The 46,833-nt window shown below is 70.3% G+C and carries 38 protein-coding genes and 1 tRNA gene; 24 read left to right on the top strand and 15 right to left on the bottom strand.

Translation table 11 applies throughout. The features are described from left to right. Nucleotides 1-207 (bottom strand): DUF2992 family protein (locus DRB06_RS14385; protein ID WP_220093035.1); only part of this gene is annotated, 207 nt, incomplete at its 3' end. Between the two features lie 326 nt (nt 208-533). Then, nucleotides 534-920, bottom strand: a complete 387-nt coding sequence (locus tag DRB06_RS14380) for a hypothetical protein (RefSeq protein ID WP_108966962.1) — start codon at nt 918-920, stop codon at nt 534-536. A gap of 158 nt (nt 921-1,078) precedes the next feature. Here DRB06_RS14380 and DRB06_RS14375 point away from each other — a divergent pair, with 158 nt between their 5' ends. From DRB06_RS14375 to pyk, 11 genes are read left to right on the top strand one after another with little or no spacing between them, the layout of a single operon-like run. Further along, nucleotides 1,079-2,146 (top strand): tRNA (adenine-N1)-methyltransferase, encoded by a 1,068-nt coding sequence (locus tag DRB06_RS14375; RefSeq protein ID WP_111820318.1) that lies wholly within the window; start codon nt 1,079-1,081, stop codon nt 2,144-2,146. Beyond that, the gene (gene arc, locus DRB06_RS14370) at nt 2,139-3,800 is read left to right on the top strand and encodes a proteasome ATPase (protein ID WP_108966964.1); all 1,662 of its coding nucleotides are present in this window, start codon (nt 2,139-2,141) and stop codon (nt 3,798-3,800) included. Before DRB06_RS14375 ends, arc begins: the two co-directional genes overlap by 8 nt. Beyond that, a complete protein-coding gene (gene dop, locus DRB06_RS14365; RefSeq protein ID WP_111820317.1) occupies nt 3,797-5,533 on the top strand; it encodes a depupylase/deamidase Dop in 1,737 nt (578 codons plus the stop codon). Before arc ends, dop begins: the two co-directional genes overlap by 4 nt. Then, entirely contained in the window at nt 5,530-5,712 is a 183-nt protein-coding gene (locus DRB06_RS14360; protein ID WP_108966969.1) for a ubiquitin-like protein Pup, read from the top strand. Before dop ends, DRB06_RS14360 begins: the two co-directional genes overlap by 4 nt. A 2-nt stretch (nt 5,713-5,714) precedes the next feature. Beyond that, on the top strand, nt 5,715-7,175 hold the full coding sequence (gene pafA / locus DRB06_RS14355) for a Pup--protein ligase (RefSeq protein ID WP_111820316.1): 1,461 nt from the start codon (nt 5,715-5,717) through the stop codon (nt 7,173-7,175). Further along, nucleotides 7,172-8,521: a hypothetical protein gene (locus tag DRB06_RS14350; RefSeq protein WP_111820315.1), complete on the top strand. Its 1,350-nt coding sequence runs from the start codon at nt 7,172-7,174 to the stop codon at nt 8,519-8,521. Before pafA ends, DRB06_RS14350 begins: the two co-directional genes overlap by 4 nt. Before the next feature lie 2 nt (nt 8,522-8,523). Further along, on the top strand, nt 8,524-9,294 hold the full coding sequence (hisF, locus tag DRB06_RS14345; RefSeq protein ID WP_111820314.1) for an imidazole glycerol phosphate synthase subunit HisF: 771 nt from the start codon (nt 8,524-8,526) through the stop codon (nt 9,292-9,294). 44 nt (nt 9,295-9,338) lie between these two features. Then, entirely contained in the window at nt 9,339-9,782 is a 444-nt protein-coding gene (gene hisI / locus DRB06_RS14340) for a phosphoribosyl-AMP cyclohydrolase (protein ID WP_234416164.1), read from the top strand. Nucleotides 9,783-9,805: 23 nt separating this feature from the next. Next, nucleotides 9,806-10,630: an indole-3-glycerol-phosphate synthase gene (locus tag DRB06_RS14335; protein WP_111820313.1), complete on the top strand. Its 825-nt coding sequence runs from the start codon at nt 9,806-9,808 to the stop codon at nt 10,628-10,630. Between the two features lie 30 nt (nt 10,631-10,660). Continuing rightward, nucleotides 10,661-11,503, top strand: a complete 843-nt coding sequence (gene lgt, locus DRB06_RS14330) for a prolipoprotein diacylglyceryl transferase (RefSeq protein WP_111820362.1) — start codon at nt 10,661-10,663, stop codon at nt 11,501-11,503. Nucleotides 11,504-11,529: 26 nt separating this feature from the next. Further along, nucleotides 11,530-12,960, top strand: coding sequence for a pyruvate kinase (pyk, locus tag DRB06_RS14325; RefSeq protein ID WP_108966976.1), 1,431 nt, complete (start codon nt 11,530-11,532; stop codon nt 12,958-12,960). A gap of 18 nt (nt 12,961-12,978) precedes the next feature. Here the strand turns inward: pyk and DRB06_RS14320 are convergent, their stop codons facing one another. The 6 genes from DRB06_RS14320 to DRB06_RS14295 form a co-directional block, all read right to left on the bottom strand. Continuing rightward, nucleotides 12,979-13,614, bottom strand: coding sequence for a hypothetical protein (locus tag DRB06_RS14320; protein WP_073332475.1), 636 nt, complete (start codon nt 13,612-13,614; stop codon nt 12,979-12,981). After that, nucleotides 13,611-14,264: a hypothetical protein gene (locus tag DRB06_RS14315; RefSeq protein WP_108966979.1), complete on the bottom strand. Its 654-nt coding sequence runs from the start codon at nt 14,262-14,264 to the stop codon at nt 13,611-13,613. The genes DRB06_RS14320 and DRB06_RS14315 overlap by 4 nt, the downstream gene beginning before the upstream one ends. 55 nt (nt 14,265-14,319) lie before the next feature. Then, nucleotides 14,320-15,138 carry an ABC transporter ATP-binding protein gene (locus tag DRB06_RS14310; protein ID WP_220093034.1) on the bottom strand — a complete coding sequence of 273 codons (819 nt, stop codon included), beginning with the start codon at nt 15,136-15,138 and terminating at the stop codon, nt 14,320-14,322. Continuing rightward, nucleotides 15,131-16,192 (bottom strand): iron ABC transporter permease, encoded by a 1,062-nt coding sequence (locus DRB06_RS14305; RefSeq protein WP_111820311.1) that lies wholly within the window; start codon nt 16,190-16,192, stop codon nt 15,131-15,133. Before DRB06_RS14305 ends, DRB06_RS14310 begins: the two co-directional genes overlap by 8 nt. Then, nucleotides 16,173-17,330, bottom strand: coding sequence for an ABC transporter substrate-binding protein (locus DRB06_RS14300; protein WP_073332467.1), 1,158 nt, complete (start codon nt 17,328-17,330; stop codon nt 16,173-16,175). The genes DRB06_RS14305 and DRB06_RS14300 overlap by 20 nt, the downstream gene beginning before the upstream one ends. Before the next feature lie 179 nt (nt 17,331-17,509). Then, nucleotides 17,510-17,583 (bottom strand) — tRNA-Leu (locus DRB06_RS14295). Nucleotides 17,584-17,649: 66 nt separating this feature from the next. On the opposite strand from DRB06_RS14295, the gene DRB06_RS14290 reads away from it, so the two are divergent. Then, nucleotides 17,650-18,270 (top strand): ANTAR domain-containing response regulator, encoded by a 621-nt coding sequence (locus DRB06_RS14290; RefSeq protein ID WP_111820310.1) that lies wholly within the window; start codon nt 17,650-17,652, stop codon nt 18,268-18,270. A 52-nt stretch (nt 18,271-18,322) separates the two neighbouring features. Here DRB06_RS14290 and DRB06_RS14285 read toward each other — a convergent pair whose 3' ends face one another. Further along, nucleotides 18,323-18,847 (bottom strand): PaaI family thioesterase, encoded by a 525-nt coding sequence (locus tag DRB06_RS14285; protein ID WP_111820309.1) that lies wholly within the window; start codon nt 18,845-18,847, stop codon nt 18,323-18,325. 17 nt (nt 18,848-18,864) lie between these two features. Between DRB06_RS14285 and polA the strand changes: the two genes are divergently transcribed. The 8 genes from polA to DRB06_RS14245 all read left to right on the top strand — a co-directional run bounded on the left by polA (nt 18,865) and on the right by DRB06_RS14245 (nt 31,492). Beyond that, nucleotides 18,865-21,636, top strand: coding sequence for a DNA polymerase I (gene polA, locus DRB06_RS14280; protein WP_395994455.1), 2,772 nt, complete (start codon nt 18,865-18,867; stop codon nt 21,634-21,636). A 245-nt stretch (nt 21,637-21,881) separates the two neighbouring features. Then, nucleotides 21,882-23,333, top strand: a complete 1,452-nt coding sequence (gene rpsA / locus DRB06_RS14275) for a 30S ribosomal protein S1 (protein WP_073332457.1) — start codon at nt 21,882-21,884, stop codon at nt 23,331-23,333. A 251-nt stretch (nt 23,334-23,584) separates the two neighbouring features. Beyond that, nucleotides 23,585-23,902 carry a multidrug efflux SMR transporter gene (locus DRB06_RS14270; RefSeq protein ID WP_073332455.1) on the top strand — a complete coding sequence of 106 codons (318 nt, stop codon included), beginning with the start codon at nt 23,585-23,587 and terminating at the stop codon, nt 23,900-23,902. Nucleotides 23,903-23,994: 92 nt separating this feature from the next. Continuing rightward, nucleotides 23,995-24,588, top strand: a complete 594-nt coding sequence (gene coaE / locus DRB06_RS14265) for a dephospho-CoA kinase (RefSeq protein WP_111820360.1) — start codon at nt 23,995-23,997, stop codon at nt 24,586-24,588. A gap of 102 nt (nt 24,589-24,690) precedes the next feature. After that, the gene (locus DRB06_RS14260; protein WP_111820308.1) at nt 24,691-25,422 is read left to right on the top strand and encodes a transcriptional initiation protein Tat; all 732 of its coding nucleotides are present in this window, start codon (nt 24,691-24,693) and stop codon (nt 25,420-25,422) included. A gap of 42 nt (nt 25,423-25,464) precedes the next feature. Next, a complete protein-coding gene (gene uvrB, locus DRB06_RS14255) occupies nt 25,465-27,561 on the top strand; it encodes an excinuclease ABC subunit UvrB (protein WP_111820307.1) in 2,097 nt (698 codons plus the stop codon). 313 nt (nt 27,562-27,874) lie between these two features. After that, nucleotides 27,875-28,942 carry a TerC family protein gene (locus tag DRB06_RS14250; RefSeq protein ID WP_108966989.1) on the top strand — a complete coding sequence of 356 codons (1,068 nt, stop codon included), beginning with the start codon at nt 27,875-27,877 and terminating at the stop codon, nt 28,940-28,942. Between the two features lie 60 nt (nt 28,943-29,002). Next, a complete protein-coding gene (locus DRB06_RS14245; protein WP_181575281.1) occupies nt 29,003-31,492 on the top strand; it encodes an HAD-IC family P-type ATPase in 2,490 nt (829 codons plus the stop codon). Nucleotides 31,493-31,554: 62 nt separating this feature from the next. Here DRB06_RS14245 and DRB06_RS14240 read toward each other — a convergent pair whose 3' ends face one another. Continuing rightward, complete coding sequence (locus tag DRB06_RS14240) at nt 31,555-31,839, bottom strand: YciI family protein (protein WP_111820305.1); 285 nt, start codon at nt 31,837-31,839, stop codon at nt 31,555-31,557. 75 nt (nt 31,840-31,914) lie between these two features. Here DRB06_RS14240 and DRB06_RS14235 point away from each other — a divergent pair, with 75 nt between their 5' ends. Further along, on the top strand, nt 31,915-32,712 hold the full coding sequence (locus tag DRB06_RS14235) for a hypothetical protein (protein ID WP_139240978.1): 798 nt from the start codon (nt 31,915-31,917) through the stop codon (nt 32,710-32,712). A 52-nt stretch (nt 32,713-32,764) separates the two neighbouring features. Here DRB06_RS14235 and DRB06_RS14230 read toward each other — a convergent pair whose 3' ends face one another. Both DRB06_RS14230 and DRB06_RS14225 read right to left on the bottom strand, forming a co-directional pair. Beyond that, nucleotides 32,765-34,981, bottom strand: coding sequence for a hypothetical protein (locus DRB06_RS14230; protein WP_111820303.1), 2,217 nt, complete (start codon nt 34,979-34,981; stop codon nt 32,765-32,767). Then, nucleotides 34,978-35,706 carry an ABC transporter ATP-binding protein gene (locus DRB06_RS14225; RefSeq protein WP_108966999.1) on the bottom strand — a complete coding sequence of 243 codons (729 nt, stop codon included), beginning with the start codon at nt 35,704-35,706 and terminating at the stop codon, nt 34,978-34,980. Before DRB06_RS14225 ends, DRB06_RS14230 begins: the two co-directional genes overlap by 4 nt. A gap of 221 nt (nt 35,707-35,927) precedes the next feature. On the opposite strand from DRB06_RS14225, the gene uvrA reads away from it, so the two are divergent. Beyond that, nucleotides 35,928-38,780 carry an excinuclease ABC subunit UvrA gene (uvrA, locus tag DRB06_RS14220; RefSeq protein WP_111820359.1) on the top strand — a complete coding sequence of 951 codons (2,853 nt, stop codon included), beginning with the start codon at nt 35,928-35,930 and terminating at the stop codon, nt 38,778-38,780. 35 nt (nt 38,781-38,815) lie between these two features. Here the strand turns inward: uvrA and DRB06_RS14215 are convergent, their stop codons facing one another. Beyond that, on the bottom strand, nt 38,816-40,240 hold the full coding sequence (locus DRB06_RS14215; protein WP_258522282.1) for a PLP-dependent aminotransferase family protein: 1,425 nt from the start codon (nt 40,238-40,240) through the stop codon (nt 38,816-38,818). Nucleotides 40,241-40,325: 85 nt separating this feature from the next. Here DRB06_RS14215 and pdxS point away from each other — a divergent pair, with 85 nt between their 5' ends. Next, nucleotides 40,326-41,255: a pyridoxal 5'-phosphate synthase lyase subunit PdxS gene (pdxS, locus tag DRB06_RS14210; RefSeq protein WP_073332423.1), complete on the top strand. Its 930-nt coding sequence runs from the start codon at nt 40,326-40,328 to the stop codon at nt 41,253-41,255. Next, the gene (gene pdxT, locus DRB06_RS14205; RefSeq protein WP_111820301.1) at nt 41,252-41,815 is read left to right on the top strand and encodes a pyridoxal 5'-phosphate synthase glutaminase subunit PdxT; all 564 of its coding nucleotides are present in this window, start codon (nt 41,252-41,254) and stop codon (nt 41,813-41,815) included. Before pdxS ends, pdxT begins: the two co-directional genes overlap by 4 nt. Here the strand turns inward: pdxT and DRB06_RS14200 are convergent. Both DRB06_RS14200 and DRB06_RS14195 read right to left on the bottom strand, forming a co-directional pair. After that, on the bottom strand, nt 41,775-44,207 hold the full coding sequence (locus DRB06_RS14200; protein WP_111820300.1) for a DUF2339 domain-containing protein: 2,433 nt from the start codon (nt 44,205-44,207) through the stop codon (nt 41,775-41,777). The two genes, pdxT and DRB06_RS14200, sit on opposite strands and share 41 nt — an antisense overlap. Before the next feature lie 125 nt (nt 44,208-44,332). Next, nucleotides 44,333-46,633, bottom strand: coding sequence for a DUF2339 domain-containing protein (locus tag DRB06_RS14195; protein WP_111820299.1), 2,301 nt, complete (start codon nt 46,631-46,633; stop codon nt 44,333-44,335). Between the last annotated feature and the right edge of the window lie 200 nt (nt 46,634-46,833).

The raw sequence follows: 46,833 nt of genomic DNA, 5'->3' as shown, positions 1-46,833 counted from the left end.
GATCAGCTGTCCGCCGTGGGCCAGTAGCCACGCGTACAGCTCGGCGTCGCTGGGCAGGGCGCCGAGTATCTGGCGGGCGGCGTACACGCGGCCGCCGGAGGTGATGGTCAGGACCAGCACCCAGAACTGGCCGTCGAAGTAGACGCTGCTCTCCGCTGAGGTATTGGGCACTGTGGGCGGAACAGACGTCGGCGGTGTATGCGGCATGAGGACTCCTACGGGTGCGAAAAACGCACCCGGTGCAACTGGAGTCCTTGGCCCGCGGCCGGGCACGTGCCCGAATTTCCGCAGGACCGCGGTGACGAGCGCCTGATTGTGTTTTCCCCTCGGGGAGCGGCGCCATCCGGACTTCCTCCGGACCGTGCAATTCGTGCAACCGGGTCGGCGCCCGCGGTTGGGACGCCGAGAACAGCATAGATGGTGAGGCGAGGTGCGGGCACGAGGCGATCGGAAAACGTCAGAATCGGTGACAAACGCCAAAGATGCTCACCGGTGCACGGCGTAGCTCCGGGGTACGTTGGCGGCTGCGCCTGTCACAGTATGTCGATGGCAATCGCATCCATCAGGTCTTGGCCGGTTCTGACGTACCTGACATGCTCAGTGAATCCGGGCGGCAGATGCTCTCTTTGGCTCTCGTTGGTGATGCAGGTAGGGCAACCCGGGGGAAATATGACCCAGTCGGCCGCCCGCGCGGCTGCTACCAGCAGGTCGCAGGTGCGATCTCCTTCGAAATGGTTGAACATCATGGAGTCCTCGCTGAGATAGACATCCGCCCCACCATCGCGCGTTCTTATGAACAGGAAATGGAATTCGGGCTCGTCTCGCTCAATGAAGGGCTGAAGTACTGCTCGGGCGGCGGCACCTCCGCCCGAGCGCGAACCGCCCTCGTGGATTCCGACAGCGAAGACATCGTAAGACATAACGGGATTATATACTGATGTCTGCCAGGTCAACTGCCGCCGAGGGCTGACGGACTGCGGCGGTTCCGCCCGCGCGGTCCGCATACGCTGCCGACCGCGCCGACCGTGCCAGCGTCACATAACGCCGACGTACCCGGGGATCACTAGACTCGGGCCCGATGAGCGAGCAGACCACTCCCGCCGCGCAGCCGCGCGTAGCCACCCAGCAGGTACTGGGGCAGGCCGGGCGCCGCGGCCCCCTCCGCTACGGCGAACGCGTGCAGGTCACCGACTCCAAGGGCCGCAAGCACACCTTCGTGCTCGACCCCGGCGGCTACTTCCAGTCCCAGCGCGGCAGCTTCTACCACCGGGACGTGGTCGGCCGCGATGAGGGCACGGTGATCACCACCGAGTCCGGGCATGAGCTGCTGCTGCTGCGACCGCTGCTGGCGGACTACGTGCTGTCCATGCCGCGTGGCGCACAGGTCGTCTACACCAAGGACGCCGGCCAGATCATTGCCTTCGCGGACATTTTTCCCGGTGCCCGGGTGTTGGAGGCGGGGGTGGGCTCCGGTGCCCTGACCATGAGCCTGCTGTCCGCGATCGGGGAGGGCGGCCACCTGCTGTCCATTGAGCGGCGACATGACTTCGCGGCGATCGCCGCCTCCAACGTCGACGCCTGGTTCGGCCGTCACCACCCCGCCTGGGAGCTGCGCACCGGTGACTTCGCCGACGTGGTTGCCACCCACGTCGCCGAGGCGAGTGTGGACCGGGTGGTGCTGGACATGCTCGCCCCCTGGGAGAACGTCGACGCCGCCGCCCGCGCGCTGGTGCCCGGCGGCGTGTTCCTCGCCTACGTCGCCACGGTCCCGCAGCTGTCGCGCACCGTGGAGGCACTGCGCCAGTCCAGGCGCTTCACCGAGCCCGAGTCCTGGGAGTCGGCGGTACGCAATTGGCACGTCGACGGCCTGGCCGTGCGTCCCGACCACCGCATGGTCGCCCACACCGGCTTCCTGATCTCCGCCCGCCGCCTCGCCGCCGACTCCGCCCCACTGACCCGTAAACGCCCGCCCGCCCGCGGCGCCTACGACGACGCCGGCTACTGGACCATCGAGGACGTGGGGGAGCGCACCAGCACCGACCGCAAGGTCCGCCGCGTGCTGCGCGACTGCCGGGCCAAGCAGCCCGAGGACGCGACCCCGGTTCAGCCGGGCCTGCCCGAACCACAGGAGCCGGAACATGAGTGACTCCCAACCCCTGGGCATGCCGGCGCGCGACTTCACCAGCCACCAGCTGCGTGAGGCCCGCGCCGAGGCCATCAGCCTGTCCGCCAAGAACGAGCGCCTCGCAACGGCCCTGAACGCCGCCCGCGAACGCATCGCCGAGCTCGGCACCCAGCTCGACGCCGTCACCCGCCCGCCCGTCACGCTCGGCCTGCTCACGGGCCTGCCCGGCCCCGCCGAGGCCGACGTATCCCTGGGCGGACGTCACCTGCGGCTGGGACTTCACCCCGATCTGCAGGCGGCCGACCTGCGGGTGGGGCAGCGCGTGGCCGTCAACGACCAGATGCTGGTGGTCGACGCCCTGCCCGCGCCCGACACCGGTGAGGCCGTCACCCTGGACGAGGTGCTGGCCGACGGCGACGACGCCGCGGCGGCCGATGAGCGCACCGCGGTGCCCGCGGCCCGCGCCCTGGTCACGACCGGTTCCGGCGCCACCCGCGTGGTGCGGCTGGCCGGGCACCTCGACGCCGACGCGCTGCGGCCCGGCGACACGCTCGCCGCCGACCTGCGCGCGGACCTGGTAACCGCCCGCATCGCCCGCACCAGCGTCCAGCAGCTGGTCGTCGCCGAAACCCCGGACGTGTCCTGGGACGACATCGGCGGCCTGGGCCCGCAGATTCAGCAGATCCGCGACTCCCTCGAACTGCCCTTCGCGCATCCCGAGCTGTACCGCGCCTACGGGCTGCAGGCCCCCAAGGGCATGCTCCTGTATGGTCCGCCCGGCTGCGGCAAGACCCTGATCGCCAAGGCGGTCGCCACCTCCCTGGCCCGCTCGACGGGTGCCGGCGTCCACGACGCCGCCTTCCTGAACATCAAGGGCCCGGAGCTGCTGAGCAAGTTCGTGGGCGAGACCGAACGGCAGATCCGCGCCATCTTCGACCAGGCCCGCAAGGTCGCCGCCGAGGACCGGCCCGTGGTGATCTTCTTCGATGAGATGGAGGCCCTGTTCCGCACCCGTGGCAGCGGTGTCTCCTCCGACGTGGAGACCATGATCGTGCCGCAGGTACTCACCGAGATCGACGGCGTCGAGTCGCTGAACAATGTGGTCATCATCGGCGCCTCCAACCGGGAGGACATGATCGATCCGGCGATCCTGCGGCCCGGCCGCTTCGACGTGAAGATCCGCATCGACCGCCCCGACGCCGTCGGGGCGCAGGAGATCCTCGGCAAGCACCTGCGGGCCGACCTGCCCCTGGATCCGGCGGAACTGGCTGCGGCCGGAGGCGACCGGGAGGCCGCCGCGGCGGCCATGCGCCGCGTCGTCGTCGCCGACCTGTACGCACGCATCCCCGAGCGGGCGGTGCTGGAGTTGACCTACGTCTCCGGGCGGCGCGAGACCCTGTACCTGGCCGACTTCGTCTCCGGCGCGATGCTCGCCGCCGTCGTCGCCCGCGCCAAGACCGCCGCCATCAAGGACGAGCTGGCCGGCGGGGACGGCGGCTTGTCCACCGAGCGGCTGCGCGCGGCGGTCGCCGTCGAGGCCCAGCAGAACGAGGAGATCACCGCCGCCACCGCCCCCGAGGCGGCGGCCCGCGTCGTCGGCCACCGCGGTGAGATGGTGCGCGCGGTGCGCCGCCTGACTGACACGACCGCCACAAACCGACAGGAGAACGCATGAGCGTGCCCGAGCCCAGCCAGTTCACCCCGGTACGGCGCCCCGTCGGCCTGGAGACCGAATTCGGGGTGCTTGAGCCGGGCAACCCCTACGCCAACGCGGTGGTCATGGCCAGCCGCATCGTGTCCGCCTATGGGGCGGCCGCCCGCCCCGATGCCGGCACGCGGCAGGCCGTCCGCTGGGACTACGAGGGGGAGGACCCGCTCGCCGACCTGCGCGGCGGCCGCCTGGAGCGGGCCGCCGCCCACCCCAGCCAACTGACCGACGACCCCGACCGCCCCGCGCCCTCCGGCGACGTCCCGCCGGCCCCATGGGGCACGCGCCCGCGTCCCAGCGCCGCCGAGGCCGCCCTGCCGCAGGCCACCACCGCGGTGCTCGCCAACGGCGCCCGCCTATACGTGGACCACGCCCACCCCGAGTACTCCTCCCCGGAGGTACTCACTCCCCACGACGCCCTGGTGTGGGACCGGGCCGGGGAGGTGATCGCCCGCCGCGCCATGACGGCGCTGGCCCGGGGTGCCGGAGACACGGGACTGTCGCAGGACACCCCCGCCGAGGTGGTTCTGTACAAGAACAACGTCGACGGCAAGGGCGCCGCGTACGGCTCCCACGAGAACTACCTGGTGCGCCGGGACCTGCCCTTCGACACGCTGGCCGCCGCCCTGATCCCCTTCCTGGTGACCCGACCCGTATTCGCCGGGGCCGGCCGGGTGGGCATCGGGCAGCGCAGCGAACGCCCCGGCTTCCAGATCAGCCAGCGCGCCGACTACGTGGGCACCGACATCGCCCTGCAAACCACCTTCAATCGTCCCATCGTCAACACCCGCGACGAGCCGCACGCCGACGCCGCCCGCTTCCGGCGCCTGCACGTGATCAACGGGGACGCCAACCGCTTCGACGTGCCCACCTATCTGAAGGTCGCCAGCACCGACCTGCTGCTGTGGTACCTGGAGCGCGCCCACGACCGCGGCCAGGGCCTGGGGGCGCTGGCCGACCTGCGCATCACCGCCGACCCGGTGGAGGAGCACTGGGCCATGTCCCACGACCCGACGCTCACCTACGCGCTCGCCACCGCCCGCGGCCGCCTGACCGCACTGAAGATCCAGCGCGCCCACCTGCAGGCCATCACCGCCGCCCTGGAGGAGGACTACGGCGGCATCGACGCCGAACACGTCGGCGCCGAAACCGCCCAGGCGCTAGCCCTATGGGACGAGACCCTGGAGGCGCTGGACGCCTACGCCGCCGCTCACGGCACCCCCGCCCAGCCACAGGCCACCGCTCGGGCCGCACAGCTGGTCGAATGGGTCGCCAAACTGCAGCTGTGCGAGCGCCTACGCGAGCGAGCCGACACCGGCTGGGACGACCCGCGTCTGGCCGCCGCCGACATTCAGTGGGCCGACCTGCGTGCCGGCCGCGGGCTGGCCGAGAAGCTCATTGCCGCCGGCCACACCCGCCGCCTGGTCACCGACGCCGAGGTGGAGGCCGCCGCCGACCGGCCGCCCGCCGGCACGCGCGCCGCCGTCCGTGGCACTGCGGTGGCCAACCACGCCGCCGTCGTCGCCGCCTCCTGGACCAGCCTGGTGCTGGACGTGCCCGGGCGCGCGCAGCTGCTGCGCCTGCCACTGCCCGACGCCGTGGCGGTATCGGAAGCCGAGTCGGCACGTATCCTGGGCGCCGTCCAAGACGCCGTCACCCCCGCGGAACCGGAAGAATCAGGAAGTCAGTCACGCGCATGAGCCTCAACGAGCAGATCCAACCCACTCCCGAGCCCGCCGCCCCCGACCCGGCGCCGGCCGCCGGCTCCGGCCAGACGCAGACCGCCGGTGTTGACGACATCCTCGACGAGATCGACGCCGTCCTGGAGACCAACGCCGCCGCCTTCGTCCAGGGCTTCGTACAGAAGGGCGGGCAGTGAGAGTGACGGCCTCCCCGGCCGCCCCCACCGCCCGGCGCGCCCCCGCCAGGCGGATCATCGGCGTCGAAACCGAGTACGGCATCACCTGCGCCTCCACGGCCGGCGGCCCGCCGCCGCTGGACGCCGACCACGCCGCCCGGGAGCTGTTCGCCCCCCTGATCGCCCGCGGCCGCTCCTCCAACGTGTTCACCCGCGGCGGCGCCCGCCTGTACCTGGACGTCGGCTCCCATCCCGAGTTCGCCACCGCCGAATGCGACAGCCTCACGGACCTGCTCGCCCAGGACCGGGCCGGTGAGCTGACCATGGCCGATCTGGCCGCGCAGGCGAACGCGCGCCTGGCCGCCCAGGACGTGCCCGGCCGCATCCACCTGCTCAAGAACAACCTCGACGCCGAGGGCGCCGGCTTCGGCTGCCACGAGAACTACCTGGTGCGCCGCCGCGGCGATTACTGGAACGACGCCCGCACCCTGGTACCCCACCTGGTCACCCGGCAGATCCTGGTCGGTGCCGGCCACATCCTCACCGACCCGGCCGGGAAGCGCCCCGCCCGCTACGTCTTCTCCCAGCGCGCCGACCAGATGGAGGACGCCGTCTCCTCCGCCACCACCCGCTCCCGTCCGCTCATCAACACCCGCGACGAGCCGCATGCGGACGCCGAGAAGTACCGGCGCATGCACGTGATCGTGGGGGACTCCAACATCGCCCAGGGCTCCACCCTGCTCAAGGTCGGGGCCATGGACCTGCTCCTGGACCACCTGGAGGCCGGCGGCGACCTGTCCGACCTGCGCCTGGCCAACCCCATGCGGGCCATCCGCGACACCTGCCACGACCTGACCGGCACCGTGCTGCTCGAGCTGGCGGACGGACGCACCATCACCCCCGTCGAGCTGCAGTCCGAGCACTTGGAGCGCGTGCGCGCCCACGCCGACGCCGAACTGGACCTGACCGACGCACATCGGTGCGTGCTGGAGCTGTGGGAGCGCGGCCTGGAGGCCGTGCGCACCGGCAACCCGGCGCTGGTGGCGACCGAACTGGACTGGGCCGCCAAGCAGCAGCTGCTGACCCGCTACGCGCAGCGCGCCGGCACCGGTCTGGACGATCCGCGCGTGGCCCGCCTGGCCCTGGCCTACCACGACGTCGACCCGACCGACGGACTGCGCCTGCGTCTGGAGACCGCCGGACTGCTCAAGCGCATCGTGGACGAGCCCGCCTGCCGTGCCGCCGTCGACACGCCGCCGGCCACCACCCGCGCGCACCTGCGGGGCACCGCCGTGGCCCGTGCCGAGGAGCTGCGCCGCGACCTGTCGGTGGACTGGGTCAACCTCAAGCTCGACGACGGACACACCCGCCCCGTCGCCCTGCGCGATCCCTTCGCCGCCGTGGACGCGCGGGTGGATGCGCTGCTGGCCGCCATGGACGAGCCCGAGCCGCCGCGCTCTGGCATACTCGTTACCAGCCCATGACTTCTCACGCCGACGACACCACGCCGCTGCCGGCCCTCGGGCCGGACGGCAAGCCCTTGACCCGCCGCCAGCTGCGCGAGCGGGAAAGGGAGCGTGCCCGCGAGCGGGAAAGGGAACGTGCCCGCGAGCGTGAGGGCAATGCACCCGCCGTGCCCGCTCCACCTCCGCCGCCGGAGCCCGAGCCGGAGCCCGAGGAGCCGCCGGCCATCACCGGTGCTCAGCGCGCCATCGGTGCCGCCCTGGGCCGCCCCCGTCCCCGTGGACACGCCGCCGTCGTGCTGGCGGCCATCGTCGTGGCCGCCATCGTGCTGGTGCCCGTCGTCGTCTCCCGCCTCGGCCACGGCGACACCCCGACAATCGTCGCCACCGGGCAGCCGACCGCCGCCGACGCACCCATCGAGGCGGTGCTGGAGGTCGCCGGCCGGGTCGGCGCTGTCCCCGTCGTCTCCCTGCTCGCCCCCCTGGCCCCCGCCACCGCCGTCACCACCGACACGCTGATCACCGGGGACGGCCGCATCCTCGCCACCGGCGACGCCGTGCTGCTGTCCGTCTCCACCTTCTCCGGGACCAGCGGTGAAAACACCACCGGCACCTCCACCGGCGTGCGCATCTACCGCGGCACCGTCGACGCCGCCTCTCTCGGCGACGTCCTGGCCGATACGGTCACCGGCGCCACCGAGGGCTCCCGCCTGGTGCTGCGCGCCCCCGTCTCCGCGGACGACGGCGCCGTGGCCACCGAGATCACCGTCGTCGACGTGCTGCCCACCACCGCGTCCGGCGAGGAGCGAGCCCCCGCCGCGGGCATGCCCACCGTCGCCTTCGCCGACGACGGCACCGTCTCCCTGTCCGTGCAGGACCTGGACGCCCCCACTCGTGCCGCCGCGAGTGTGCTGGTGGCCGGCACCGGGCAGCAGATCAACTCCGGCGACGTCATCATCGCCCGCTACGCCTTCGCCAACTGGTCCGACAACAGCCTGCGCACCTCCAGCTACGGCACCACCACCGTCCCCGGCATCATCGACATGTCCGACACCATGTCCGGCCTTGCTCAACAGCTGGTGGATGCCACCGTTGGCAGTCGCATCGTGCTGGTGCTGCCGGCGGACCAGGCCGCCGGCGACGACGCCCTGGCCGTGGTCATCGACATCCTCGCCGTCGTAGCCGACGGCACTCTCACCGACGCCACCGCCGTCCCCAGCCCGCAGGCCACGCCCACCACCGACGGCGTGGTACGCGTAACCCCGAGTTCCGGCGCGGCACAACCCGGCGCGGCACAACCCGCCGCGGCCGCACCCGCCGGCGCGGCCGCACCCGCCGGCGCGGCCGCCGGCAAGGAGGAGCAGTAGACATGAGTGTTGCCGTACGTGTGATCCCGTGCCTGGACGTCAAGGACGGCCGCGTGGTCAAGGGCGTGAACTTCACCGGCCTGCGTGACGCCGGCGACCCGGTGGAGCTTGCCGCCCGCTACGACGCCCAGGGTGCCGATGAGATCACCTTCCTGGACGTGTCGGCCTCAGCCGAGGGGCGCGCCACCATGTTGCAGGTCGTGGCCGACACCGCCGAGAAGGTGTTCGTGCCGCTTACCGTCGGCGGCGGCGTGCGCAGCGTGGACGACGTCGACCGGCTGCTGCGGGCCGGCGCCGACAAGGTCGGCATCAATACCGCCGCCATCGCCCGTCCCGAGCTGCTGACGGAGGTCGCCTCCCGCTTCGGCAACCAGGTGGTGGTCCTGTCGGTGGACGCCCGCCGTTGCCCGCCCGGCGTGAGCACCCCCTCCGGCTACGAGGTCACCACTCACGGCGGCACTCGCTCCACCGGCATCGACGCGGTGCAGTGGGCGGCCCGCGCGGCCGAGCTCGGTGCCGGCGAGATCCTGCTGAACTCCATGGATGCCGACGGCGTCACCGGCGGCTTCGACCTGGAGATGCTCGATGACGTGCGCCGGGCGGTGCGGATTCCGCTGATCGCCTCCGGAGGTGCCGGGCGGCCCGAGGACTTCGCGGCCGCCGCCGACCACGGTGCGGACGCCGTGCTGGCCGCCAGCGTCTTCCACTACGGCACCATGACCATCGGGCAGGCCAAGGAGGCGCTGCGCGCCGCCGGCCACCCCGTGCGTTGAGCGGCGGCACCGGAGCCCGCCGGAGGGGTGCCACAATGGCACCCGTGACCGAGTCCCACGCCGTGGCCAATGAGCCCTCCCCGCTGCCGTCCGAACTGGCCGCACGCCTGAAGCGAGACGCGAACGGCCTGGTGGCCGCCGTCGTCCAGCAGTACGACACCCGCGAGGTGCTCATGGTGGGCTGGATGAACGATGAGGCCCTGCGCCGCACCCTGAGTGAGGGGCGCGTGACCTACTGGTCGCGCTCCCGCCAGGAGTACTGGCGTAAGGGCGATACCTCCGGCCATTACCAGTACGTCAAGGCCGTCTCCCTGGACTGCGACGGCGACGCCCTGCTGGTTGAAGTCGACCAGGTGGGGGCCGCCTGCCACACCGGCACGCGCACCTGCTTCCAGGCCGGCGGGGACCTGGGCGCGGTGGTGGGGGAGCGTCCCTCCAGCCGGGACGGATTTGCCTGTACGGCCCCGTCCGGTAACCATGAGGGTTGAGAAACGTAAGGGGGTGACCGACGGTGAACACCTTCGAGGAGCTCGCCGCCACGGCCCGCGCCTGCGTGGCGCAGCGCGAACGACGCGTCCCGCTGGCGCAGCTCAAGGAGGCCGTGCGCGCCGCCCCCGCCTGCCGCGACGCCGTCGCCGCCCTGCACGGTGAGGGCCGGGCCGTCTCGGTGATAGCCGAGGTCAAGCGCGCCACTGCCACCTTCGCGGACCTGTCCGGCGTCGGGGATGTGGCCATTCTGGCCGGCTTCTACGCCGCCGGCGGGGCCGCCTGCGTTTCCGTGGTCACCGAGCCCGCCCGCTCCCACGGTCGGCTGGCCGACCTGGATGCCGTGCGCGCCGCCGTGGACGTGCCCGTGCTGGTCAACGACGTCGTGGTCACCCCCTACCAGGTGCATGAGGCCCGCGCCCACGGCGCCGACCTGCTCATGCTCGACGCCCGCCTGCAACCCCTGATCCTTGAGTCCCTGATCGAGCGCACCCACTCCCTGGGCATGGTGGCCGTTGTCGAGGCTCACTCGCGGGCCGAGGCCATCACCGCCGCACAGTCCGGCGCCCGCCTCGTCGCCGTCGACGCCCGCGACCCGGAGACCCGCAAGGTGGACCGCTCCCGCTTCGAGCGAGTTGCCGAGGTGCTGCCCGCGGGCATTACTCGGATCGCCACCGGCGGCGTGCGCGGCCCCCACGACGTCATGAGCTATGCGCGCGCCGGCGCCGACGTCGTACTGGTCGGCGAGGCCGTCATCCGCTCCGCCGACCCCCAACAGTTCGTGGCCGAGCTGGTTGCCGCCGGCAGCCACCCGGCATTGTTTCCCGCCACCCACCGAGAGGCGCCGTAAGTGCCCGTAGCCCTGCTCAGCCCCGCCGCCATGCTCGCGGCCGCCATCCCCAGCCCCGCCCGCGGGGTGTGGTATCTTGGACCGTTCCCCCTGCGCGCCTACGCCCTGTGCATCCTCGCCGGCGTGTTCGTTTCCGTGTGGTGGGGCGACCGCCGCTACCGCGCCGCCGGCGGGGCAGCCGACCAGGTGCTGGACGTCGCCCTGCTGGCGGTTCCGGCCGGCATCGTCGGCGCCCGCCTGTACCACGTGGTCACCTCCCCGGACGCCTACTTCGGCGCGTACGGCAACCCGGCGCTGATCCCGCAGATCTGGCGCGGCGGCCTGGGCGTGTGGGGCGGCATCTTCTTCGGCGCGCTGGCCGCCGCCTGGATGGTGCACCGCCGGGGGCTGCGGTGGGCGCCGTTCGCCGACGCCGTCGCCCCCACACTGCTGGTGGCCCAGGCCATCGGCCGGCTGGGCAACTGGTTCAACCAGGAGCTGTTCGGCTCCCCGACCACCCTGCCGTGGGGGCTGCGCATCGACGACGCGCATCTGCCGGCGGGCTATGCCTCCGACACCCTGTTCCACCCCACCTTCCTGTACGAGGCGCTGTGGAACCTGGCCGGCGCCGTCTTCCTGGTTTGGTTGGAGCGGAGGCTGCGGCAGCGTGACGGCGCCGTGGGCGGGCGGCTGCTGTGGGCCTACGTGATGGTGTACACGGCCGGCCGCGTGTGGATCGAGTGCCTGCGCATCGACGAGGCGCAGCTGATCGCCGGCCTGCGGTTGAACGTGTGGACCTCCATCCTGATCTTCCTGGTGGGACTGGTCTGCTTCATCGTGACTTCGCGTCGACCGCTCAGCGACGAAGTGTCTCGCGTGGGAGGTTCGTCGTAGGAGCGAGAGTCATTTAGGCTTGCCCCATGCGCAGAGCGAAGATCGTATGCACCCTGGGGCCCGCCACCGACTCACCCGAGCAGGTGCAGGCGCTCGTCGACGCCGGCATGAACGTATGCCGCATCAACCGTTCCCACGGCCGTGCCGAGGACCAGGAGGAGGTCATCGCCCGCGTGCGCGCGGCCGCCGAGGCCTCGGGACGCGCCGTCGCGATCCTGGTGGACCTGCAGGGCCCGAAGATCCGCCTGGGCAACTTCGTGGACGACCAGAAGGTCATGCTCAACAAGGGCGACGAGTTCACCATCACCACCGACGACGTCCTGGGCACCGTCAAGCGCGTCTCCACCACCTTCAAGGGCCTGCCCGGTGACTGCCGCCCCGGCGACCGGCTGCTGATCGACGACGGCAACGTGGCCGTCCGCGTCACCGCCGTCACCGACACCGACGTCGTCACCCGCGTGGAGGTGCCCGGGTACGTGTCCAACCACAAGGGCATCAACCTGCCGGGTGTGGCCGTGTCCGTGCCCGCTCTGAGTGAGAAGGACCGCGAGGACCTGCGCTGGGCGCTCAAGATCGGCGCCGACCTGATCGCCCTGTCCTTCGTGCGCAACGCCGAGGACATCAAGGACGTCCACGAGATCATGGACGAGGTCGGCGTGCGCATACCGGTGATCGCCAAGATCGAGAAGCCGCAGGCGGTGGAGAACCTGATGGACATTGTCTCCGCCTTCGACGGCATCATGGTGGCCCGTGGTGACCTCGGTGTGGAGATGCCCCTGGAGGCTGTGCCGCTGGTACAGAAGCGCGCCATCGAGCTGGCCCGGCGCGCCGCGAAGCCGGTGATCGTGGCCACCCAGGTGCTGGAGTCGATGATCCAGAACCCGCGCCCCACCCGCGCCGAGGCCTCCGACTGCGCCAACGCGATTCTCGACGGCGCCGACGCCGTCATGCTCTCCGGGGAGACCTCCGTGGGCGCCTACCCGATCGAGGCCGTGCGCACCATGGCCAACATCATCGAGAACGTGGAGGAGAACGGCGGCGAGCGCATCGCCCCGCTGGGCTCCTACCCGCAGACCCGCGGCGGCGCCATCACCCGGGCGGCCGCCGAGATGGGCGAGCAGTTGGACGCCACCTACCTGGTGACCTTCACCCAGTCCGGTGACACCGCCCGCCGCCTGTCCCGCCTGCGTTCAACCATCCCGCTGCTGGCCTTCACGCCACTGCGCTCCACCCGCAACCAGCTGTCGGTCTCCTGGGGCGTGCAGACCTACGAGGTGCCCGAGGTAAAGCACACCGACGACATGGTCGATCAGGTGGATGAGGTGCTGCAGGCCAAGCACCTGGCCAAGCCGGGCGACGAGGTGATCATCGTCGCCGGCATGCCGCCGGGCACGCCCGGCTCCACCAACTCCATCCGCGTCCACACGGTGGGCGAGCGCAGCGACTACCGGGTGTGAACGCCGGACCCGGTGCGGTTACGCTGCGCGGATGGACCGGGCATCGGCCCACCGCAGCACGCAGTAGAGCAGTTGCGTGGCGCCGGGCATGAAGCCCGCCCCGTGGTGATAGCAGGGGTCCATGGTTGTAATCAGGATCGCGCCCGGTGTACTGGACTCGTCCAAGAAGGTGGTCACGCCCGCCTCAAGGCCGTCCTCCTCCAGTGCCACCAGCGGCACCGCGCCGTCGGGCAATCGGAAGATGCCGTGGTGGTGCCAGATCACGGCGCGCTTGGACAGGTACTCCCAGATGGGGTGTTCCAAGCTGCGACGCCGCATGCCGGAGTCCTCCCCGGTGCGCCACCACCAGAAGTTGGTGGCTCGGGGTTGCCATCGCAGGTCCGGCAGCCATTCGTGAACGGAATTCTCCCCGAAGACGATCAGCGTACCGCCGCGTTCAGCGACGTCCCGCATGGCGGCGGCGTGCCGCATAAGCATCCGGGGGTGGGAGCGGTCCGCGACGAGCAGGACGTCGAGATCGGCGAAGTCGGCGGCCGACGCGTCGGGCAGGTACAGGTCCGCCGGCCGGTAGGGGCGCAGCGCCGGGTCGGCAAGGGTCTTGAGCTGTGATCCGGTTCCGGTGTGGGCGAAACCGATGGTGGGTGTGGGGTTCATACTGCACCTCCGAGCCAGTTGCGGATGTTGTCGGTGAATCGAGTCAGCGTGGTTCCCGGGGTACGGGCGAAGATGGCCAGGTCCAGGCCGGCGTGCACGACTACGCGACCTTCGCCGACCGGCATCTCCACGTCGATCGGCGCGCGCAGCGGCCCCAGGCCGTTAATGATTGTCACATCCTCAGGCAGGTCCAGCAGGTATCCCCGACCGTAGAAGCCGGCCACGCCGAACTGTTCCAGGGAATCACGGGTGCGGGGAATATGCGGCCCGGAGCGGTACAGCAGCTCATCGACGTCGATGCCGTCCCACACCGGATGCGAGGCCAGGCGGGTGATACCCAGGTCGCGTGGGCCGTGATATTCCAACAGCCGCCATCTGGGCAGGCCGGTCACCCACGGGTCGACGACGTGGCCGTTGACCAGCATGCGGCCGCCGGCGTGCAGGAACGCATCGAACTGTTCGCGCCAGCGGGCGAGGTGACGCTGGTCGCACATGCCGGAGACGAGAATGCCGGGCGTATGCGCCAGTGCTGCGGCATCCAGGTCGTAGGGATCGAGGGGGCGAAATCCGTCCGGCACGGCGGCGGCCCCCATGGTGGGGGAGTGTCCTTCGGGCGCGGGCACGAGCCAAAGCGGTTCGTCATGTGCCATGAGTGTTTCTCCGTTCTGCTTGTCTGCTTCCAATGGTGTGTAGGCGGTCGGCGGCCTAGTCGGCGTCACGGCGACGTATGCCGTAGTCCGGGATGACGACGCGTTGCGACAGACCACCGATGCTCACTTCGGGGGTGGCGACCGGCAGGCCGTAAAGGGAGGAGAGGGTGGCGCCGGTCAGCAGTTCGGTGGTGGTGCCGACGCGGATGTCAGCGGCGTCCACGATCAGTAGGGTCTGGTCGGCGATCCGCAAGGCGTGCTCCGGGTGATGACTGGTCATCACCACGGCCATGCCGTCCTCGGCCAGGGCGTGCAGGACGCCCAGTACGCGGGCCTGGTTGCGCAGGTCGAGGGCGGAGGCGGGCTCGTCCAGGACGAGTGCCCGGCAGCCGGTGGCCAGGGCGCGGGCGATGAGCACCAGCTGCCGTTCACCGCCGGATAGGGCCTGGTAGTCGCGGTCGCGCAGGTGGCTGATGCCGACGCGATCCAATGCCGCTGCGGCGGCCTCGTGGTCGGCGGGGCCCGGACTGGCGTAGGCGCGTATGAATCGGGCCCGGCCCATCAACACCATGTTGAGCACGGAGAAGGCGGCCGCCGCGCCGTGCGACTGCGGGACATAGCCGACTACCTCACGCCGGATCACCTCACCCTTGGTGGGCTTGCGCAACCCGGCCAGGCAGGTGACCAGTGTGGTCTTTCCGCGGGCATTCGGCCCCAGTACGGCCAGTACCTCCCCGGCCTCCACCTGCAGGTCGACGTCGCGGAAGATCCACTCGCCGCGTCCGTAGCGGAAGCCCAGGTCGACGGCGTCGAGCAAAGGCGTGGAGTCCGGGGTACGGACCGGAGCGGTGCTTGCATTGGGAGTATCAGTCACTGAGCCACACCCGCCTTCGGAAGCGCACGAGCAGGACCACGAAGAACGGGGCGCCGATGATCGCCGTGAGGATTCCCAACGGGACCTCCACCGAGGCGATCGACCGGGCCAAGGTGTCCACCGCCGTCAGATAGCCCCCGCCCACCAGGAAGGAGGCGGGCAGCAGTACGCGGTTGTCGCTGCCCACGAGCAGGCGCGCCAGATGCGGTACGAGCAGCCCGACCCAGCCGATCACGCCGGAGACGGAGATGGCTGCGGCCGTCAGCAGGGCCACCGCCAGCAGCGCCGCATTGCGGTAGGGAGCGGGAGGCACACCCAGGGCGCGGGCGTCGTCGTCGCCGAGGGACAGAATGTTGAGCCGCCAGCGCAGCAGGAAGACGGCGAGTGCGCCCAGCAGGATCGGTGGCAGGGCCGTGAGTACGCTGCCCCAGCCGGCTGTTGCCAGGGAGCCGAGCAACCAGAACGTGATGGCGGGCAGGTCCCGGTACGGGTCGGCGACATAGGTGAGTAGCGAGGTCAATGCGCTGAACAGAGCGCTGATGACCACGCCGCCGAGCACGATCATCAGCAGCGGCGCGCTGGAGACGATGCGGCTGAAGGCCATCACACACCCGAGTGCCCCGAGCCCGAACAGGAAGGCCCCACCCACCAACCAGGCGGAACCGAGCCCGAGCACCATGGTCAGCACACCGCCAAAGGAGGCGCCGGCGGAAACGCCGAGCACCTGCGGGCTCACCAGCGGGTTGCGGAACACCGATTGCAGCACGGCTCCCGCCGTCGCCAGGGCCGCACCGACCAGGAAGGACAGGACTACCCGCGGCAGTCGCACCTCGAACACGATGCTCGCCTCCTGGGCGTACCAGGTGCGCTCCAACGGGAACACGCGGCCGAGCAGCATGCGTGCCACCTCCACCACCGGGATGCTGAAGCGGCCCGCAGCCAGCGCCAGCAGGCACACAGTCAGCGTGATCATCCCGATCACGGCCACGGTCAGCCAGGGCATGCCCGAGCGGTGTCGCCCGGAGGAGGGGGCTTCAGCGGGAGAACTGGTCATAGCCCTGCGCCTCGGCGTTGTCATCGAATCGCAGGATCTGGTCGATCTCGTCCTCCGAAAGGGAGTAGCCGTAGAGGAATTCGTAGTTCTCCCGTATCTGCTCGCGCAGGTCGTAGGTGGCGGTGTCCGGGTAGGCGACCTGGGCCGCCCACATCATCGTCAGATGCGATTCGGCGCTGGGCGGATCCCACCAGAAGCCTCCGGAGGGGACCGCGTACACCCTGTGATTCTTGACGGCCTGCAGCTCGGACAGGGCGGAGTCGGCGTACAAGTCCGCCGGTGTCAGGGCCGTCATGGAGGAGACGAAGATGATCTCCGGATCCCAGGTGAGTAATTGCTCCACGCTGGTGGCATTGGAGGTCGAGTAGTCGATGTCGGCGCCGACGTTCGTGGCCCCGCACAGCGTCATCCAGGTGTTCATATAACCGCGGGTGGAGCTCATGCCGGCGTTGTAGCCGGAGTCACCGGCCGAGCGCAGGAACAGAACCGTGGGCGAGGCGTCCTGCTTGGCGGCGAAGGCCTCCAATGAGGCGATGGTGTCATGCATGCGCTGGAGGATCTGCTGGCCGCGGTCCCGGCGTTGCAGCAGGGCCGCGAACATTTGGATCCACTGCTCCAGGTACTCCTGCGTGCCGTAACGCAGGCCGATCACTGGGTACCCGGCGGCCTCAATGGGATCGATGTAGGTGGAGGAGTCTCCCTGATCGGCCCACTGGATGACCACGTCGGGGTTGATGCGGGTGATCTCCTCCACATTCGGGATGAAGTCCGAGTTGGCGACAGTGTTGTTCGAGACCGCCGCAGGGAACATCGTCTCGAACACCGAGCCCCGGTCGCGTTTGACAGTGGACTCGTTGACCCCGTCGATGCGGTCGTAGCTCTGGTCGATCGCGGTGAGGATCGAAGGCGAGGGGATGACCGTGGTGACGATACTGGTGATCGGCCGGGTGAAGGTGTGGGTCTTGTCGCGCTGGTCGGTGATGACGATCGGCTCGGCCAGGGTGGCGCCGTCCTCGGCGGCCACGTCCTGGCCGGAGCGGGAGGAACAGGCGCCGACGGCCAGGATGACGGGCAGGGCCGCGGTGATTCCGGCGGCCGCTCGCATCACGGTGCGCCGTGGGTAGGAATGCACGTGCATGAGGCTCCTTCAGGGCTGAGGGAGACCCGTCCCTAGGTAATACCCCGGGACGGTTTAATTAGTGCTGCCTACCCTAAATTGTCGTGATCGATTTGTGAACGATTGACGACCTGTCAGTTAAATGAGGGGGCCCGGGCGTGGCGGCGCGGTAGGGGCAGTAGCGCCAGTGGGCGCGTCGGTACCTCCGGTGGGACTCGAACCCACAACACTCCGATTTTGAGTCGGATGCCTCTGCCAATTGGGCTACGGAGGCGTGCTCGCTCGCACGCGGGGCGGCGCGCGGGCCTCGCAACGTCGCCGAGCATACTAGGATTCAGCCGTGAGCAACGAGTCCGCTACTTCCCGAACCCGCAGAGTCCTTGTCGCCGAGGACGAGACCCTCATCCGCCTGGACATCGTCGAGACCCTGACCGATGCCGGCTACGAGGTCGTCGCCGAGGCCGCGAACGGGGAGGAGGCGATTCGCCTCGCCGACGAGTACGAGCCCGACCTGTGCGTCATGGACGTGAAGATGCCCGTGCTGGACGGCATCACGGCTGCCGAGCGCATCATCGACGCGCACGGCTGCGCCGTCGTGATGCTGACGGCCTTCTCACAGACCGAGCTGGTCGAGCGGGCCGGTGCGGCCGGTGCCATGGCCTACGTGGTCAAGCCCTTCACCCCGGCCGAACTGATCCCCGCCATTGAGATCGCCATGTCCCGCCACGACGAGATCCGCTCCCTGGAGGCGGAGATCTCCGATCTGCAGGAGCGCTTCGAGACCCGCAAGCGCGTGGATCGCGCCAAGGGCCTGCTCATGGAGCAGATGGGGCTGAGCGAACCGGAGGCCTTCCGCTGGCTGCAGAAGACCTCCATGAACCGGCGCCTGACCATGCGTGAGGTCGCCGACGCCGTGATCGAGCAGATCGGCGGCGCCAAGGGCGCCAAGGAGGAGTCCTGAACGCGGTCACGGACGGCCGCCGGCGTCCGGGCGGGGATACGGCCCGGACGGTTCAGGCGCCGTCGACCTCCACATACAGGCAGCGCAGAGTGCCGTGCGCAACGATGCGTCCGCTCTCGTCGCTGACCTCCACCCGGTAAACGGCGGTGCGCCGACCGCGGTGCAGGGGGGTGGCCACCGCCGTCACCCAGCCGCGTCGCGCCGGCCGCAGGTGGCTGACCTGCAGGTCGGTGCCCACCGGGGCCGTGCCGGTGGGCGCGCTCTCCCGCGCCGCCACGGAGGCGGCCGTCTCTATCAGCGCGGCGCTGGCTCCGCCGTGCAGTACCCCGGTGACCTGCCGGGCGCCGTCCACCGGCATGCGCACCACGGTGTGCTCGGCCGAACGCTCCTGAAGCTCCATGTGCAGGGTCGACATGAGTGTGCCGGCCTGCGCGTCCGCCAGTCCAGAAGTTCCCAGCGCACTGGTGGCCGAAACCGCGGAGCCGGCCGGCCTGGGCACCGGGAACGGGCGGACGGAAGCGGCGGGGAAGGCCACGGGCACGTCCGGGCCGCCAGATGCGGGTTCCTTTTCGCTCATGCCCTTAGGCTGTCACGGTGAGCACCATCGAGACCAGCCCCGCCGCCCCGGACGCCGGAACGCTCCTCCTCATCGACGGGCACTCCATGGCCTTCCGCGCCTTCTACGCCCTGCCGGTCGAGAACTTCACCACCACCACCGGCCAGTCCACCAACGCGGTGTACGGCTTCGTGTCCATGTTCCTGTCCCTGCTGGAGCAGGAGCAGCCCACTCACGTAGCGGTTGCCTTCGACCTGCCCGGCGGCACCTTCCGCACCCGCGAGTACGCCGAGTACAAGAGCACCCGCGATGAGACCCCGCCCGCCTTCGCCGGACAGGTGGAACTGCTGCAGGACGTGCTGAACGCCATGGGCGTCCCCACCGTGACCTCCCCCGGATACGAGGCGGACGACATCCTGGCCACCCTGGCCGCTCAGGGGCAGCACGAGGGCATGGAGGTGCTGGTGTGCTCCGGGGACCGCGACTCCTTCCAGACGGTCACCGAGCACTGCACCGTGCTGTACCCGATCAAGGGCGTGTCCACGCTGCGGCGCATGACCCCCGCCGAGGTGGAGGAACGCTACGGCGTCACCCCCGAGCGCTACCCGCACCTGGCCGCGCTGGTAGGCGAGACCTCCGACAACCTGCCGGGCGTCCCCGGAGTTGGCCCCAAGACCGCCGCCAAGTGGATCCGCCTGTATGACGGACTCGAGGGGGTCATCGCCAACGCCGACCAGATCAAGGGCAAGGCCGGCCAGTCCCTGCGCGACCACCTCGACGACGTGCTGCGCAACCGCCGCCTGAACCATCTGCTCACCGACCTGGACCTGGGACTCGACCCCGCCGTCGACCTCAAGCTCACCGGAGCCAACCGGGAGGAACTCGCCCGCATCATGGACGCTTTGGAGTTCCGCAACCTCCAGCAGCGTTCCGAGCGAGTCCTGCCCTTCGCCGACGCCGCCGATCGGCCCGGTGACCCCGACTCGCCCGCCGCCCGCCTGGAGGATCTGCGCATCGCCGCCGTCGGGCATGACGTCGACCCGGGCGACGTTGCCGCTTGGCTGGAGACGAACCTGCCCTCGGGCGAGGGGGACTCGCTCGGGCTGGACGTGGTCGGCACCCTGCACCCCGGCCGGGGGGACGCGACCATGGTCGCCGTCTCCGACGGCGTCGTCGCCCTGGTCGCGGACCTGTCCCTGCTCGACCCCACCGATGAACGGGCCCTCTTCTCCCTGCTCACCGACGCCGACCGCCCCAAGGTTGTGGCCGACGCCAAGGGCTCCTGGCACGCCCTGCACGCACGCGGCATCGACCTGGACGGGGTGGTGGCCGACCCGTCGCTCGCCGGCTACCTGTGCCGCCCCGAACAGCGCTCCTACGACGTCGGCTCGCTGGCGCAACGGTGGCTCGGCATCGACCTGGAGGCGCTGGCCGCCGCGCCCGACGACCAGCCGCAGACCGCCTTCGACCTGGACTCCCTGGCCGGCGACGCCCCGGCGGCCGCGGCGCTGGCCGCCGCGCGCCGCGCCGCCGTGCTGCTGCCCCTGCAGCGGGCTCTGGAGGAGCAGATGCGCCGGCGGGGCGTGCTGGAACTGTTCACCGACCTGGAGATGCCGGTGGCCGCCACCCTGACGCAAATGGAGGACGCCGGAATCGCCGTCGACGACGACGTCCTGGCCGCGCGCGAGACCGAGCTGGACGCCCGCGTCACCCACGCCGCCGAGGGCGCCTTCGCCGCCGCCGGGCACGAACTCAACCTCTCCAGCCCCAAACAGCTGCAGACGGTGCTCTTCGACGAACTGAAGATGCCCAAGACCCGCCGCACCAAGACCGGCTACACCACCGACGCCGACGCGCTGGCCTCCCTGTACGCCAAGACCAGTCACCCGTTCCTGGAGCACCTGCTCGAGCACCGCGACGCCATCAAGCTGCGCCAGACCGTGGAGGGGCTGCGCAAGGCCATCCTCCCCGACGGTCGCATCCACACCACCTTCCAGCAGACCATCGCCGCCACCGGCCGGCTGTCCTCCACCGACCCGAACCTGCAGAACATCCCCGCCCGCACCGAGGAGGGCATGCGCATCCGCGAGGCCTTCACCGTCGGGGCCGGCTACGAGTGCCTGCTGACGGCCGACTACTCCCAGATCGAAATGCGCATCATGGCGCACCTGTCCGGCGACGCCGCCCTGATCGAGGCATTCCGCTCCGGGGAGGACCTGCACCGCTACGTCGCAGCCATGGTGCACGGCATCGGCGTCGACGAGGTCACCCCCCAGCAGCGCAGCCACGTCAAGGCCATGAGCTACGGGCTGGCCTATGGGCTGTCCACCTTCGGGCTGGCCCGGCAGCTGGGTGTGGACACTGCCGAGGCGGCCGCGTTGCGGGAGGCGTACTTCGCCCGCTTCGGCCGCGTGCGCGACTACCTGGAGCACGTGGTCGAGCAGGCGCGCCGCGATGGATGGACCGAAACCATGTTCGGTCGCCGCCGCTACCTGCCGGACCTGAACAGCGACAATCGGCAGCGCCGGGAGATGGCCGAGCGCGCCGCCCTGAACGCCCCCATCCAGGGCAGCGCCGCCGACATCGTTAAGCAGGCCATGGTTGACGTCGCCGAGAACCTGGTCGCCGCCGGCCTGCGCTCGCGCATTCTGCTGCAGATCCATGACGAGCTGCTGCTGGAGGTCGCTCCCGGGGAGGCCGACGCCGTCGAGGAGCTGGTGTGCGCGCGCATGGGCGGTGCGGCCGAACTGTCCGTGCCCCTGGACGTGTCCGTGGGACGCGGCGCCACCTGGCGTGACGCCGCCCACTGATCCTTCGCCGTGGGCGTGTTTCAGGAGGACGGCGTGAGGTATTCCACGCAAATGCGGGCACGGTTTGTGACCCGCCTACAAGTCACGGATTGGGAACGTGCTGGTATGGTCTGACGCGCACGCCCCTAGGCGCCGTTCGCGGCACCCAACCGTGGTGCGGTGCCGGTCCGGGCCGGCCCGCGCGGCGGGGGACGTGTGGAATCTACTGACCCGACCCTTCTGTCCATATTCGGAGCAACCACTCAATGACCACAACCACGCCCAGCCCCGCCCCGGTCGCCGTCAACGACATCGGCTCGACCGAGGAGATCCTCGCCGCCGTCGACGAGACCATCAAGTACTTCGATGACGGCGACATCGTCGAGGGCACCGTTGTCAAGGTGGACCGCGATGAGGTCCTGCTTGACATCGGCTACAAGACCGAGGGCGTCATCCTCGCTCGCGAACTGTCGATCAAGCACGATGTCGACCCCGAGGAGATTGTCTCCGTCGGCGACGAGATCGAGGCCCTGGTTCTCCAGAAGGAGGACAAGGAGGGCCGCCTGCTGCTGAGCAAGAAGCGCGCCCAGTACGAGCGCGCCTGGGGCACCATCGAACGCATCAAGGAGGAGGACGGCGTCGTGTCCGGCACCGTCATCGAGGTCGTCAAGGGCGGCCTCATCCTCGACGTCGGCCTGCGCGGCTTCCTGCCCGCCTCCCTGGTGGAGATGCGTCGCGTGCGCGATCTGCAGCCCTACGTTGGCCGCGAGCTCGAGGCCAAGATCATCGAGCTGGACAAGAACCGCAACAACGTGGTCCTGTCCCGCCGCGCCTGGCTGGAGCAGACCCAGTCCGAGGTTCGCACCAACTTCCTGCAGACCCTGCAGAAGGGCCAGGTGCGCACCGGCGTGGTCTCCTCCATCGTCAACTTCGGCGCTTTCGTGGACCTGGGCGGCGTGGACGGCCTCGTCCACGTCTCCGAGCTGTCCTGGAAGCACATCGACCACCCGTCCGAGGTCGTCGAGGTGGGCCAGGAGGTCACCGTCGAGGTGCTCGACGTCGACTTCGACCGCGAGCGCGTCTCCCTGTCGCTGAAGGCGACCCAGGAGGACCCGTGGCAGGCCTTCGCCCGCACGCACGCCATCGGCCAGGTCGTGCCCGGCAAGGTCACCAAGCTCGTCCCCTTCGGCGCGTTCGTGCGCGTCGAGGACGGCATCGAGGGCCTGGTGCACATCTCCGAGCTGGCTCAGCGCCACGTGGAGGTTCCCGAGCAGGTCGTCAAGGTCGGTGACGAGGTCTTCGTCAAGGTCATCGACATCGACCTGGACCGCCGCCGCATCTCCCTGTCGCTCAAGCAGGCCAACGACGGCGTCGACCCGAACTCCGACGACTTCGACCCGTCGCTGTACGGTATGGCCGCCGAGTACGACGAGAACGGCAACTACAAGTACCCCGAGGGCTTCGACCCGGAGACCAACGAGTGGCTCGAGGGCTACGAGGCGCAGCGCGAGGCCTGGGAGGCCGAGTACGCGGCCGCGCAGGCCCGCTGGGAGGCCCACAAGGCCCAGGTTGCGCGCGCCCTGGAGGAGGACCAGGAGGACGGCAGCGCCGCCCCCGCGGACGCCACCTCCTTCTCCTCGGCTCAGCCCGAGGCCACCGGCACGCTGGCCTCCGACGAGGCGCTCGCCGCGCTGCGTGAGAAGCTGACCGGCAACTGACCTCGGCCGCACAGGCGGCACTCGCCTCGGCCCTCGCGGCCGATGAGCAACCACGATTGGGGCCCGTCCACCACCCGGTGGGCGGGCCCCAATCGCGTGTGGGCCGGTTCGGTGTGTGGCGCGTCTGGACCGCTTTTCTCTGTATGGATTACTTCCCTCAGTTTGGACCGCTGATAACCTGGCGCTGCCCGGGACGACCCGGAGCCCATGGGTAACACTCGGGGACGGCCCCATGGAAGGAAGGGGCATACATGTCCTGGCTGATTTTGATCGGTTCCGGCCTGTTCGAGGCCGTCTGGGCAACCGCGCTGAGCCGTTCAGAGGGGCTCACACGCCTGGTGCCGACGCTCGTCTTCTTCGCCGCGTGCTTTACCTCCATGGGTGGGCTCGCATACGCGCTGCGTGAGATCCCCGTCGGTACCGGCTACGCGGTGTGGACCGCGGTGGGGGCCGCCACGACCGCGGTGTGGGCCATGGCCACCGGCGCCGAACCGGTGTCCCTGGTACGGATATTGCTGCTCACGGGGCTGGTCGCGTGTGTGGCCGGCTTGAAACTGGCCGAGGGCTAGGCGGGCATGATGGTGCCATGACTAACGCCCCGCACGCCGCCCACCGCCCGCGCCGCCTGCCCGCGCACAGCCCCGAAGGCCGCGCCCTGTACGTGGGGCTGACCGGTGGCATCGGCGCGGGCAAGTCGGAGGTCGCCCGACTGCTGGCCGAGCACGGCGCAGTGGTCGTGGACGCCGACGCCGTCTCCCGAGAGGTGGTCGCACCCGGCACCGATGGCCTGAACGCCGTGGTGGCCGAGTTCGGGCAGCAGCTGCTCAATGCCGAAGGAGCCCTGGACCGGGCCGCGCTGGGGCGGATCGTCTTTGCAGACCCGGTGCGGCGCGCCCGGCTGGAGGAGATTCTGCTGCCACGTATCGCCGAGCAGGCGTGGGCTCGGTTGGAAGCGGTCCCTGCCGGGCAGGTGGCCGTCTACGACGTGCCCCTCCTGGTGGAGGAGCAGATGCAGGATCTGTTCGACGTCGTCGTCGTGGTGGAGACCGAGCTGGAGGCCCGGCTGACGCGTCTGACGCAGCGCGGCCTGGAGCGTGAGCAGGCCCTCGCGCGGATCTCCTCCCAGGCTTCCGACGCCGAGCGCCGCGCCGTCGCCGACGTCGTACTGTCCAACTCCGGCACCCGGGGGCAGCTGGCACTGGCCGTGGGGGAGCTCTGGCAGCGGCTCTCCGCCATGCGGGCGGGATGCAGGTAGGCCGGGAAGTGCTCCCCATAGGAATACCAGCGCGGGCGCAATAGCCTCATTGCCAGGCCCCGACCGGGCCGGCCGGTAACGGACCAAGGAAGGACCTCCACCATGCGCGCCCCGCTTCTGACCCGACGAGCCGCCCTCACACTGACCTCCGCGGCCCTCATCGCCGGTCTGGCGGCCTGCGCCACCGCCGACCAGGACGATCGTGAAGATGATCACGGTCACCGTGACCGGCAGACGGAGGAGCCGGTGGCATACAAGCCGGTGCTCTACCTATACCCGCCCGAGCAGACCGACATCGAGGTGGCACTGGACTACGCCGGCGAACTCACCTTCACCTACCCCGAGCCGGCAGTCACATCCACGGGCGTGAGCTGGCAGGTCACCGCCAGTCCCGACGGGACCCTCACCGACGCCGGCTCGCGCAGCTACCCCTACCTGTTCTGGGAGGGCATCAACCCCGCGCTCATGACACAGACCGAGGGATTCGTGGTCCAGGCGCACGAGGTCACCGCCTTCCTGGAGGACAAGCTAGCCGTGTTGGGGCTGACGGAGCGCGAGGCCGCCGAGTTCATCACCTTCTGGGCTCCGCGGATTCAGGCCACCGAACAGGCGCTCATCACCTTTGCCGCCGAGCAGCACGCGGCGATCGCCCGCTACAGCTTCACCACGGATGGAGAGCCCCTAACCCCCGAGGTCTTCATCCGCGTCTACCTGGTGATCGGCGACGTCCCCGCCGATCCGGTTCCCGAGCAGGAACTGATCCCCGGCCCCTCACGTGAGGGATTCACCGCCGTGGAGTGGGGCGGCTGCGACCAGCGCACAACGACGTCCTGAGGCACGTGGAACGCCAGGAGGGCTGCGACGTAGCCTTGGGCCATGCGTCCTGTCACCGACCTGCAGCGCGCCCAGAAGCGCTTCGAGGTCATCAGCCCATACACCCCGTCGGGCGACCAGCCCACCGCCATCGCCGAGCTCACCGAGCGGCTGAACGCGGGGGAGAAGGACATCGTGCTGCTGGGTGCCACCGGCACCGGCAAGTCGGCCACCACGGCGTGGCTGGTGGAGCAGGTGCAGCGCCCCACCCTCATCCTGGAGCCCAACAAGACCCTGGCCGCCCAGATGGCCGCCGAGTTCCGCGAATTGTTGCCGAACAACGCGGTGGAGTACTTCGTCTCCTACTACGACTACTACCAGCCGGAGGCCTACGTCCCCCAGACGGACACCTTCATCGAGAAGGACTCCTCCATCAACGACGAGGTTGAGCGGCTGCGGCACTCCGCCACCAACTCCCTGCTCACCCGCCGGGACGTGGTGGTGGTCTCCTCCGTGTCCTGCATCTACGGCCTGGGCACCCCCCAGGAGTACGTCGACCGCATGACGCCCCTGCGCGTGGGGGAGCAGATCGACCGCGACGAGTTGCTGCGTCGCTTCGTCACCATGCAGTACACGCGCAACGACATCGACTTCACCCGCGGTACCTTCCGCGTGCGCGGGGACACGGTGGAGATCATCCCCATGTATGAGGAGCTGGCCATCAGAGTCGAGTTCTTCGGCGACGAGATCGACGCCCTGGCCACTCTGCACCCGGTCACCGGCGAGGTCATTGACCGGGTGGACGAGGTCTACGTGTTCCCTGCCTCCCACTACGTGGCCGGGCCCGAACGCATGGAGCGGGCCATCGCCGGCATCGAGGAGGAACTGGCCGGCCGCCTGGCGGTGCTGGAGCGCGACGGCAAGCTGCTGGAGGCGCAGCGCCTGCGCATGCGCACCACCTATGACCTGGAGATGCTCCGCCAGATCGGCACCTGCTCCGGCGTGGAGAACTACTCGATGCACATCGACGGCCGCTCCCCGGGCACGCCCCCCAACACGCTGCTGGACTACTTCCCCGAGGACTTCCTGCTGGTGATCGACGAGTCCCACGTGACCGTCCCCCAGATCGGCGCCATGCACGAGGGCGACGCCTCGCGTAAGCGCACCCTGGTGGAGCACGGCTTCCGGCTGCCCTCCGCTCTGGACAACCGGCCCCTGACCTTCGCCGAGTTCGAGGACCGGGTCGGGCAGACGGTCTACCTGTCCGCCACCCCCGGCCCGTATGAACTCCAGCGCGCCGACGGCGTGGTGGAGCAGATCATCCGCCCCACCGGGCTGGTGGACCCCAAGATCGTGGTCAAGCCCACCGAGGGGCAGATCGACGACCTGCTCGAGGAGGTGCGCCGTCGCGTCGAGAAGCACGAGCGCGTCCTGGTCACCACCCTGACCAAGCGCATGGCCGAGGACCTGACCACATACCTCGCCGACCGGGGCGTGCGCGTGGAGTACCTGCACTCCGACGTCGACACGCTGCGCCGCGTGGAGATCCTCCGCTCGCTGCGGCTGGGGGAGTTCGACGTGCTGGTCGGCATCAACCTGCTGCGCGAGGGCCTGGACCTGCCGGAGGTCTCCCTGGTGGCGATCCTCGACGCCGACAAGGAGGGCTTCCTGCGCTCCTCCACCTCCCTGATTCAGACGATCGGGCGGGCCGCCCGCAACGTCTCCGGTGAGGTGCACATGTACGCCGACCAGGTCACCCCCGCCATGACGGAGGCCATTGAGGAGACCGAGCGGCGCCGCACCAAGCAGTTGGCCTACAACGCCGAGCACGGCATCGACCCGCAGCCGCTGCGCAAGAAGATCGCCGACGTCACCGACATGCTCGCCCGGGAGGACGTGGACACCGCCGAGCTGCTGGCCGGCGGCTACCGCGGACACGAGGAGAAGCAGGTCGTCTCCCGCCGCAAGCAGGCGGCCGAGGCGACCGTGCGCGAGAAGCTCGCCGGGACGGCCCAGTCCGACCTGGCGGGGCTGATCCAGGAGCTGACCGACCAGATGCACGCCGCCGCGGAGGATCTGCACTTCGAGTTGGCCGCCCGCCTGCGCGACGAGATCCAGGATCTGAAGAAGGAGCTGCGGGACATGCGGGCCACCGCCTGATGCGGCGGTGCGTCCGCCGCGCCTGGGCGTGCTGCGCAGCGGGCCGCGGCGTCGTCGACGTCGGCAAACACACACCGTTTCCGGCCGCGCGGGGGTGGCGGGTCCGGCACCCCGCGGCGATAGACTCGGCCCATAAGCCCATACGGAGGGGAGTACTCCCAGCAACGGCGACGTCGTCATCACGGCGGACCGGACGGCAACCGCACCGCGGCAGCCCCGGCCCCCGGCGTCGCAGGCCAGCAGGCGCGGCACGCAGTCGCGCCCCTGGCGGGGGGAGACCTCCGGTACCAGCACCGTACCGGAGGTACATGCAGTGGATGTCCACGCCCTCGGCTGGCTAGCCCTGGCCGCCATCATCATCACGATGATCACGATCGACATCGTCGGTCACGTCCGTACCCCGCACGAGCCCACTCTCAAAGAGGCGGCCCAGTGGTCGATCGGCTATATCGCCATGGCCGTCGCCTTCGGCGGGATCGTCTGGGCGATTTGGGGCGGCACTTACGGCCAGGAGTACTTCGCCGGGTACATCACCGAGAAGGCGCTGAGCATCGACAACCTCTTCGTGTTCGTCATCATGATCTCCGCCTTCCGGGTGCCCCGGAAGTACCAGCAGGAGGTGCTGCTGGCCGGCATCATCATCTCCCTGGTGCTGCGCCTGGCATTCATCCTCGCCGGTGCCGCGCTGATTGAGAACTTCTCCTGGATCTTCTACCTGTTCGGCGCCTGGCTGCTGTGGACCGCCTTCTCCCAGGCCCGTGAGGGCCTGGAGGAGCCCGACGCGCACCAGGATGAGGAGTACCACCCCACCGGCTTTGTGCGCATGGTGGCCAAGGTCGTGCCCATGACCGACGGATTCGTCGGCGGCAAGCTCATCCACCGCCACGCCGGACGCACCATGATCACCCCCATGCTGCTGTGCGTGATCGCCATCGGCACCGCCGACGTCATGTTCGCCGTCGACTCCATCCCGGCGATCTACTCCCTGACCAGTGAGCCCTACCTGGTCTTCGCCGCGAACGCCTTCTCCCTGCTGGGCCTGCGGCAGCTGTACTTCCTGATCGACGGGCTGCTGGACCGGCTGATCTTCCTGCACTACGGACTGGCCGCCATCCTGGCCTTCATCGGATTCAAGCTGGTCAACCACGCCCTGCACACCAACGAGGTGCCCTTCATCAACGGTGGCGAGCCCTGGGAGATCGTCCCCGAGCCGGACATCGGCGCCTCGCTCGGCTTCATCGTGGTGGTCATCCTGATCACTGTGGCCGCCTCCGTGCTCGTCTCCCGGCACCGGGCCCGCCGGGCCGCACGGGAGGCCGCGGGCAGCAGCAACGCCATCGGCGAATCCGAGGGCGCCGTCACGGCACAGTCCGGCGCCTGAGCCGCGGACACGCTGAGAGCTTCTCAGGAATTTCCGGGCTGGAAAGTACATGCTGAACCCGTGAACCCGACATCCACCGCTACCGTGCCCGCAGAGGCCGCGGATACGACCGGGCTGACGAGCCGGGAGGTCGCTCAGCGCGTAGCGGCGGGGCAGACCAACGCCTTCCGGGACACGACCTCGCGTTCGGCCGTCGCGATCCTGCGCGCCAATGTCTTCACGGTGTTCAACGCGATCCTGGGCACGGCCCTGGTGCTGATCCTCCTGTTCGGCTCCTGGAAGGACGCCCTGTTCGGCTTCGTGCTGCTGCTGAACACGGCCACCGGCACCATCGCGGAGGTGCGCGCCAAGCGGGCCCTCGACCGCCTGTCGGTGCTGGATGCCCCCCGCGCGCATGTCCTGCGTGACGGCGTCGAGCAGGACGTGGAGGTGGCGGAGGTGGTGCTCGACGACCTGCTGCGGCTGCGCAGCGGCGAGCAGGTGCCCGCGGACGCCGTCGTTCTGGCCAGTGACAACCTGGAGCTGGATGAGTCCATTCTCACCGGCGAGTCCGCCTCCGTCCGTCCCGGTCCGGGGGACCGGGTCATGTCCGGTACCACCGTCACCGCCGGCACGGCTCTGGCGCGGACGACGGCGGTCGGCGCCGACGCCTACGCCCACCGGCTGGCCCGGGAGGCGCGACGCTACTCGGTGGTCACCTCCGAACTGCAGGAGGGCACCAACCGGGTGCTGCGCTGGATCTCCTGGGTGATCGTGCCCGTCGCCCTGCTGCTGTTCTGGTCGCAGTTGCGGCAGAACGGCGGCGTGGCGCAGGCGCTCACCTCCGGGCAGTGGCAGGCGGCACTGGTGGCGGGCATCGCGGGCGTGGTCGGCATGGTGCCGCAGGGGCTGGTGCTGCTCACCTCCGTCAACTTCGCCACGGCCTCCCTGGCTCTGGCCCGCCGCAACGTGCTGGTGCAGGAGCTGCCCGCGGTCGAGGTGCTGGCCCGCGTGGACACCCTGTGCCTGGACAAGACCGGCACCGTCACCACCGGATCCATCCGCCTGGATGAGGTCACCGGCCCCGACGGCGGCGCCCCGGGCCGGAGGGTCCTGGAGGCCCTGGCCGCCCTCAGCGACGGCGAGGATCCCAACGCCACCGCCGTCGCCATTGCCCGTGGCCTGACCGAGGAGCGGTACCTGGGGGAGCGGGCCGCCGCGGCCCGAGCTCGCACGGTGGAGGCGGCCGTGCCCTTCTCCTCACGGCGCAAGTGGTCGGCGGTCCGCTACGACGGCGTCACCTGGGTGCTCGGCGCCCCCGAGATCATCCTGGCTACCGCCCCGGGGGCGGACGTCGTGCTGGCGCGGGCGCGTGAGCGCGCCGCCGACGGCGCCCGGGTGGTGGCGTTGGCCTGCTCGAGCGAACCCTGCGGCGAGGACGCCGAGGACCACCTGCTGCCCGGCGGACTGGAGCCGGCGGCGCTGGCGGTGCTGGCCGAGGAGATCCGCCCCGACGCCGCCCGGACCCTCGACTACTTCCGGCAGCAGGGCGTGGAGGTGAAGGTGATCTCCGGGGACAACCCGGACACCGTGGCCGCCGTCGCCCGTCGGGCGGGCGTAACCGGCCCGGACGGCGGGGCGCCGGTCGCCGTCGACGCCCGCACCCTGTCGCAGGAGCCGGACCCGGACGGCCCGGAGGCCGAGCGCCTGGCCGACGCCCTCGAGGGTGCGAGCGTGCTGGGACGGGTGACTCCCGAGCAGAAGCGCGCCTTCGTGCGGGCGCTCAAGTCGCGGGGCCGGGTGGTGGCCATGACCGGCGACGGCGTCAACGACGCCCTGGCTCTGAAAGACGCCGACCTGGGCATCGCCATGGGCAACGGCGCACCCGCCACCAAGGCGGTCGCCCGCCTGGTGCTGCTGCGCGGGGAGTTCTCCGCCCTGCCGGGCGTAGTGGCGCAGGGACGGCGGGTCATGGCCAACACCGAGCGCATCGCCTCCCTGTTCCTGGCCAAGACGGTCTACGCCTCGCTGATCGCCGTGGTGGTGTCCCTGACCGCCATCGCCTACCCGTTCCTGCCGCGGCAACTGACCATCGTGTCGTCCCTGACCATCGGCATCCCCGCGTTCATCCTCGCCCTGGCACCCAACTCCCGCCGCTACCGGGCGGGCTTCCTGGGGCGGGTGCTGACCCTGGCGGTGCCGGCCGGGCTGGTGGCCGGCTGCGCCACGCTGGCGGCCCGCACCTGGCTGGTGGCCTCCGGGGCGGAGCAGGCGCAGGTGACCACCGGCGCCACCCTGGTGCTGGTGTGCGCCGGACTGTGGCTGCTCACCTTGACGGCCCGGCCGCTGCTGGGCTGGCGGCTTGGACTGGTGGCGGCGATGGCCGGGATCGCGGTGCTGGGTGTGTTCGTGCCCGCGGTGCGTGACTTCTTCCTGCTGGCCTGGCCCGCGGCGGGCACCTGGTGGGTCGTGCTGATCGTGTCCGCCGCCGCGGTGGCCGGCATTGAGGCGGTATACCTGGCGCGCCCGCGCCTGGTCGCGTACCTGCGCGCCCGCGGCCTGGTGAACTGAACCTGTTTAACCGCGGCGGGCGCGGGGGAGCCTGGCCGTGAGACAGGGAGGCCGGAGGACCGTCAGGCCAGGACGCCGATCACCGGGTTCCACTCGTGGGGGATGCGCTCGGCGATGAAGCCCGCCTGGTTGAAGGGGTCCTCCTCCAGCAGGGCCAGGGCGCCGGCGTCGTCGTCGGCGCGCACCACGATGAGCGCGTCGTGCGTGCCCACGTAGGGGCCGGCGGCGAGCAGCCGGTCCTGCTCGGCCAGAGCGGCGTTGAAGGCGCGGTGGGTGGGGCGGAGGTCGGCCATGGCCTCGTCCTGGTCGGTGACGTAGTGGTACTCGACGGCGAAGATCTTGCTCATGCCGTCAGCCTAGCCATCCTCCGGCCAGGACGTCGGCCTCCGGGATTCGCGTCCTCGATCGGCTACGCTCGCGCCATGCTGAGCCTTATTCCGGAGTGGACTATCGAGGCGCCGCAGTCGCCGGTTCCCCGCGAGGTCGTGAAGGTGGGTGGTCTGCCGCTCGGCTGGCCTGTCGGCAGGGATTGGCCGTTGTGCGCCGAGTGCGGCCTGCCGATGTCCTTCCTCCTCCAGGCCGGCGAGTCGGCGCAGCTGCCTCACACGCCTGCGGGTCAGGTCATGTTCGTGTTCAAGTGCGAGCGCGGCAGTGTCTGTGCCTTCTGGGAGCCGGGCACGGGCCGCAACTGTGTTGCGCTGCTCGACTTCGAAGATCTGAGTGATGCAGCGGCTACCGCCCCCGAGGGTACGCCGGTGCTGCTCGAGCTGTGGGCACGGCGGTGGCGCGAGCATGACGACGGCGTGGATGCGTCCCTGGAGCCCGCGTTCTTCGATGCCCGGCATGACGCGATGCCCGAGGGTATCGCGTACCCGCACGACTTCGACTTCGCGCTCCAGACCAAGGTCGGCGGCCTTCCCTACTGGACGGCGAACGGGACCGTGGCCTTCCGGTACTCCGGCGGCACGGTTCTCACCGAAGGAGGGGACTGGCACTTGGTACTCCAGCTCGACACCGCGCTGAAGGTGGTCGATCCCATCGGCGCAGTGCAGGCCTACGCAGACTCGCACCCCGTGGGTCCTGCGCGCGAGGGCGCCGCTGAGGTCTATCCGGAGGACGGAAGCGTTGAGATCGCGAACTTCTGCCTGGACGGGATCGGCTATGTGCTCGTCGACGGCTCAGCGCAATCTCCGGAGCCGGTGTTCCTGATCAACCGCTGACGGGGCTGGCTTATGGAGCCGGGCGAGGGACCGGTGAGATGTGTACGGGAGGTCAGGGTCGCCAGCGGCGGGTGGCACGGCCGGTGGCACGCGCCGCGCTGATGCTGGCAACGGCTGCCACCAATACCGTAATCGCCAAGCAGACGGCCGCGTAGGCCGGACTGGGACGCCACAGGACACTGTCATTGTTCGTGGCAACTCTCGCCTGGCCTAGGGGCAGAATCAGGTAGAGGACCGTCGCGGTTAGGCCGGACACGAGCACGATCACACCGGTGCGCCAGCGGGCCGTCGAGGCCGCGCAGGACACCGAACCGGACAGAGCACCCACAGGCGCCAGGTTGCGGGCGGCGCGCGCGGAGTCATGCGCCAGTGCCAGCCCGAGCACGATCGCCAGTACCGACAGCCCCACGGCGCCCAGGGTCACGGTCCAGCGGGAGCGGATGTACTGCACCTGACCGGCGGTAATCCACTCCTGCGGCTGGCAAAACACCTGCACACCAGGGGCATTCGCGTGCAGCATCCGCTCGATCCTGCGCATATCTAGGTCCGCGCCGTTCACCGACATGAGGTAAACGCCGCTGCCGGTCTCGTAACCGCGCATGATTTGGCCGGGGGCGGCCGTCGGAGTGATCTCAATGTCGGTTGCACCGGCGAGTTCGTACACCTGCCCGAGGACGGGAACGTTCGTCAACAGTTCGGTGGCCGAGACCTGCTGCTGGGCGCATTCCAGACCCCAGGAGGACAGCAGCTCGCAGCTGGCTTCGATATGGGGCATCGGCTCTGCGTCGGCCGCATCCGACTCGTCGAAGTCGAATCCGGCAGAGAATGCCCCAACCTCATTGGGCAAGAGCGCAACCAGATCCTCGGGAGCGGCGGCCGCATCTAGATGGTCAAGGACGGCGACTTTCTCACCCCACCTGTCCAGTGTCTCTACCGACTCGAAGTACTGCGGGGACATGGATCCGGCCCACAGCTGTATCTGGCCTCCGGCCAGTAGTGCGAGTGTCATCGCCAGTGCCAGATGGCTACTGGCCTTGGACAAGGACACCAACTGGCGGCCCGCGATCAGGCGTCCGGCGTGACCGCGACGGTAGCCCCAGCGGGCCAGCATTCGACCGCACCAGGCGGACAGCGCCGTCACCACGCCGGGCAGCGCCAGTACCGTGAGTACTACACCAGCCGCGTATACAAAGTCCGTTAGCTTGCTTCCTGGATTCCACAACGGGAACCAAATCGCCAGAAGCAAACCGCAGATGAGCAGCAGCGACGGGCTGGCTTTTTTCCAGCGACGGTGACGCCGCCGGGGCGCTGTTGCCTGGCGGCCGTGCCCGCGTCCAAGCAGCACAATGGTGACGGCAAGCACCGCGCCGATCAGCAGTGCGGCAACAATGGGAGCGGCCAACCGCCGCGTATCCGCGGCCGGGAACCAGGCGTCCACCCAGGGCACGCGCACATCCATGCACATGGCAACGCCGGTGAGCGCCCCCGCGAGCACAAAGCCGCCTAGCATTCCCGGCCAGGTCTCCGCCAGGTCGATAACCGCCAGGTCACGGCGGCGCAGGCCGGAGGTCACCAGGGCAGTGATACGCCGCCGGTTCTCCTCCCCGCGCAGCGAGGAGGCGGAGGCGGTCGCGCCGAGGCCGGGCAGGAGCAGCACCCCGGCCACCAGCAGCAGGACCTCCGCCACGGGCGATGCGTTCAGCGAGCCTGAGCCTGCGTAGGCGCCACCCTCAATCGTGGCGCCGAAGCCGCAGATCGACTCCATCGCATCCGCGTTGAGTGCCTGGTCGGTCGGGCGCAGGTACACGCGCCGCTCCTGCGGCACCTCCAAGCCGTCCAGGCCGATCTGAGCTGAGACGGGGCCGAACAGCCCCTCCAACTGCCCGGTCAGGTCCCGGGCGAGGGCGGGGGAGACCACGGCCTCGCCGGGCTCCGGCCACTCTGCAACGCCGGGAGGCAGCGGGGCGTCGTCGCTCAGCGGGGCGAGGACGATGATCGTGACCGGGCGGTTGTTCACCTGGGTGAACCCGCCGAAGCGGTACAGGACGGTCGCCTCCTGCGCGTCGCACAGCTGCGGAGCAATGGACTCGGCGCGCTCCCGGTGCAGGGCATCCCCGAACCAGGTCAGTGCGAGGCCGGCCAGGCTCAGACACAACAGACAGGTCCCCAGGAACAAGGCCACGGTCTGGGTGCGTGCGAGCAGTCGGGACTCCGAGTGCCGCAGGCTGGTGCCGATGCGCAGCAGACCGGACAGCAGACGACGGTTCATCGGTCCGCCGCCTGCCCGGATTGGTGAACCGTCGCGGTCAGTTTCCCGTCGGCCAGCGCCATGACGTGATCTGCGCGCTGCGCGACCACGGGGTCGTGGGTGACCAGCAGAATGGCGCAGCCCAACTGCGTCGGGAGGGCCATCAGCGTGTCCATGACGCGGTCCCGGTTGGCGGGGTCCAGCGAACCGGTGGGCTCATCAGCGATGAGCAGCTGCGGGGAGTTGATGAGTGCGCGGGCGATGGCGATGCGCTGGCGCTCACCGCCGGAGAAGGAGGAGGTGGCCCGCTCCTGCACGGTAAGTCCCAGTTCGGTCAGGATCGAGTGGGCGCGCTCCTCGGCGTCGGCGGCGGGCACGCCCGCCACCAGCGCCGGCACGATGATGTTCTCCACAGGGGTCAACTCATCGATGAGGTAGCCGTCCTGGAAGACCATGCCGATGTGCTCGCGGCGGATGCGGGCGGTGGCTGCGCTGTTGCCGGCCTGCATGGCCTCGCCGCAGATGGTGATGGAGCCGGCGTCGGCGCGCAGCAGCCCGAGGATGGCGGACAGCAGGGTGCTCTTGCCGGCGCCGGAGGGGCCGATCAGTGCGGTGGTACTGCCAGCCTGCAGAGTCAGGTCGAGGGCGTCCAGGACGGTGCGCTCCCCGAAGGAGACGGTGAGGCCCTGGACGGCCAGTACTTCATTCGCGGGCCGTGAAGCCGTTGCTGACGGGTTTGCGTCCATGGGGATCCGTTTCGGTGGTTGGAGAACGGCAACGCCTATGTGTCTGAACAAACATAGTTGTGAGTCCGCTCCTAGCCGCCGCAACACACGCAAAGACTCGCGCCACGTTGAAGGCCTGCGCCGCGTCGGGTCCTACTCGTGTCCAAGGCATCGGCGGCACCCCGCCTCACACAGTCGAACGGGTGTACGAAAGCGGGGCCTTGGCCCTACACTCTGACCCCGTGAACGACTCCCTCATCATCCGTGGCGCCCGCGAGCACAACCTGCAGGGCATCGGCATCGACCTCCCGCGGGACAAGATGATCGTCTTCACCGGCCTGTCCGGCTCGGGCAAGTCCTCCCTCGCCTTCGACACGATCTTCGCCGAGGGGCAGCGCCGCTACGTGGAGTCGCTGTCCTCCTACGCCCGCCAGTTCCTCGGCCAGATGGACAAGCCCGACGTCGACTTCATCGAGGGGCTGTCACCGGCGGTGTCCATCGACCAGAAGTCCACCTCCCGCAACCCCCGCTCCACGGTCGGCACCGTCACCGAGGTCTACGACTACCTGCGCCTGCTGTACGCGCGCGCCGGCATCCAGCACTGCCCCGTCTGCGACGCCGTCATCTCCTCCCAGACCCCTCAGCAGATCGTCGACCACATCCGCGAGATGGAGGACGGCACCCGCTTCCAGGTGCTCGCCCCCGTCATCCGCGGCCGCAAGGGCGAGTACACCGAGCTGTTCACCGAGCTGCAGGGCCGCGGCTTCTCCCGCGTCCGCGTCGACGGCGCCACCCACCGCCTGGGGGAGGTGCCCGCCCTGAACAAGAAGCTCAAGCACAACATCGAGGTGGTCGTCGACCGGCTGGTGGTGCGTGAGGGCATCCGCCAGCGGCTGACCGACTCGGTGGAGACCGCTCTGGAGCTCGCCGACGGCCTGGTCATCATCGACCTGGTGGATCTGCCCGAGGACGACCCCGGCCGCACCCGCCGCTACTCCGAGAAACGTGCCTGCCCCAACGAGCACCCGCTCCAACTGGACGAGATGGAGCCGCGCACCTTCTCCTTCAACGCCCCCTACGGCGCCTGCCCCGCCTGCACCGGCATCGGCAGCCGACTGGAGGTCGACCCCGAGCTCGTCGTCCCCGATGAGGAACTCACCCTGGCCGAGGGCGCAGTCGCCCCCTGGGCCAGCCACCAGAAGTACTTCACCCGCCAGCTCAAGGCGCTGGGCGAGGAACTGTCCTTCGACGTCGACACCCCCTGGCGCGCGCTGCCCGAGCGCGCCAAGGACGCGATCCTGCGCGGCAAGGACTTCGAGATCAAGGTCCGCTACCGCAACCGCTGGGGCCGGGAGCGCATCTACTCCACCGGCTTCGAGGGCGCCCTCAACTACGTCATGCGCAAGCACGACGAGACCGAGTCCGAATGGTCCAAGGAGCGCTACGAGGGGTACATGCGGGAGGTCCCCTGTCCCGTCTGCAACGGCACCCGGCTCAAGCCGGAAGTACTGGCCGTACGCGTGGGCGATAAGTCCATCGCCCAGCTGTGCGACCTGTCCATCAGCGAGTGCCGTGACTTCCTGGCCGGGCTGGAGCTGACCGGCCAGGCCGCGCAGATCGCCGGCAGCGTCCTCAGTGAGATCGCCGCCCGCCTGGGCTTCCTCGTCGACGTCGGCCTGGACTACCTGAGCCTGTCCCGCGGCGCCGCCACCCTGTCCGGGGGCGAGGCACAGCGCATCCGCCTGGCCACCCAGATCGGCTCCGGGCTGGTCGGCGTCCTGTACGTACTGGACGAGCCCAGCATCGGCCTGCACCAGCGGGACAACGCCCGCCTCATCGACACCCTGGAGCGCCTGCGGGACCTGGGCAACACCCTGATCGTCGTGGAGCACGACGAGGAGACCATCCGCTCGGCCGACTACGTGGTGGACATCGGTCCCGGGGCGGGGGAGAAGGGCGGCCAGGTCGTCTACGCCGGCGAGGTCGCCGGCCTGCTTCGGGCCCGCGGCTCCGTCACCGGCGACTACCTGGCGGGCCGCCGCGCCATCGAGGTGCCCGCCAGCCGCCGCAAGCCCGTCAAGGGGAAGGCGGTCACCGTCGTCGGCGCCCGGGAGAACAACCTCAAGGACGTCACCGTCACCTTCCCGCTGGGCGTATTCACGGCCGTCACCGGCGTGTCCGGCTCCGGGAAGTCCTCCCTGGTCAACTCGATCCTCTACCAGGTACTGGCCAACCGGCTCAACCACGCCCGGGGCGTGCCCGGGCGGCACAAGACCGTACGCGGCCTGGACAACCTGGACAAGGTCGTGCACGTGGACCAGTCGCCCATCGGCCGCACGCCGCGCTCCAACCCGGCCACCTACACGGGCGTGTGGGACCACATCCGCAAGATCTTCGCGCAGGTGCCGGAGTCGAAGGTGCGCGGCTACGGCCCCGGTCGCTTCTCCTTCAACGTCAAGGGCGGCCGCTGCGAGGCCTGTAAGGGCGACGGCATCCTCAAGATCGAGATGAACTTCCTGCCGGACGTGTACGTGCCCTGCGAGGTGTGCGGCGGCGCCCGCTACAACCGGGAGACGCTGGAGATCCGCTACAAGGACGCCACGGTCGCCGACGTCCTGGACATGACCATCAGCCAGGCCGCCGACTTCTTCGCCGCCACCCCCATCATCGCCCGCCACCTGAACACGCTGGTGGAGGTGGGACTCGGCTACGTGCGCCTGGGGCAGGCCGCCACCACCCTGTCCGGCGGTGAGGCCCAGCGCGTCAAGCTTGCCACCGAGCTGCAGCGCCGCTCCACCGGACGCACCATCTACGTGCTGGACGAGCCCACCACCGGCCTGCACTTCGAGGACATCCGCAAGCTCCTGGCAGTACTGCAGGGACTGGTGGACAAGGGCAACTCCGTGGTGGTGATCGAGCACAACTTGGATGTCATCGCCAACGCCGACTGGATCATCGACATGGGCCCCGAGGGAGGCAAGAACGGCGGCACCGTGGTTGCCACCGGCACCCCCGAGCAGGTCGCCGAGGTCGAGGGCTCCTGGACCGGCCACTACCTCAAGGAGCTGCTCGAGCAGCGCCGGGCGGCGAGCTGACCGGCTCCGCCGCCCGGGGCTGCGGACCGGCTCCGCTAGTCCCGGGCGGCGCGCTCCGGCCGGGGCCTAGGGCCGTAGGGGGTGAGCGCCTCTCGCAGGCGCACCAGCAGTTCCCGCAGGCGCTCGGGCGTGCGCGCGCCCAGGCCGAGCACCACGCCCGGGCCGGCTGCCGCTCCCGGGGAGGCCCAGTACGCGGACATTCCGGCGACTCCCAAACCCGCGCGGTGACACGCGGCCACGGCGCCCGCCTCATCCGCCTGCGGCGCCAGCAGGACGACGGCGTGGAGCCCACCCTCCATGGGTACGCCCTCCGGGAACACCTCCGTGAACAGCGCCCGCCGCTGCCGCTCGATCCGACGCGCCCGGGCCACGTGCCGGCGCAGGCCGTCCTGGGCCAGGAAGCGGGTCATCGCGTCCTGCACGATCCCGGACACGGGCACGCACAGCGGGCGCATCCGCTCCAGCAGCGGCGCGGGCGCCACCAGGTAGCCCAGGCCGACGGCGGGACTCAGGGTCTTCGCAAAGGAGCCGAGCATGATGACCCGCTCGCCGGGGTCCAGGGACAGCAGGGGCGCGGGCGTGCTGCGCAGCTCGGCGTCGTAGTCATCCTCAATGATCATCGCCTCCGCCCGGCGCGCCGCCCCCAACAGGGACAGGCGCTGCCCGGCGGGCATGCGCTCGCCCCACGGGAACTGGTGATTCGGCGTCACCAGTACCGCCTGCGCCCCGGCGGGAAGTGCCGGCGATGTGGGAGCCTCCCGGAAGGCGGCGGTGTCGACCGGGACCGTGCGCCAGCCCAGCGCCCGGGGAATGCCGGTGAGTGAGGGGTAGCCGGGCTCCTCGACCGCCAGCGTCCCCGTGCCTGAGACGCCCCCGCGGCCGCCCAGCGCGCCCAGGGCCAGCCGCAGGCCATCGCGCGCCCCCGCCGTCACCAGAATGCGTTCCGGATCGACGTCGACCTGGCGGGCGCGCCGAATATGGGTGGCCAGGAGCTCGCGCAGCTCGGCGGAGCCGGAGGCGGGGTGCGGTCGCGGATCCGCGGCGGCGGCCCGCCAGGCGGAGCGCCACAGGCCGGTGGTGAGGACCCCGGTGACCGGTGCGCCCGGCCTCAGCTCGGTGGGTTGAAAGTCCGCCGGCGCGCCGGCGGGGCGTGCACGCCGTTGCGGCAACGGCCGGGGCAGCTCCGGGTTGACGCGGGTGCCGCCGTGCGTGGCGGTGAGAAAGCCCTCGGCCACGAGCTGCTCGTAGGCGGTCACTACGCTCCCACGCGATATGCCGAGCTCCCGTGCGAGCAGTCGGGTGGCGGGGAGCGGGTCCCCGGGTGCGAGCTCGCCGCGCGCCACGCGGCCGCGGATGTCCACCACGACCTGCTGGGGGAGTGGCCGCCCGTGGTCGATGATCACCCGACCGCCTCCCATACCTGTTGAACCGAGCGCGTCGGCTGCGCAAACCGCTGCCATCTCCGACACAGACTAGCCGGTGGTCCAAAGAATTGTCCCCGTTGTGGACCTGACAATGACCCACCGGTGTCGTGAGCATGGCGCCATGAGCACACGCGAAACTCCCGCCGTCCCCGATTCCGCTGCCATTCCCGCGGGCACCGGCTCGCCCCTGGTCAAACGGGGCCTGGCCGACATGCTCAAGGGCGGCGTGATCATGGATGTGGTTACCCCGGAGCAGGCGCGCATCGCCGAGGACGCCGGCGCCGTCGCCGTCATGGCACTTGAGCGCGTCCCCGCCGATATCCGCGCCCAGGGCGGCGTGGCCCGCATGTCCGACCCCGACCTGATCGCCGCCATCATCGACGCCGTCTCCATCCCCGTGATGGCCAAAGCCCGCATCGGCCACTTCGTCGAGGCACAGGTCCTACAGCACCTGGGCGTGGACTACATCGACGAGTCCGAGGTCCTGTCGCCGGCGGACTACGCCCACCACATCGACAAGCAGCGCTTCACCGTGCCCTTCGTCTGCGGCGCCACGAACCTGGGCGAGGCCCTGCGGCGCATCGCCGAGGGCGCCGCCATGATCCGCTCCAAGGGTGAAGCCGGCACCGGGGACGTGTCCGAGGCGACCCGTCACATCCGCACCATCAAGGAGGAGATCGCCCGCCTGCGCGGCCTGCGTGAGGACGAGCTCTACGTTGCCGCCAAGGAGCTGGCTGCTCCCTACGACCTGGTGGCCGAGGTAGCCCGCAGCGGGGACCTGCCGGTGGTGCTGTTCACCGCCGGCGGGATCGCCACCCCCGCTGACGCCGCCATGATGATGCAGTTGGGTGCCGACGGCGTCTTCGTCGGATCCGGCATATTCAAGTCCGGCGACCCCGCCGCCCGCGCGGCCGCGATCGTCCGGGCCACCGCCGCCTACGACGACCCGGCCGTGATCGCGGAGGTGTCCCGGGGGCTGGGCGAGGCGATGGTGGGCATCAACGTGGCCGACCTGCCCGCGCCGCACCGGCTGGCGGAGCGCGGCTGGTGAGCGGGCGCGTCGTCGGCGTCCTGGCGCTTCAGGGAGGGGTGGCCGAGCACGCCCGCATGATCGAGGCGCTCGGCCACCGTCCCCGGCCGGTGCGCCGGATCGGCGACCTGGAGGGCATTGAGGCGCTCGTGCTGCCAGGCGGGGAGTCGACGACGCTGCACCGGCTGCTGACCGCCTTCGACCTGACCGAGGGCATCAGGGATGCCGCCCGCAGGGTGCCGACGCTCGGCACCTGTGCGGGCCTGATCCTCCTGGCGACGCTGGGGGTGCTGGACGTCGACGTCGAGCGCAACGCCTTCGGCCCTCAGGCGGACTCCGCCACCGCCCGCCTGCCCTGGAAGCACGGGAGCGTCGTGGCCGCCTTCATCCGTGCACCGCGCGTGACCCGGGTGGGCGGCGGCGTGCGCGTCTGCTCAACCTGGCAGGGCGGCGGCCGCTATGGGGCCGAGCCGGCGATCGTCGGCGTCGAGCAGGGGGAGGGAGAGCAGCGGATCATCGGCGTCTCCTTCCACCCCGAGCTCACCGGGGATACGACGATCCACCGCGACCTGCTGGACTGATGCCGCCGGCGGAGTCGGCTCCGATCGCGCCGTGCTCCGCCTGCTCCTGCTCCTGCGCGAAATGGTTGTATGCGAGCGACAGCCCGAAGCACACGACGCCGGCGACCATGAGCGCCAGGATCCGCGACAGCGAGTTTTGTCCGGCCAGATCCACCACGGCCAGCTTGAACACCACCAGCAGTACCAGGGTGAGCCCGTAGTGGCGCAGTGTGGTGGCGCGCAGCCGGAATCCGATGACGATGCAGGCGGCACCGGTCGCCAGCACCACACCGGTGATCAGCAGAGAAGCTGCGGATGCGCCGGTGAGGATCATCACCGACCACCACAGGGCGAGGCTCTGCGAGAGCGCAATGGTCAGTGTCACGGTGAGTGACATTGCGGAGTGCCGCAGCCAGGGCAGCAGCATTCGCCCGCCGACCACCACGAGGGCCAGCGCCAGGGCAACCAACGGCGCCGCCAGCAGCGGAGAGCCCAGGGAGTCGGCGCGTACCAGCACCGCGACGGCCAGCGCCGTCAACAGTGCCTCGCCCAGCCACGCCAGAGCCGGTGGTGTGGGCACGAGCGGGCTGCGCAGGTCGGTTGCGCCCGCCAGCTGTCCTGCGCGCCGACCCGAGACGAGCATGCGCGGGCTGCATTGGGGCGTGAACGCGCCCATGCCGGCCAACGCCAGCGCCAGGGCACCCGCCAGTAGCGGCGCCGCGATCCGGCCGGCCCCGCCGAGACCGCCGGCGGGAACCAGCCGGTCCAACAGCCGGGGGATGATCAGCACCAACTGACCGGCCGCGACCCACATCCCCGCGGACAGCCACGAGGGCCGGTTCGCGTGCTCCTCGGAATGCGGGGGCGGAGCCAGCAGCGCCTCCAGAGGAGCGGTCAGAAGCACGCCGATGAGTACGGCCAGAATGGCCAGCATCACGGTGCTGCGATCGGGGGAGAACACTGCCAGCAGCGCGGCTGTGCTGAACAGCGGGAGCACCAGCACGGGGGCGCTGTAACCGACACGTACCACGGGAACGGCGGCCAGTGCCACCGCTGCCACCGCAGGCGGTAGCAGCGCGATATTCAAAGCGAAGACGGCCACCGCGACGCAGACCACCGTACCCAGGTTCACGGCCGCGACGACGCGCAGCCACGGGGAGGTGGCTCGCTGCGGGAGCAGGGCGGCGGTGGCCAGGCAGACCAGGACCAGGAAGGACATGGCCATGCCATTGCGCGTGGACGACGTCACGTCGTTAGCGGACGCGAGGATTAGCAACGCCAGCGCCTGGATGATGCCGGTGACCGCCCACTCGTATCCGGCGGCCTCCCTTGCTCCGGCTCCGGCCAGCAGACGCGTGGAGTGATGCGCTTGCGCCAAGAGCACCGCGCAGGGCGCTGCGAGCAGCACGATGCCGGTGAGCGGCTGAGCCACCAGCAGCCGGGAGGGGCCGGCCAGCAGCACGGTGCCGGTGACCACCATGGAGGTGGTCGGCAGCCAGGGCGCCAGGCGCATGCGCGGCGTGAAGCGCGGCAGTATCGCCGCCACCACGGCCAGGGTGACGGTGTAGATATCGATCAGGGTCCAGGCCAGGACCGCCTGTTCCGGGTGCGTTGCCACCTGCCAGGTGGTGAAGCCGACGGTCACCAGCGCCCCCAGCATGGAGATGACGGCGGTGAAGAACTGCGCGGTGACGCAGGACACCAGCAGCAGCACGAAGGCCCAGGCCACCATCAGTCCCAGGGCGGCGACCGGGCTCAGTCCGGCGATCAGGGCGGCACCGATGACGGCGACGAAGCCGAGCGCACCGCCCGTGCCCGTGAGGGTGGCGGCCGCCACCTGCAGCCGCTCCCGCTTCTGGTTGACGACCGTGCCCGCGGCGACCAGGGAGACGGCGACGACGCCCAGCGCCGTTACCTTCACGACGTCGGGAATCTGGTCCCAGACCAGGGCTATGAGGCTCACGGCGGCGGACACGATCAGGAACGCGGCCGCCCCGGACAGGACGTATCTGCCGATATTGCCCTCGTTGCGCTTCTCCCGCATGGGCCGCATGGCGAACGGGTCGCTGTCGGCGGCGCTCGTGGCGCCGCTGGGGGCCACTGCCGTCGGGGCCTTCTGCGATGGGGTGGAGGGCCCCTTCAGAACGGGCTTGGACGGCGGGTATGTGGCCAGGGCCGGGGTCCGGGGCTGTTGCACCGCGGGAGCCGCGGCCGGTGAGGAGGACGACGTCCGCGTAGTTATCGGCCGGGCGGGTGGGGAGGCGACCGGCGCGGGGCGCGGCTGCGGACGCGCCGCAGAATCGAGGGGGTACCCGTCACGGGAGATCCGTTTGGCCACCCAGTCGAGTTTGCGTTCGAGGGTTGTCAGGCGCCCGATGATCTCTTCGAGCTGCTCACTGCTGACCGTATCCATGTCTCAAGGATCCGGTCCTGGCGGGCCAAAGTCACGCCGTCGCGACGGGGAGTACTTCCCTCGGCCCGGATTGTGATCGAGCCGGACATGTCCGGCGCGTCGGGTACGTCGGTCACGCAGGTCCATCAGGCGTAGGGCGGCACCCGATGATCGTCGGCCGGCGCCGGGCCCGTCCCGGCAGCATATCGGGCCTGCTCGCGCGCGAAGCGGTTGTATGCCAAAGACAGGCAGAAACACGCCAGCCCGGCCACCAGCAGCGCCAGGATCTGGGTGAGCGAGTTCCCGTTCGCCAGGTCCAGCACCGCGAGCTTGACCACCACCAGCATCACTAGTGTCAGCCCGTAGTGGCGCAGTGCGACCGCCCGCGCCCGGAAGCCGAGCACAATGCCCACTGCGCCGGTCGCCAGCACCACACCGGTGACCAGCAACGAGGTCGCCGACGCACCGGTGAGGACCATTACCGACCACCACAGCGCCACGCTGAGCGAGATGGCGGTGGCCGTGCCGGCGCCCGCGCGCCGCAGCCAGGGCAGCAACAGGCGGGCCGCCGCCACCGCGAGCACCAGGCCCAGCACCACCAGCGGTGCCGCCACCAGCCGGTCGCCCGCGGAATCCGCGCGCGCCAGGATGACGAGCGCCTGCAGGCACAGCAGCGCGAACCCCACCCAGCCGATGACCGGAGTCGCGGGAATTCGCGGCGTGCGCGGCCCATTTGCGCCCTCGATGGCGCCGGCGTGGGTCCCCGAGGCGAGCGCGAGTGGAGTGCATCCACGGGTGAACAGCCCCAGGCCCGTCAGCGCCAGGGCGCACACGCCACCCACCAGCGGGGCTGCGGAGCCGCCCGGGACCAGCCGCGCGACCAGCGCGGGCAGCACCACCACCAGGTCCGCGCCGATCAGCCAGACGGCCGCGGTCAGCAGGTCGACGCGTGCCTGTTGCGCGCGCCCGGGGCTCCGGGCAGGGGTTAGTCGGCTCTCCAGCAGCAGGCTCAGGCCGGCGGCGGTGGCCACCGCGACGAGTGCGAGTCCGACGGCGTCCCTGTCTGAATGTGCTCGGGTGGCGAGCGCGAACGCCGGCAGACCCGCCAGTGGCAGTATCGGGATCGGCGCGGCTTGCCCGACGCGGACCACCGGGGCGCCGGCCAGCCCCACCGCCAGCACCGCAGGCAGGAGCAGGCGGGGCTCCACGGCGAAGACGGCGGCACCGATGCCCACCATCACCCCAAGGTTTACCCCGGCCACGTTCCGCGGCCAGGCAGCCGTACCGCCGTCGGGAAGCAGCGCCGCGGTGGAGGCGACCGCAGCCACCAGGAGCACCACGCCGGTCAGGGCACGGGCCGCCGGCGGGGCCGCCGGATCCAGTCCCAGGTGCAGCACGGCCAGCACCATTGCGACACCCACGGCGCCCCATTCCCAAGCGGCCGCGGCGCGCCCGACCGTGCGTGACAGCAGCCGCCCGGAGTGATGCGCCTGAACCAGCAGCACGACGGCCGGTAGACACAGCAGGGCGACCCCGGTCGGGGACCCACCGCGCAGAAGAACGGTCGGCCCGATCACCAGCGCCGTCGCCGTGACCACCATGGAGGTGGTGGGCAGCCAGACGGCATGGCGCATCCGCCGCGCAAAGTGCGCCAGCAGCGCGGACACCGCCGCGAGGGCGATCAAGTAGCCGTTCACGAGCATCCACACCAACGCCGCCCGGCCCGGATGCGCATTGGCCTGCACCCACGCGAAATCAACCGCGACCAGGGCGCCAAGGGCGGAAATCACGGCGGTGAAGAATTGCCCGGCGGTCCAGGACACCAGTAGGAGCACGAACCCCCAGGCGGCCATCAGCGCCATGGCCACGGGGGCTTGTAGGTGCACGAGCAGGACCGCGCCAATGATGGTTACGAAGCCCAACGCCCCACCCGTACCGGTTACGGTGGCCGCCGCCACCCGCAGGCGGGGCCGATTCTCCGCCAGCGTGGTGCCCGCGGAGACCATGGCGAGGGACAACAGTCCGAGCCCGCCGACCTTCCAGCCGTCGGGAATCTGCTCCCAAACCAGCGCAATGAGGCTCACCGCGGCCAGCAGCACCAGCAGCGCCGCCGCGCCGGACAGCAGATAGGCGCCCAAGTTACCCTCCCGCGCCGGAGGCAATTGGGTGGCGGGCGGGGCTCCGGCGTCGGGGGAGCGCGGCGGCGTCGGCTGCGGCGCCCACAACGGCTGCGGTGGCTGCTGCTGTGGGGGTGCATACGGATCGGGAGCGTAGGCGGTAGTGGGCATGTCCCGGGCGGGCTGCCGGGTGGCGGGTCCGGAGGGCAGCGTGGTGGCGGGCCCGGAGGACAGCCGGGCGACTTGTCCCTCCAACCGTCCGACCTCACGCTCCAGGGCGTCCAGACGCGCGATCACCTCATCGAATCGTGCGCGCTCTTGGGAATCCATGATTCAAGGATCCGGCAAGGTCGCGGCGTTGTCACGACTTTGATACGGAGACTTGGACGCGGTGGGCTGATGGGCGGTGGATCAGGCGCGACGGTTTGTGTGTTGGCCTGACGGTTCGTGCGTTGCGGTCGACGGTTCGGCACATCCGGCGACGGTTCGTGGGTGTGATGTCTCAGGACATCGGTGACAGTTTTGTGTCA

The organism is Actinomyces sp. Z5 (assembly GCF_003287795.1).
GTDB classification, from domain to species: Bacteria; Actinomycetota; Actinomycetes; order Actinomycetales; family Actinomycetaceae; genus Actinomyces; species Actinomyces glycerinitolerans.
Note: the sequence above shows the minus strand (reverse complement) of the source record. Positions and strands in the feature narration are given on the sequence as shown.

Excerpts from the sequence above, each read along its gene's own strand:
- DRB06_RS14380 (WP_108966962.1), bottom strand. The coding sequence starts at position 920 with ATGTCTTACGATGTCTTCGCTGTCGGAATCCACGAGGGCGGTTCGCGC.
- DRB06_RS14375 (WP_111820318.1), top strand. The coding sequence starts at position 1,079 with ATGAGCGAGCAGACCACTCCCGCCGCGCAGCCGCGCGTAGCCACCCAG.
- arc (WP_108966964.1), top strand. The coding sequence starts at position 2,139 with ATGAGTGACTCCCAACCCCTGGGCATGCCGGCGCGCGACTTCACCAGC.
- dop (WP_111820317.1), top strand. The coding sequence starts at position 3,797 with ATGAGCGTGCCCGAGCCCAGCCAGTTCACCCCGGTACGGCGCCCCGTC.
- DRB06_RS14360 (WP_108966969.1), top strand. The coding sequence starts at position 5,530 with ATGAGCCTCAACGAGCAGATCCAACCCACTCCCGAGCCCGCCGCCCCC.
- DRB06_RS14350 (WP_111820315.1), top strand. The coding sequence starts at position 7,172 with ATGACTTCTCACGCCGACGACACCACGCCGCTGCCGGCCCTCGGGCCG.
- hisF (WP_111820314.1), top strand. The coding sequence starts at position 8,524 with ATGAGTGTTGCCGTACGTGTGATCCCGTGCCTGGACGTCAAGGACGGC.
- lgt (WP_111820362.1), top strand. The coding sequence starts at position 10,661 with ATGCTCGCGGCCGCCATCCCCAGCCCCGCCCGCGGGGTGTGGTATCTT.
- pyk (WP_108966976.1), top strand. The coding sequence starts at position 11,530 with ATGCGCAGAGCGAAGATCGTATGCACCCTGGGGCCCGCCACCGACTCA.
- DRB06_RS14320 (WP_073332475.1), bottom strand. The coding sequence starts at position 13,614 with ATGAACCCCACACCCACCATCGGTTTCGCCCACACCGGAACCGGATCA.
- DRB06_RS14315 (WP_108966979.1), bottom strand. The coding sequence starts at position 14,264 with ATGGCACATGACGAACCGCTTTGGCTCGTGCCCGCGCCCGAAGGACAC.
- DRB06_RS14305 (WP_111820311.1), bottom strand. The coding sequence starts at position 16,192 with ATGACCAGTTCTCCCGCTGAAGCCCCCTCCTCCGGGCGACACCGCTCG.
- DRB06_RS14300 (WP_073332467.1), bottom strand. The coding sequence starts at position 17,330 with ATGCACGTGCATTCCTACCCACGGCGCACCGTGATGCGAGCGGCCGCC.
- DRB06_RS14285 (WP_111820309.1), bottom strand. The coding sequence starts at position 18,847 with ATGAGCGAAAAGGAACCCGCATCTGGCGGCCCGGACGTGCCCGTGGCC.
- rpsA (WP_073332457.1), top strand. The coding sequence starts at position 21,882 with ATGACCACAACCACGCCCAGCCCCGCCCCGGTCGCCGTCAACGACATC.
- DRB06_RS14270 (WP_073332455.1), top strand. The coding sequence starts at position 23,585 with ATGTCCTGGCTGATTTTGATCGGTTCCGGCCTGTTCGAGGCCGTCTGG.
- DRB06_RS14260 (WP_111820308.1), top strand. The coding sequence starts at position 24,691 with ATGCGCGCCCCGCTTCTGACCCGACGAGCCGCCCTCACACTGACCTCC.
- uvrB (WP_111820307.1), top strand. The coding sequence starts at position 25,465 with ATGCGTCCTGTCACCGACCTGCAGCGCGCCCAGAAGCGCTTCGAGGTC.
- DRB06_RS14240 (WP_111820305.1), bottom strand. The coding sequence starts at position 31,839 with ATGAGCAAGATCTTCGCCGTCGAGTACCACTACGTCACCGACCAGGAC.
- DRB06_RS14235 (WP_139240978.1), top strand. The coding sequence starts at position 31,915 with ATGCTGAGCCTTATTCCGGAGTGGACTATCGAGGCGCCGCAGTCGCCG.
- DRB06_RS14230 (WP_111820303.1), bottom strand. The coding sequence starts at position 34,981 with ATGAACCGTCGTCTGCTGTCCGGTCTGCTGCGCATCGGCACCAGCCTG.
- DRB06_RS14225 (WP_108966999.1), bottom strand. The coding sequence starts at position 35,706 with ATGGACGCAAACCCGTCAGCAACGGCTTCACGGCCCGCGAATGAAGTA.
- DRB06_RS14215 (WP_258522282.1), bottom strand. The coding sequence starts at position 40,240 with ATGGCAGCGGTTTGCGCAGCCGACGCGCTCGGTTCAACAGGTATGGGA.
- pdxS (WP_073332423.1), top strand. The coding sequence starts at position 40,326 with ATGAGCACACGCGAAACTCCCGCCGTCCCCGATTCCGCTGCCATTCCC.
- DRB06_RS14200 (WP_111820300.1), bottom strand. The coding sequence starts at position 44,207 with ATGGATACGGTCAGCAGTGAGCAGCTCGAAGAGATCATCGGGCGCCTG.
- DRB06_RS14195 (WP_111820299.1), bottom strand. The coding sequence starts at position 46,633 with ATGGATTCCCAAGAGCGCGCACGATTCGATGAGGTGATCGCGCGTCTG.